The sequence below is a fragment of the Sphingobium sufflavum genome, from assembly GCF_021403115.1.
Classification (GTDB): Bacteria; Pseudomonadota; Alphaproteobacteria; order Sphingomonadales; family Sphingomonadaceae; genus Sphingobium; species Sphingobium sufflavum.
The window spans coordinates 276,874-331,934 of the sequence record NZ_JAJSSH010000001.1 but is presented as its reverse complement, the minus strand read 5'-3'; the positions used below and the strand labels follow the sequence as shown (position 1 = coordinate 331,934).

At 65.4% G+C, this 55,061-nt stretch carries 58 protein-coding genes (2 of these 58 only partly in view); 32 read left to right on the top strand and 26 right to left on the bottom strand.

Going from position 1 to position 55,061, the window contains the following annotated elements; all coding sequences use genetic code 11:
- The 4 genes in view from LWE61_RS01735 to LWE61_RS01720 are tightly spaced (at most 60 nt apart) and all read left to right on the top strand, a layout consistent with a single transcriptional unit that may run on beyond the window.
- A protein-coding gene (locus LWE61_RS01735; RefSeq protein WP_234148221.1) for a VOC family protein crosses the window boundary here: on the top strand, positions 1-246 show its end. 558 nt of this gene lie to the left of the window's left edge; the window shows 246 of its 804 coding nt (coding positions 559-804); its start codon lies beyond the left edge, outside the window; its stop codon occupies positions 244-246.
- A gap of 21 nt (positions 247-267) precedes the next feature.
- Positions 268-765: a VOC family protein gene (locus LWE61_RS01730; protein ID WP_234148219.1), complete on the top strand. Its 498-nt coding sequence runs from the start codon at positions 268-270 to the stop codon at positions 763-765.
- Positions 758-1,408, top strand: a complete 651-nt coding sequence (locus LWE61_RS01725) for a glutathione S-transferase family protein (RefSeq protein WP_234148218.1) — start codon at positions 758-760, stop codon at positions 1,406-1,408. The genes LWE61_RS01730 and LWE61_RS01725 overlap by 8 nt, the downstream gene beginning before the upstream one ends.
- Positions 1,409-1,468: 60 nt before the next feature.
- Positions 1,469-1,942 carry an SRPBCC family protein gene (locus LWE61_RS01720; RefSeq protein ID WP_234148216.1) on the top strand — a complete coding sequence of 158 codons (474 nt, stop codon included), beginning with the start codon at positions 1,469-1,471 and terminating at the stop codon, positions 1,940-1,942.
- 390 nt (positions 1,943-2,332) lie between these two features.
- On the opposite strand, the gene gmk is transcribed toward LWE61_RS01720, so the two are convergent.
- From gmk to LWE61_RS01705, 3 genes are all read right to left on the bottom strand, one after another.
- On the bottom strand, positions 2,333-2,995 hold the full coding sequence (gene gmk / locus LWE61_RS01715; RefSeq protein ID WP_234148215.1) for a guanylate kinase: 663 nt from the start codon (positions 2,993-2,995) through the stop codon (positions 2,333-2,335).
- Between the two features lie 106 nt (positions 2,996-3,101).
- A complete protein-coding gene (locus tag LWE61_RS01710) occupies positions 3,102-3,569 on the bottom strand; it encodes a hypothetical protein (protein ID WP_234148214.1) in 468 nt (155 codons plus the stop codon).
- A 124-nt stretch (positions 3,570-3,693) separates the two neighbouring features.
- Positions 3,694-4,191 carry an SspB family protein gene (locus LWE61_RS01705; RefSeq protein WP_234148212.1) on the bottom strand — a complete coding sequence of 166 codons (498 nt, stop codon included), beginning with the start codon at positions 4,189-4,191 and terminating at the stop codon, positions 3,694-3,696.
- A 126-nt stretch (positions 4,192-4,317) separates the two neighbouring features.
- Between LWE61_RS01705 and hisB the strand changes: the two genes are divergently transcribed.
- The 8 genes from hisB to LWE61_RS01665 all read left to right on the top strand — a co-directional run bounded on the left by hisB (position 4,318) and on the right by LWE61_RS01665 (position 10,016).
- A complete protein-coding gene (gene hisB / locus LWE61_RS01700; RefSeq protein WP_234148210.1) occupies positions 4,318-4,911 on the top strand; it encodes an imidazoleglycerol-phosphate dehydratase HisB in 594 nt (197 codons plus the stop codon).
- A gap of 24 nt (positions 4,912-4,935) precedes the next feature.
- On the top strand, positions 4,936-5,220 hold the full coding sequence (locus LWE61_RS01695; RefSeq protein WP_267961540.1) for a YciI family protein: 285 nt from the start codon (positions 4,936-4,938) through the stop codon (positions 5,218-5,220).
- A 7-nt stretch (positions 5,221-5,227) separates the two neighbouring features.
- Entirely contained in the window at positions 5,228-5,842 is a 615-nt protein-coding gene (gene hisH, locus LWE61_RS01690) for an imidazole glycerol phosphate synthase subunit HisH (RefSeq protein ID WP_234148209.1), read from the top strand.
- 2 nt (positions 5,843-5,844) lie between these two features.
- Entirely contained in the window at positions 5,845-6,597 is a 753-nt protein-coding gene (gene hisA / locus LWE61_RS01685; RefSeq protein WP_234148208.1) for a 1-(5-phosphoribosyl)-5-[(5-phosphoribosylamino)methylideneamino]imidazole-4-carboxamide isomerase, read from the top strand.
- A gap of 189 nt (positions 6,598-6,786) precedes the next feature.
- A complete protein-coding gene (gene hisF, locus LWE61_RS01680) occupies positions 6,787-7,563 on the top strand; it encodes an imidazole glycerol phosphate synthase subunit HisF (RefSeq protein ID WP_234148207.1) in 777 nt (258 codons plus the stop codon).
- A gap of 80 nt (positions 7,564-7,643) precedes the next feature.
- Complete coding sequence (locus LWE61_RS01675) at positions 7,644-7,967, top strand: phosphoribosyl-ATP diphosphatase (RefSeq protein WP_234148205.1); 324 nt, start codon at positions 7,644-7,646, stop codon at positions 7,965-7,967.
- 20 nt (positions 7,968-7,987) lie between these two features.
- Positions 7,988-8,368 (top strand): histidine triad nucleotide-binding protein, encoded by a 381-nt coding sequence (locus LWE61_RS01670; RefSeq protein ID WP_234148204.1) that lies wholly within the window; start codon positions 7,988-7,990, stop codon positions 8,366-8,368.
- A gap of 124 nt (positions 8,369-8,492) precedes the next feature.
- Complete coding sequence (locus tag LWE61_RS01665) at positions 8,493-10,016, top strand: amino acid permease (protein ID WP_234148202.1); 1,524 nt, start codon at positions 8,493-8,495, stop codon at positions 10,014-10,016.
- Between the two features lie 66 nt (positions 10,017-10,082).
- On the opposite strand, the gene LWE61_RS01660 is transcribed toward LWE61_RS01665, so the two are convergent.
- Positions 10,083-10,547, bottom strand: a complete 465-nt coding sequence (locus LWE61_RS01660) for a pyridoxamine 5'-phosphate oxidase family protein (RefSeq protein WP_234148201.1) — start codon at positions 10,545-10,547, stop codon at positions 10,083-10,085.
- Between the two features lie 155 nt (positions 10,548-10,702).
- Between LWE61_RS01660 and LWE61_RS01655 the strand changes: the two genes are divergently transcribed.
- The 3 genes from LWE61_RS01655 to LWE61_RS01645 all read left to right on the top strand — a co-directional run bounded on the left by LWE61_RS01655 (position 10,703) and on the right by LWE61_RS01645 (position 13,945).
- Entirely contained in the window at positions 10,703-11,275 is a 573-nt protein-coding gene (locus LWE61_RS01655; RefSeq protein ID WP_234148199.1) for a glycine zipper 2TM domain-containing protein, read from the top strand.
- A 73-nt stretch (positions 11,276-11,348) separates the two neighbouring features.
- Entirely contained in the window at positions 11,349-12,374 is a 1,026-nt protein-coding gene (locus tag LWE61_RS01650) for a ligase-associated DNA damage response exonuclease (protein WP_234148197.1), read from the top strand.
- Entirely contained in the window at positions 12,374-13,945 is a 1,572-nt protein-coding gene (locus LWE61_RS01645; protein ID WP_234148195.1) for a cisplatin damage response ATP-dependent DNA ligase, read from the top strand. Before LWE61_RS01650 ends, LWE61_RS01645 begins: the two co-directional genes overlap by 1 nt.
- Positions 13,946-13,954: 9 nt before the next feature.
- Here LWE61_RS01645 and LWE61_RS01640 read toward each other — a convergent pair whose 3' ends face one another.
- The 11 genes from LWE61_RS01640 to LWE61_RS01590 all read right to left on the bottom strand — a co-directional run bounded on the left by LWE61_RS01640 (position 13,955) and on the right by LWE61_RS01590 (position 27,128).
- Positions 13,955-14,662, bottom strand: a complete 708-nt coding sequence (locus LWE61_RS01640; protein ID WP_234148194.1) for a TorF family putative porin — start codon at positions 14,660-14,662, stop codon at positions 13,955-13,957.
- Between the two features lie 6 nt (positions 14,663-14,668).
- A complete protein-coding gene (locus LWE61_RS01635) occupies positions 14,669-15,106 on the bottom strand; it encodes a hypothetical protein (protein ID WP_234148193.1) in 438 nt (145 codons plus the stop codon).
- A gap of 257 nt (positions 15,107-15,363) precedes the next feature.
- On the bottom strand, positions 15,364-17,880 hold the full coding sequence (gyrB, locus tag LWE61_RS01630; RefSeq protein ID WP_234148191.1) for a DNA topoisomerase (ATP-hydrolyzing) subunit B: 2,517 nt from the start codon (positions 17,878-17,880) through the stop codon (positions 15,364-15,366).
- A gap of 341 nt (positions 17,881-18,221) precedes the next feature.
- Entirely contained in the window at positions 18,222-18,770 is a 549-nt protein-coding gene (gene ppa, locus LWE61_RS01625) for an inorganic diphosphatase (RefSeq protein ID WP_234148190.1), read from the bottom strand.
- Positions 18,771-18,879: 109 nt separating this feature from the next.
- A complete protein-coding gene (locus LWE61_RS01620) occupies positions 18,880-20,847 on the bottom strand; it encodes a M61 family metallopeptidase (protein ID WP_234148187.1) in 1,968 nt (655 codons plus the stop codon).
- 276 nt (positions 20,848-21,123) lie between these two features.
- Positions 21,124-21,801: a peptide-methionine (S)-S-oxide reductase MsrA gene (msrA, locus tag LWE61_RS01615; RefSeq protein ID WP_234148186.1), complete on the bottom strand. Its 678-nt coding sequence runs from the start codon at positions 21,799-21,801 to the stop codon at positions 21,124-21,126.
- A gap of 298 nt (positions 21,802-22,099) precedes the next feature.
- Positions 22,100-23,302 carry a pyridoxal phosphate-dependent aminotransferase gene (locus LWE61_RS01610; protein ID WP_234148184.1) on the bottom strand — a complete coding sequence of 401 codons (1,203 nt, stop codon included), beginning with the start codon at positions 23,300-23,302 and terminating at the stop codon, positions 22,100-22,102.
- A gap of 90 nt (positions 23,303-23,392) precedes the next feature.
- Complete coding sequence (locus LWE61_RS01605) at positions 23,393-24,034, bottom strand: aminotransferase class IV (RefSeq protein ID WP_407696175.1); 642 nt, start codon at positions 24,032-24,034, stop codon at positions 23,393-23,395.
- Entirely contained in the window at positions 24,031-25,263 is a 1,233-nt protein-coding gene (gene pabB, locus LWE61_RS01600; protein WP_234148182.1) for an aminodeoxychorismate synthase component I, read from the bottom strand. Before pabB ends, LWE61_RS01605 begins: the two co-directional genes overlap by 4 nt.
- Positions 25,264-25,291: 28 nt before the next feature.
- A complete protein-coding gene (locus tag LWE61_RS01595; protein ID WP_234148181.1) occupies positions 25,292-26,161 on the bottom strand; it encodes an alpha/beta fold hydrolase in 870 nt (289 codons plus the stop codon).
- Positions 26,162-26,171: 10 nt separating this feature from the next.
- Positions 26,172-27,128: a TauD/TfdA dioxygenase family protein gene (locus tag LWE61_RS01590; protein ID WP_234148179.1), complete on the bottom strand. Its 957-nt coding sequence runs from the start codon at positions 27,126-27,128 to the stop codon at positions 26,172-26,174.
- Between the two features lie 304 nt (positions 27,129-27,432).
- Between LWE61_RS01590 and LWE61_RS01585 the strand changes: the two genes are divergently transcribed.
- From LWE61_RS01585 to LWE61_RS01575, 3 genes are all read left to right on the top strand, one after another.
- On the top strand, positions 27,433-28,686 hold the full coding sequence (locus LWE61_RS01585; RefSeq protein ID WP_234148177.1) for an MFS transporter: 1,254 nt from the start codon (positions 27,433-27,435) through the stop codon (positions 28,684-28,686).
- A 179-nt stretch (positions 28,687-28,865) separates the two neighbouring features.
- The gene (locus LWE61_RS01580; protein ID WP_407696183.1) at positions 28,866-30,920 is read left to right on the top strand and encodes a TonB-dependent receptor plug domain-containing protein; all 2,055 of its coding nucleotides are present in this window, start codon (positions 28,866-28,868) and stop codon (positions 30,918-30,920) included.
- 88 nt (positions 30,921-31,008) lie between these two features.
- A complete protein-coding gene (locus LWE61_RS01575) occupies positions 31,009-31,200 on the top strand; it encodes a hypothetical protein (protein ID WP_234148174.1) in 192 nt (63 codons plus the stop codon).
- Here LWE61_RS01575 and LWE61_RS01570 read toward each other — a convergent pair.
- Positions 31,150-31,746: a helix-turn-helix domain-containing protein gene (locus LWE61_RS01570; RefSeq protein WP_234148172.1), complete on the bottom strand. Its 597-nt coding sequence runs from the start codon at positions 31,744-31,746 to the stop codon at positions 31,150-31,152. The two genes, LWE61_RS01575 and LWE61_RS01570, sit on opposite strands and share 51 nt — an antisense overlap.
- Positions 31,747-31,982: 236 nt before the next feature.
- On the opposite strand from LWE61_RS01570, the gene LWE61_RS01565 reads away from it, so the two are divergent.
- From LWE61_RS01565 to LWE61_RS01540, 6 genes are all read left to right on the top strand, one after another.
- Complete coding sequence (locus LWE61_RS01565) at positions 31,983-32,990, top strand: DNA topoisomerase IB (RefSeq protein WP_234148171.1); 1,008 nt, start codon at positions 31,983-31,985, stop codon at positions 32,988-32,990.
- Positions 32,991-33,331: 341 nt separating this feature from the next.
- Entirely contained in the window at positions 33,332-34,108 is a 777-nt protein-coding gene (locus LWE61_RS01560; RefSeq protein WP_234148168.1) for a precorrin-2 dehydrogenase/sirohydrochlorin ferrochelatase family protein, read from the top strand.
- Positions 34,109-34,205: 97 nt separating this feature from the next.
- A complete protein-coding gene (locus LWE61_RS01555; RefSeq protein ID WP_234148166.1) occupies positions 34,206-34,355 on the top strand; it encodes a hypothetical protein in 150 nt (49 codons plus the stop codon).
- Positions 34,355-35,308: a hypothetical protein gene (locus tag LWE61_RS01550; RefSeq protein WP_234148164.1), complete on the top strand. Its 954-nt coding sequence runs from the start codon at positions 34,355-34,357 to the stop codon at positions 35,306-35,308. Before LWE61_RS01555 ends, LWE61_RS01550 begins: the two co-directional genes overlap by 1 nt.
- Positions 35,296-36,267 (top strand): transposase, encoded by a 972-nt coding sequence (locus LWE61_RS01545; protein WP_234148162.1) that lies wholly within the window; start codon positions 35,296-35,298, stop codon positions 36,265-36,267. Before LWE61_RS01550 ends, LWE61_RS01545 begins: the two co-directional genes overlap by 13 nt.
- Positions 36,268-36,333: 66 nt before the next feature.
- Entirely contained in the window at positions 36,334-36,912 is a 579-nt protein-coding gene (locus LWE61_RS01540) for a winged helix-turn-helix domain-containing protein (protein ID WP_234148160.1), read from the top strand.
- A gap of 48 nt (positions 36,913-36,960) precedes the next feature.
- Here LWE61_RS01540 and LWE61_RS01535 read toward each other — a convergent pair whose 3' ends face one another.
- A complete protein-coding gene (locus LWE61_RS01535) occupies positions 36,961-37,413 on the bottom strand; it encodes an acyl-CoA thioesterase (RefSeq protein ID WP_234148158.1) in 453 nt (150 codons plus the stop codon).
- A gap of 107 nt (positions 37,414-37,520) precedes the next feature.
- On the opposite strand from LWE61_RS01535, the gene LWE61_RS01530 reads away from it, so the two are divergent.
- The gene (locus tag LWE61_RS01530) at positions 37,521-38,393 is read left to right on the top strand and encodes an SMP-30/gluconolactonase/LRE family protein (protein ID WP_234148138.1); all 873 of its coding nucleotides are present in this window, start codon (positions 37,521-37,523) and stop codon (positions 38,391-38,393) included.
- Positions 38,394-38,634: 241 nt separating this feature from the next.
- Here LWE61_RS01530 and sciP read toward each other — a convergent pair whose 3' ends face one another.
- Both sciP and LWE61_RS01520 read right to left on the bottom strand, forming a co-directional pair.
- On the bottom strand, positions 38,635-38,934 hold the full coding sequence (gene sciP / locus LWE61_RS01525) for a CtrA inhibitor SciP (RefSeq protein ID WP_234148137.1): 300 nt from the start codon (positions 38,932-38,934) through the stop codon (positions 38,635-38,637).
- A 77-nt stretch (positions 38,935-39,011) separates the two neighbouring features.
- Positions 39,012-39,242 carry a hypothetical protein gene (locus tag LWE61_RS01520; RefSeq protein ID WP_234148135.1) on the bottom strand — a complete coding sequence of 77 codons (231 nt, stop codon included), beginning with the start codon at positions 39,240-39,242 and terminating at the stop codon, positions 39,012-39,014.
- A 204-nt stretch (positions 39,243-39,446) separates the two neighbouring features.
- Between LWE61_RS01520 and mnmA the strand changes: the two genes are divergently transcribed.
- The 3 genes from mnmA to LWE61_RS01505 all read left to right on the top strand — a co-directional run bounded on the left by mnmA (position 39,447) and on the right by LWE61_RS01505 (position 42,911).
- Positions 39,447-40,535 carry a tRNA 2-thiouridine(34) synthase MnmA gene (gene mnmA, locus LWE61_RS01515; protein WP_234148133.1) on the top strand — a complete coding sequence of 363 codons (1,089 nt, stop codon included), beginning with the start codon at positions 39,447-39,449 and terminating at the stop codon, positions 40,533-40,535.
- A gap of 129 nt (positions 40,536-40,664) precedes the next feature.
- Complete coding sequence (locus LWE61_RS01510; protein ID WP_234148131.1) at positions 40,665-41,561, top strand: alpha/beta fold hydrolase; 897 nt, start codon at positions 40,665-40,667, stop codon at positions 41,559-41,561.
- Between the two features lie 72 nt (positions 41,562-41,633).
- Complete coding sequence (locus LWE61_RS01505; protein ID WP_234148130.1) at positions 41,634-42,911, top strand: GGDEF domain-containing protein; 1,278 nt, start codon at positions 41,634-41,636, stop codon at positions 42,909-42,911.
- A gap of 284 nt (positions 42,912-43,195) precedes the next feature.
- Here the strand turns inward: LWE61_RS01505 and LWE61_RS01500 are convergent, their stop codons facing one another.
- The 6 genes from LWE61_RS01500 to LWE61_RS01475 form a co-directional block, all read right to left on the bottom strand.
- Positions 43,196-44,461: an amidohydrolase family protein gene (locus LWE61_RS01500; protein WP_234148129.1), complete on the bottom strand. Its 1,266-nt coding sequence runs from the start codon at positions 44,459-44,461 to the stop codon at positions 43,196-43,198.
- Between the two features lie 133 nt (positions 44,462-44,594).
- Entirely contained in the window at positions 44,595-45,788 is a 1,194-nt protein-coding gene (locus LWE61_RS01495; RefSeq protein ID WP_234148128.1) for a thiolase family protein, read from the bottom strand.
- Positions 45,778-46,212: a Zn-ribbon domain-containing OB-fold protein gene (locus LWE61_RS01490; protein WP_234148127.1), complete on the bottom strand. Its 435-nt coding sequence runs from the start codon at positions 46,210-46,212 to the stop codon at positions 45,778-45,780. The genes LWE61_RS01495 and LWE61_RS01490 overlap by 11 nt, the downstream gene beginning before the upstream one ends.
- On the bottom strand, positions 46,212-47,423 hold the full coding sequence (locus LWE61_RS01485; RefSeq protein WP_234148126.1) for a CaiB/BaiF CoA transferase family protein: 1,212 nt from the start codon (positions 47,421-47,423) through the stop codon (positions 46,212-46,214). Before LWE61_RS01485 ends, LWE61_RS01490 begins: the two co-directional genes overlap by 1 nt.
- 225 nt (positions 47,424-47,648) lie before the next feature.
- Positions 47,649-48,503 carry an IclR family transcriptional regulator gene (locus LWE61_RS01480; RefSeq protein ID WP_234148125.1) on the bottom strand — a complete coding sequence of 285 codons (855 nt, stop codon included), beginning with the start codon at positions 48,501-48,503 and terminating at the stop codon, positions 47,649-47,651.
- Positions 48,504-48,815: 312 nt separating this feature from the next.
- Positions 48,816-48,974: a hypothetical protein gene (locus LWE61_RS01475; protein ID WP_234148124.1), complete on the bottom strand. Its 159-nt coding sequence runs from the start codon at positions 48,972-48,974 to the stop codon at positions 48,816-48,818.
- Positions 48,975-49,767: 793 nt separating this feature from the next.
- On the opposite strand from LWE61_RS01475, the gene LWE61_RS01470 reads away from it, so the two are divergent.
- Positions 49,768-52,335 carry a TonB-dependent receptor gene (locus tag LWE61_RS01470; RefSeq protein ID WP_234148123.1) on the top strand — a complete coding sequence of 856 codons (2,568 nt, stop codon included), beginning with the start codon at positions 49,768-49,770 and terminating at the stop codon, positions 52,333-52,335.
- A 409-nt stretch (positions 52,336-52,744) separates the two neighbouring features.
- Here LWE61_RS01470 and LWE61_RS01465 read toward each other — a convergent pair whose 3' ends face one another.
- The gene (locus tag LWE61_RS01465; RefSeq protein ID WP_234148121.1) at positions 52,745-53,674 is read right to left on the bottom strand and encodes a LysR family transcriptional regulator; all 930 of its coding nucleotides are present in this window, start codon (positions 53,672-53,674) and stop codon (positions 52,745-52,747) included.
- Positions 53,675-53,812: 138 nt separating this feature from the next.
- Here LWE61_RS01465 and LWE61_RS01460 point away from each other — a divergent pair, with 138 nt between their 5' ends.
- The 3 genes from LWE61_RS01460 to LWE61_RS01450 all read left to right on the top strand — a co-directional run.
- Positions 53,813-54,511 (top strand): pirin family protein, encoded by a 699-nt coding sequence (locus LWE61_RS01460; protein WP_234148118.1) that lies wholly within the window; start codon positions 53,813-53,815, stop codon positions 54,509-54,511.
- 69 nt (positions 54,512-54,580) lie between these two features.
- A complete protein-coding gene (locus LWE61_RS01455) occupies positions 54,581-54,898 on the top strand; it encodes a carboxymuconolactone decarboxylase family protein (protein WP_234148115.1) in 318 nt (105 codons plus the stop codon).
- A 21-nt stretch (positions 54,899-54,919) separates the two neighbouring features.
- On the top strand, positions 54,920-55,061 hold the start of the coding sequence (locus LWE61_RS01450; RefSeq protein WP_234148113.1) for a pirin family protein. It continues 755 nt past the right edge of the window; 142 of the gene's 897 nt are visible here — the first part of the coding sequence; its start codon is at positions 54,920-54,922; its stop codon lies beyond the right edge, outside the window.

Below are 55,061 nucleotides of genomic sequence, written 5' to 3'. Positions count from 1 at the left end.
CACAGCCCGACCGGCGGCGTGATCGGCGCGGTCATGACCGGCACGGCAGAAATGGGACCGCCCCACTGGAACCAGTATTTCCGCGTGCCCGACATCGACGTGGCCAAGGCGACCGTCGAATCGCTGGGCGGCACCGTCATCAACGGGCCGATGGAGGTTCCCGGCGGCGATTTCGCCCTCAACGCCATCGACCCGCAGGGCGCGCATTTCGGCCTTGTCGGCGGTCGCCCCGCACCACAGGCCTGACCGGGGAAGGAGGGACGCGCCATGACTATCGCAAAGATCACCCCCTGCCTGTGGTACGACGGCACGGCGGAGGAGGCCGCGACCCTGTACACCGCCCTGCTGCCCGACAGCCGCATCGACGGGATCGTCCGCGCGCCGTCCGATAATCCTTCGACGCCGGAGGGGGCCGTGCTCGTCGTCCGGTTCACGCTGGCGGGCATGGCCTTCATCGGCCTCAACGGCGGCCCGCAATTCGCCTTTACGGAGGCGGTCAGCTTTCAGATCGCCACGGAGGATCAGGCGGAGACGGACCGCCTGTCCGACGCTCTGATCGAAGGGGGCGGCGCGCAGAGCCATTGTGGCTGGCTCAAGGATCGCTGGGGCATGAGCTGGCAGATCACGCCGCGCCGCCTGACCGAACTCATCGCCTGCCCCGACCCCGCCGTCGCCCGGCGGGTAAGCGAGGCGATGCTCACCATGCACCGCATCGACATTGCCGCGATCGAAGCCGCGGCGGCGGGGGAGCCGACCCATGCCTGACTTCTACGGCCATCCCTTCTCCTCCTATAGCTGGAAGGCCCAGATCGCCCTCTATGAAAAAGGCGTGGATTTTACCTGGCATGTGGTCGAACAGGGTCCGGCGCTGGACACACTCAAGGCCCTCTGGCCACTCGCCAAATTCCCGGTGCTGGTGGACGAGACGGGCACCTATATCGAATCCTCGATCATCATCGAACATGTCGACCGGCTCGCCCCCGGCCATGGCCGCCTGATCCCGGCAGATGCGAAGGCCGCGTTGCAGGTCCGCTTCATGGACCGGGTTTTCGACAATCATGTCATGGCCGTGATGCAGCAGGTGGTGAACGAATTTCTCCGTCCGCCGGAGCAGCGCGACATGACCCGCATCCCGCCCGTCCATGCCGCGCTCGACACCATCTATGGCTGGCTGGACGCAAATCTGCCCGATGCGGACTGGGCCTGTGGGGCGGATTTCACCCTGGCGGACTGCGCGGCGGCGCCTTCCTTGTTCTACGCCGACTGGGTGCATCCCATTCCCGACCGCCTGCCCCGCCTGAAAGCCTATCGCGCCCGCCTGCTCGCCCGGCCGTCGGTGGCGCGGGCGGTGGATGGCGGCCGCCCCTATCGCCCCTATTTCCCGCTGGGCGCGCCCGACCGGGACTGACGGGGCGCGACCCCTCACCAGCCCCCCATGCCAGCCCTCCTATGCCAGCAAGGACGATCCATGACCGAGACAGCCGACAGCCCGCAGGAACTCTCCATCACCCGCCACATCGCCGCGCCGCCGGACAAGGTCTGGCACGTCCTGACCGAGCGGCAGGCCGAATGGTGGTGCCCCAAGCCCTGGACCATCACCATCGTCGAGCAGGACCGCCGTCCCGGTGGCCGCGCCGCCATGGTCATGCACGGTCCCGATGGCGAGACGATGCCGCAGGAGGGCATCTACCTCGCCTATGAGGAGGGCCGCCGATTCGTCACCACCGATGCGGTGGGCATCGACGCATCGGGCGACTTCCTGCCCGCCGGTCCCTTCATGGTCGGTTTCTGGGAGATTGCGGCGGAGGGCGACGGCACCCGCTACACCGCCCGCGCCCGCCACTGGAGCGCAGAAGCGATGGAACAGCACAGGGCCATGGGCTTCGTGGACGGCTGGACGGCGTGCGCGGATCAGCTCGCGGCGCTGTGCGAGGGGGAATGATTGGATAAGCAAAGCGCAATCGCAGGCTTTTCCTTTCGTCATCCCGGACCTGTTCCGGGATGACGCTGTCCTGTGATGCCGCCGGAAGCGGGACTGCGTCATCCCGGACCTGTTCCGGGATGACGCTGTCCTGTGATGCCGCCGGAAGCGGGACTGCGGATCAAATCCCGCTTGAGCATCTCGGATAGAAGACACCGTTCGCCCTGAGCCTGTCGAAGGACTGTCCCTTCGATGTGGCTGCAAGAGTGAAGGACCGCCCTTCGACATTCAAGCGATTCACGCGCCTCTCTTGAACCGGGCGAACGGGAAGGGGTTACATGCCCAAGCGGAATAATTGCCCATCATGTCCGGGGTGACGTCATACCTTCCGGCACCAGCGGACGATTGGCCCTAGACCGGTCCCGCCGGGTTCATCTTGCGGATAAAGCCGATCAGCCCGGTCTGGCGGCTGCGCTTCATCCGTTCGGCCTTCAGGATCGTCTGCACCTTGGCGAAACAGTCGTCGGCATCGTCATTGACCAGCACATAGTCATAGCCGTCCCAATGCGCGATTTCGCCATGGGCGCGGTCCATGCGGCCCTGGATCACCTCTTCGCTGTCGGTGCCGCGCCCACGCAGTCGCCGCTCCAGTTCCTCGATCGACGGCGGCAGGATGAACACGCGGACCACGTCCCCGCCTGCAATCTGGTGAAGCTGCTGCGCGCCCTGCCAGTCGATGTCGAACAGGACGTCGCGCCCATCGGCCAGCATCGCGTCCACCGGCGCGCGGGGCGTGCCATAGCGGTTGCCGAACACATGCGCCCATTCCAGGAACTCATGGTCCGCCGTCATCCGCCGGAATTCGGTCAGGTCGACGAAATGATAATCCTTCCCCTCGACCTCGCCGGACCGCATCGGCCGGGTCGTCGCGGAGACGGACATCTGCAACGTCGGATCGGCGTCCAGCAGCTTGCGCGCGATGGTGGACTTGCCCGCGCCCGAAGGGGAGGACAGGACGAAAAGGACACCGCGCCGCCGAAAGCCATGCGGGTCGGAAGAGATGCTGTGCGGCATGCGCTCCCCCTTACGCCGGGCGCGCGCCGCGTCAATGGTTCATGCACGGGACCGCACCCAAATCAGCGTGCGCCTCGCAGGTCGAAAGCAGGTCGAACGGGGCGGCTCAGGCCGCAGCGGGGTGGAGCGGCGACAGTTCCGTGCCCATGGGGACCGGCTTACGTCCCCTCGCCGGGGCGGGCAGCGCCAGCGGTGCTGTCCCCGCCTTCTTCGCCTGCGCGGCCTGGCTGGACCGATAGGCCTTGTGCGCCAGCACGGCCCCGCCCAGCAACACCGCACCCACCGGATTGCGTTTCAGCAACATGTTGAAGGCCAGACCCGCCGCCACGCCCGCCAGCCCGGCCTTGCCGCTGCTCGCGCGCAACTGGTTCGCCATCAGCGTGCCGACGATGCCGACCCCGACACCGCGAAGGCCGCTGACCTTGGCGGCGGTGGCCGTCTCGCCCGCCCTGGCCGCGCGGCGCTTTTCCTGACGGCGTCCGGTGGCCCGGCCCTTGGCCTCCGCCCCGTCCATGGTTGCGGATCGCAGCGCGGCCTTTGCCTTGCTCGCCCGTTTGCCGCTGAACAATCCCATGCGCCTATCCTTTCCCCGGCCTGATTATCTCTGGTGGGGACAACGCGCGAACGCCCCGCTTTATCCGCGACGCGTCCAACAGGTGCGATGAATGGAGAGACCGCCCGATCCGGGGCGGACCGGCTTATTTCTTCTTGCCGAAATCCACGGTGACGACGTTCGACACCGGCGCCCCCGCGCCCGATTCGCCCTGCGCCGCACTGGCGGGTGCGTCATTCTCCGCATCGTCGTGCGGTTCCGGCTCGTCGCCATTAGCGACCTGGAACTGGAGCGCAAAATTTACCGCCGGATCGACGAAGGCGCTGATCGCGGAATAGGGGATCACCAGATGCGCGGGCACCTGGTTAAAGGTCAGGCCGACCTCGAAATGATCGCTCTCCACCTTCAGATCCCAGAATTTATGCTGGAGGACCACCGTCATCTCGTCCGGGAAACGCTCGACCAGATGGCGCGGGATGCTGACGCCGGGCGCCTGCGTCTTGAAAGTGATGTAGAAATGATGGCCGCCGGGCAGCACGCCGACCTGCGCCACCTCGCTCAGCACACGGCCGACGACCGCGCGCAGGGCTTCCTGCACGATCTCGTCATAGGGAATCAGGCTGTCAGGCGCATCGTCGCTCATGGCGCTATTCTGTGGGCGATGCCCCGTTTCGGGTCAAGGGCGAGATGGTCGCAAAAAAAGGAAGAGCCGCCCCCGCCCCGACCGGACACGGTTGCATGCCGCGCCCTCCGCCCTTAATGCGGCCCCATGAGAATTGGCGAAATCCATCGGGAAACCAAGGAAACCAGCATCCGGGTGAGGGTCAACCTCGACGGCACCGGCTCCTATAATATTTCCACGGGCATCGGTTTCTTCGACCATATGCTCGAACAATTGTCGCGCCATTCGCTGATCGACATGGATATCGACTGCAAGGGCGACCTGCATATCGACCAGCATCACACGACCGAGGACACCGGCATCGCCATCGGCGAGGCCGTGGCGAAGGCGCTGGGCGATAAACGCGGCATCGCCCGCTATGGCGAGGCGCACTCGCCGATGGACGAGACGCTGACCCGCTGCGCGCTCGACATTTCGGGCCGCCCCTTCCTGGTGTACAAGGTGCCGCTGACCACCGCCAAACTGGGCGAGTGGGACGTGGAGATGATCGAACACTGGTTCCACAGCTTTGCGGGCGCCGCCGGGCTGACGCTCCATATCGAGCTTCTCTATGGCTCCAACAACCATCATATCGTGGAAAGCTGCTACAAGGCGCTGGCCCGCGCGCTGCGCACAGCGGTGGAGATCGACCCGCGCAAGGGCGACGCCATTCCGTCCACCAAGGGTACGCTGGGCGGCTGATCGCGGCGTGAAGGATATATCGGTATGATCATTCTCTCCTCGACCTACACCGCGCCCATCGAGCAGGTGGACGCGCTGCGCCCGGCGCATATCGCATGGCTGAAGACCGGGCAGGCGGCGGGTATTTTCCACGGCTGGGGCCGCAAGACCCCGCCGACGGGCGGCGTCATCCTCGCCACCGGCACCCGCGCCGATGTGGAGGCATTCGCGCAGAACGATCCCTATATCGTCGGCGGCGTCGCCACGGTGGAGGTGATCGAGTTCCCGCCCGCCTTCCTCGCACCGGGTTTGGAGGCGCTGGCCGGATGACCGCCGCATGACCATTGCCCTGATCGACTATGGCGCGGGCAACCTCCAGTCGGTGCATAACGCCCTGCTGGCGGCGGGCGCTCAGGATGTGCGTGTCACCGCCGATCCCGCCGTGGTGCTGGCCGCCGACCGGATCGTGCTGCCCGGCGTCGGCGCCTTCGCCCATTGCCGCGACGCGCTGTTCGGTATCGACGGCATGGTCGATGCCCTGACGGAGGCGGTCGAGGCAAAAGCCCTGCCCTTCCTCGGCATCTGCGTCGGCATGCAGCTTCTGGCGACGACGGGTGAGGAGCATGGCGTCCACACCGGACTCGGCTGGATCGACGGCACCGTCAAACGGCTGGAACCCGCCGATCCCGCGGCCAAGGTGCCGCACATGGGCTGGAACGACGTGGTCGCCGCGACCCCGCACGACCTGCTGATCCCCGGCGAGGCCTATTTCCTGCACAGCTATCATTTCGCCGTTACCGATCCCGGCCATGTCATCGCGACCAGCGACCATGCCGGGCCGATCGTCGCCGCCGTCGCGCGCGACACGATCGTCGGCGTGCAATTTCATCCGGAAAAGAGCCAGGCCTATGGCCTTGCCTTCCTCAAACGCTTTTTGGATTGGCGCCCCTGAATATGGCAGCGACTGACGTACCCAATTTCATCGTTTTCCCGGCTATCGACCTGAAGGGCGGGCAGGTCGTCCGTCTGGCGGAGGGCGATATGGACCGCGCCACCGTCTATGGCGACGACCCGGCGGCGCAGGCTGTGCTGTTCGCGGATCAGGGCGCCCGCTTCCTGCATGTCGTCGATCTCGACGGCAGCTTCGCGGGCAAGGCGGTGAACGCCGACGCGGTGGAGGCCATCGTCCGCGCCTTCCCCGGCCATGTCCAGCTGGGCGGCGGCATCCGCAACCGCGAATCGGTGGAACGCTGGTTCGACCTGGGCGTCGCGCGCATCGTCATCGGTACGGCCGCCTTGAAAGACCCCGAATTCGTCAAGGCCGTGGCGCGGGACTTTCCCGGCGGCATCGTCGTCGCCGTGGACGCCCGTGACGGTTTCGTCGCAACCGACGGCTGGGCGGAAAAGAGCGACATGGAAGTCATCGACCTCGCCCGCCGGTTCGAGGATGCGGGCGTCACCAGCCTGCTCTTCACCGATGTGGGCCGTGACGGCCTGCTCAAGGGCTGCAACGTCGACGCCACCGTCAACCTTGCCCGCGCCACCGACATTCCGGTGATCGCATCGGGCGGCGTGGCCGGCATTTCCGACATTCGCATACTCAGCCTGCACGCCGGCGACGGTCTGGAAGGCGTCATCACCGGCCGCGCGCTGTACGACGGTCGGCTGGACCTCAAGGACGCGCTGGCCGTGGCGGCGTTGGTGTAACACAATCCCTCTTCCCTTGTGGAAGGGGCTAACAAATCCTCCCCTCCCGCAGGCGGGAGGGGCAACCAATCTTCCCCTCCCGCAGGCGGGAGGGGCTGGGGGTGGGCAAGCGACCAACAGGTCGCTGTTGACCCAACACATAGCGCAGGCCCACCCCGCCAGCGGGAGGGGAGACAAGGAAATAATCCCATGACAGTCCGCACCCGCGTCATCCCCTGTCTCGACGTCGCCAATGGCCGCGTGGTCAAGGGCGTGAACTTCGTGGAGCTGAAGGACGCGGGCGACCCGGTCGAGCAGGCGCGCCTCTATGACGCCGCCGGGGCGGACGAACTCTGCTTCCTCGACATCACCGCGACGCATGAGGATCGCGGCACCATCCTCGACATCGTGGCGCGCACCGCCGAAGTCTGCTTCATGCCCGTCACCGTCGGCGGCGGCGTGCGCAGCCCGGAGGATGCGCGCGCGCTCCTGCTGGCGGGCGCGGACAAGGTGGCGGTGAACAGCGCGGCGGTCGCCCGGCCCGAACTGGTCGGCGACATTGCCGAACGCTTCGGCAGCCAGTGCGTCGTGGCCTCCGTCGATGCGCGCCGCGTGGCGGAAGGCAAGTGGGAGATCTTCACCCATGGCGGTCGCCGTCCGACCGGCATCGACGCGGTGGCCCATGCCGTGCGCCTCGCAGAACTGGGCGCGGGGGAACTGCTCGTCACCTCCATGGACGGCGACGGGACGAAGGCGGGCTATGACCTCGCCCTCACCCGCACCATCGCCGACCGGGTCAGCGTGCCGGTGATCGCGTCGGGCGGTGTTGGAAATCTCCAACATCTGGTCGACGGCGTGCTGGAGGGCCATGCCAGCGCGGTCCTGGCCGCCTCCATCTTCCATTTCGGCCAGCACAGCATCGCCGAAGCCCACGCCGCCCTCGCCGCTGCGGGGCTGGCGGTCCGCCGTCCCGTTACACCCGTTTAAATGGTCATGTTGGTATGTTGCGCCCCGCAACATGCCTTATCGGTTGACGCAAACTTCCCTGGCGGCGAAACGCTGTGGCCATGACCGACACGCCCTTTGCCAGACTCGAATCCGTGATCCGCGAACGGCGCACCGCCGATCCCTCCACCAGCTATGTGGCGAAACTGACCGCCCGCGGCCGCGCCAAGATCGCGCAGAAGCTGGGCGAGGAAGCGGTGGAGACGGTGATCGCCGCAATCTCCGACGACCGGGACGAGGTGGTGAAGGAAGCCGCCGACCTGATCTTCCACCTCACCGTCCTGCTGGCCGACATGGGCCTCGGCCTCGACGATGTGGGGGCGGAACTGGACCGGCGCGAGGGCGTGTCCGGCCTCGCGGAAAAAGCCGCGCGCAAAGCCGATTGATTGACGAAGGGGAGAGAGCGATGCCCGTCGATACCAGCCAGCCCTATGACGACAGCAATATCTTCGCCCGCATCCTGCGCGGCGAAATCCCCGCCGCCAAAGTCTATGAGGATGACTGGGCGCTGGCCTTCAACGACATCGCCCCGCAGGCGCCGACCCATGTTCTGGTGATCCCCAAAGGCGCCTATGTCTGCTGGGACGATTTCGCGGCGCAGGCCAGCGATGCGGAGATTGCAGGCTATGTCCGCGCTATCGGCATCGTCGCCCGCCAGCTCGGCGTCGACACCCCTGGCTATCGCCTGCTCGCCAACTGCGGCCTCGACAGCCATCAGGAAGTACCACACCTCCATGTCCACCTCTTTGCCGGGCGCAAGCTGGGGCATATGCTCGTCCCTGAATAAACGGGAACGGCCATAAGCAGAGGCAGGAACAAGCACAGGACGGCTCGCCTCTTGCGCTGCACAAATTAGCGTCTAGTCTCCGCCGCAGGCCGACCGGGGGGTCGTCCATGGGAGGCAATTTCTTATGATATTTGGACGGGTCAAGCCGCTCGACGCCATTCTCGCCACGGCAGAGAAGAAATCGCTGCATCGTTCGCTTGGCGCCTTCCAGTTGACGATGCTCGGCATCGGCGCGGTGATCGGTACCGGCATCTTCGTCCTGACGGCGGAGGCCGCGCAGAAAGCCGGGCCGGGCATGTTGCTCAGTTTCATCATCGCGGGCGTCGTCTGCGCGCTCGCTGCCCTCTGCTATTCCGAAATGTCGTCGATGGTGCCGGTGTCCGGCTCCGCCTATACCTATAGCTATGCGGTGATGGGTGAACTGGTCGCCTGGATGGTCGGCTGGGCGCTGATCCTCGAATATGCCATTGCGGCGGGCGCGGTGTCGGTCGGCTGGTCCGGCTATGTCGTCGGGCTGATCGAGAACGCCTTCCACATCGACATACCCAATGCGCTGGTGCGTGGCCCCTCCGATGGCGGCATCGTCAACCTGCCCGCCATGGGCATTGCGGGGCTGGTCACATGGCTGCTGGTGATCGGCACCAAGGAAAGCGCCGCCGTCAACGCGGTGCTGGTCACGATCAAGGTCGCCGCCCTGACCCTCTTCTGCGTGCTGGCCCTGCCGGTCATCAACATGGAGCATTTCACGCCCTTCATGCCGCTCGGCTTTGGCGGCGTGTCGGCGGCGGCGGCCTCCATCTTCTTTGCTTATGTTGGGTTCGACGCCGTATCGACGGCGGCGGAGGAAACCAAGAATCCGCAGCGCAACATGCCCATCGGCCTGATCGGCTCGCTCGGTATCTGCACCCTCTTCTACCTCCTCGTCGCATCTGGCGTGATCGGCAGCGTGGGCGCAACCCCGGTCACCGGCCCGTCCGGCGAGGCGCTGGCGCCCGGCAGCGCAGAACTGGCCAGCCAGTGCAGCGCCATCGGCGAGGCGGCGGTCGTCTGCTCCAAGGAGGCGTTGGCCTGGACCCTGCGGGAGATCGGCTGGCCGCAGGTCGGCAATCTGATCGGCCTCGCGGCAGGCCTCGCCCTGCCCTCCGTCATCCTGATGATGATGTTCGGCCAGACCCGCATCTTCTTCGTGATGAGCCGCGACGGCCTGCTGCCCGCAGTCCTGTCGAAAGTGCATCCGAAATTCCACACGCCCCATGTCATCACCGTGCTGACGGGCATTTTCGTGGCGCTCTTCTCTGCCTTCTTCCCGGTGGGCGTGCTCGCGGACATCTCCAATTCCGGCACCCTCTTCGCCTTCGCCATGGTGGCGATCGCGGTGATGGTGCTGCGGCGGACAGACCCCGATCGCCACCGCCCGTTCCGTACCCCGGCGGTCAACATCATCGCGCCCATCGCCGCCATCGGCTGCGCCTATCTCTTCTACAGCCTGTCCCTTTATACCAAGGCGCTGTTCTTCGGCTGGGCGGTCGTCGGCTTCTTCGTCTATTTCTTCTACAGCCGCGGGCACAGCCATGTGGGGCGCGGCATCATCGACGTGCATGAGGATGACAAGGATGCGCCACCCCTGCCGGTGCCGCCCATCACCTGACAGCAGAACGGCGGAGCCATCCAGCCCCGCCGCCTCTCTTGCCACCCGAATGATCGGGCAGATGGATCAGAGAGCGACCTGCGCGTGCCGCCCCGCTTCCTGCGGATTGATCGTCTGACCCGTCACCAACTTGAACAGGCCCTTCACGCCCAAGTCTGCGGTCCAGATTTCCGCATCCGCCAGGTCGAAGCGCAGCATAAGCAGATTGGGATCATTGCGCCCGCCCGGATACCAAGCCTCCACCTGCTTCGACCAATAACGGTCGATGACGGCGGGATCGCTCTCCTCCCGCAATGTGCCGGAAATGCAGGCGAACAGGTCATGCCCCTTGGCGACGAACTGCGCCATCGCATCGCCGCCCTTGGCCAGCCTGTTGTCACGGGCGGTGTAGAACCAGAAGGCATGATTGGCATCCCGGTCCAGTTGGGCGGTCATCGGCAGACTGTGGGCATGGTCGCCGGTCAGGCTGACCATCACGAACGGGCTGTGCTCGAACGCCTTCCAGAATTCGGTGCGGATAGTCTCTGTCATGGCATGAACTCCTTTCCGCCTTCGACAACGAGCCGGGACAGGGATGTTTCCGTCCCCGTCCCGCTTCGGATCATCCGCACGCCATTGTTGTTTTCAGTTCATGCAACCGTCCCGGTCGCGAAACATTCTCCCTTGCAACAAGGATAAGGAGAATCATGATGCTGAACTTCGGCAAAAAGGCGCTGATCGCGATCAGTCTGGGCGCGATGACGCTGACCGGCTCGCTGGCCATGGCGCAGCCCGGTCGCGACAATGGCCAATGGGATCGCCGCAACGACGACCGCCGGGGTGATGGCCGCCGGGACAACGACCGCCGCGACAATGATCGACGCGATAACGACCGGCGTGGCAATGACTGGCGTCCAGGCGGTCCCCGCGCCGACAACAACTGGCGCTCCAACGATCGTAACTGGCGCAACTGGCGCAACTATGACCATAATCGGTATGAGCGGGGCAGCCGCGGCTATTATGCCGAGAATTACTATCGCGGCGGCTATCGACCCATACCGGTGACGCGCAACACCCGCGTCTATCGTGGCTATAATGGCAATTATTACTGCCGCCGTCAGGATGGCACGACGGGCCTGATCGTCGGCGCGGCGCTGGGCGGTGTAATCGGTAATAGCCTCGACAATGGCGGTAACTCGCTGCTTGGCACCTTGCTGGGTGCGGGCGCGGGCGGCCTGCTGGGCCGGGAGATTGATCGCGGCGGAGTCTCTTGCCGCTGACGACCAAAATCGGGGGGCGGAGGCAGGACTCCGCCCTCCTTCCACCATCCGGCCAGCGGACCTGAAGGACGCCATGTCAGCTGAAAAACTCGCCGCTGAACAGCCGCCCGCCCGCCACTGGATCGCAGCGGACCGCACCGGCATACATGTCCGCCCGGCGGACATATGGATCGACCCCTCTGTGCCGCGCGCCAACGCGCTCATCACCCATGGCCATGCGGATCATGCGCGCGGCGGTCATGGCCAGTCCATCGCCACCGCTGAGACGCTGGCGATCATGAACCTGCGCTATGGAACGGAAGGCGGCCAGGCCCTGTCCTATGGAGAGGTGATCGAGCGAGGCAACGTCCGCATCAGCCTGCACCCCGCCGGCCATGTCCTGGGCTCCGCGCAGATATTGCTGGAACATGGTGGCGAACGAGTCGTCGTCTCCGGCGACTATAAGGTGCGGCCCGACCCCACTTGCGTGCCGTTCGAGCCAGTCCCCTGCGACATCTTCATCACGGAGGCGACCTTTGGCCTCCCCGTCTTTCGCCATCCCCCTATCGAGCAGGAGGTGGCCCGTCTCCTCAACGCCCGCGCCGCCAACCCGGACCGTTGCGTGCTGGTTGGCGCCTATGCGCTGGGCAAGGCGCAACGGGTGATCGCGGAGTTGCGCCGCGCAAGTCATGCCGACCCCATCTACCTGCATGGCGCGCTGGAGAAGATGTGCGCCCTGTACCAGAGCCTTGGCGTCGACCTTGGCGACCTGCGCCTGGTGAGCGAGGTGCAGAAGGAAGATTTGCGCGGCCGCATCATCCTCTGCCCCCCGTCCGCCCTGACCGATCGCTGGAGCCGCCGCCTGCCTGACCCGATCACGGCCATGGCATCGGGCTGGATGCGGGTGCGCCAGCGCGCGCGGGCCAAACAGGTGGAATTGCCGCTCGTCATCTCCGACCATGCCGACTGGGACGAACTGACCGGCACCATCGCCCTCCTCCGCCCGAAGGAGACATGGGTGACGCATGGCGCGGAGGAGGCGCTGGTCCACTGGTGCCAAACGCACCAGATGCGCGCCCGTGCTCTGGCTGTGGCGGGCTATGAGGATGAAGACGACTGATGCGGGCCTTTGCACGACTGATCGACGATCTGGTCTATACCCGCTCGCGCAATGCGAAGATCGCGCTCATCGTCGACTATCTCCGCGTCACGCCCGACCCGGACCGGGGCTGGGCGCTGGCCGCGCTGACCGACGCCATCGACCTGCCCGCCGTCAAGTCCGCCACCATTCGCGCGCTGGCGGAACAGCGGGTCGACTCCGTGCTGGTCGCGATGAGCCGCGCCTATGTGGGCGACACGGCAGAGACCGTAGCATTGATCTGGGAGGCACCGGGCGCGGGAGCGGGCAAGGATATTCTCCTCTCTGAGGTGGTGGAGACGCTCGCCCCCCTGAGCCGGGCCGACGCACCCGCCGTCCTCGCCGCGATGCTCGACCGGATCGAACCGGAAAGCCGCTACGCCCTGCTGAAACTCGCCACCGGCGGCATGCGCGTCGGCGTCTCCGCCCGCCTTGCCAAGGTCGCCTTTGCCGAGGCGTTCAGCGTCTCGGTCGATGCAGTGGATGAATATTGGCACGCCCTGACGCCCCCCTATGCCGCACTGTTCGCGTGGGGCGAGGGGACCGGGGAGACGCCCGACCTCACGGACACCGCATGGTTCCGCCCCTTCATGCTCGCCCATCCGCTGGAGGATGGCACCGTCTCGCTCGACGATTTTGTCGCCGAATGGAAATGGGACGGTATCCGGGTCGAACTGGTCGGCACCGCATCGGATCGCCGCCTATTCAGCCGGGGAGGGGAGGAAATCGGCCGCGCCTTTCCGGAAATCGTGGAGGCGCTGGACTTCATCGGCGTCCTCGACGGCGAACTGATGGTGCGCGGCGACGCACAGGGCGGCGAGGCGGCCAGCTTCAACGCGCTCCAGCAGCGCCTCGGCCGCAAGACCGTCACCCGCAAGATGATGACCGACTATCCCCCCTTCGTCCGCCTCTATGATGTGCTGGAGGCGGGCGGGCGTGACCTGCGCGCACTGCCCTGGACGGAGCGGCGTACCGCACTGGACAGTATCGCCGCCGCCCTGCCTCCCGACCGCTTCGACCTGTCCCGCCTGATCGACGCTCCCGATTTCGCGGCGCTGTCCGCCATCCGCGATTCCGCTCGCGACGCGGCGATCGAGGGGGTGATGCTCAAACGGCGCGACAGCCCCTATGTTTCGGGTCGCAAGACCGGCCTCTGGTATAAATGGAAGCGTGACCCGCTCAGTGCCGACTGCGTCATGATGTACGCCCAGCGCGGCAATGGCCGCCGCGCCTCCTTCTACTCCGATTACACCTTCGGCTGCTGGACGGAGGACGGCGAACTTCTGCCTGTGGGCAAGGCCTATTCCGGTTTCTCAGACGAGGAATTGAAATGGCTCGACCGTTTCGTGCGAACCCATACCCTCAACCGTTTCGGTCCGGTGTGCGAGGTAGAAAAGTCGCTGGTGCTAGAGGTCGCCTTTGACTCCATCCACACCAGCAAGCGACACAAGTCCGGCCTCGCTATGCGCTTTCCCCGCATCAAGCGTATCCGCCGGGACAAACCCGCCGCCGAGGCAGACCGGATTGCGACCCTTCAGGCACTGGCGACCTGATCCGACCTTTCAGAAGCTGATGCCGACATGCGCGACGACGGTGCCCTGCCCATTGCTGGTGGTGACATAGCGCAACCCTGTGTTGAGCCGGTCGCGCGTGAAATCTGCCCCAACGCGATAGTCCCAATAGGCACCTTCCGGTCGCAACCGCGCCGCGCGGAGGGCGTCTGTCACCGTCCCCGTCGAATGGCCCACGCCGCCATGCAGGCTGAACGGGGAACGGGGAACGTCGATCCCTATGCCCGCGCGCAGATAAAGATTATCTCCGCCGATGGCCCGTTGCCGTGGCGCATAGCTCAGCCCGGCATCGACCCTGACCCACGCCAGGTCATAGGCGACGTCCGTCCCGACCTCGCAAAAGGCCGATCCCGCCTGGCCGGGAAACAGACGGCAACCGCCGCCCGCATCCACGCGTACCGGGCCATCGCCTAGCCTCTGGCGCAGGCCCACGGACAGGGCCGCCCCTGCTCCATCCGCACGGATCGATCCATGGGTCGCGACCAGTTCCGCATCGACATAGGTGCGCGGTCCCACTGGCACGCCCACCCAAGCACGGAGCGTCGGCTTGCTGTCACTCCAGCTCAGCCCGCGCAGGCGGTGGTCACTGGTCAGGTCCATGCCGGCTGACAGGCCCTGCGTCGATTGCGCGGTGGCCTGCCTGCCTGCCCCTATCATGGGCAGGAGCAGGAGAACCGCCGCCCGCAGATATGCGGCCATCGACGATCAGTTCAGGGCCAGCGACCGCGCCGAATCAATCTCTGCCAACACCGTCTGCCGATCCGCGCCCGCGACGGCGGCGACATGGGCGCGAATGGCGTCGGCCTTGCTCGCCTGTGCCGCATCGATGGCCGTGGCCCGACCCACGCAGCTACCCGGCAGGTCGCCGCTGAACTGGCGCGTGATCGGCAGGATATGGCTCAACGCATGCGCCTTGCCGGGCTGACCGATCTGCCGTTCGACGTGCACCACAACCGTCCAGCGGCACCGCTGGGTGCTCGGCCGCGCGCCCGCATGGGCACCGATCGTCTTTGCGCTGGTCGTCAGCTGCGGCTCGTAGCGCAACTGATAGGAGGTGCCCGCATGATCGACCGTCGCCTGATGGGAGAGGGTCGGTGCCGCCGCTGCCAGAATAGTTGCAAGGGCTGCGGTGAAAGCGATCATATCATTCTCCTCCCGGATGAATGCCCAAAAAATGGGCAAATCCTGTCAATCAGCCTGTTTATTAGGCAGGTCAATCCATAGAGGGAGGCATTTGCGCCGTCGTTGCGGGGATATGGCAAAACATGTCTGGTGCATGTGCCGCAGGTACAACCACAGGCACGCACATGGCGCGCAATCACACACCACGCCCGCTCCGCAGCGATACCATGCAGATTTCAGGAAGGGCCAGCCGCGCCCTTTCGGTGCGCGAACTTCCGTCAGACGTCCAAGTTGGCGACGTTCAGCGCATTATCCTGGATGAATTCGCGGCGCGGTTCCACCACATCACCCATCAGGCGGGTGAAAATCTCGTCGGCGACATCCGCCTGATCAATTTCCACGCGCAGCATCGAGCGGTTGTTGGGGTCCAGCGTGGTTTCCCACAGCTGGTCCGCATTCATCTCGCCCAGGCCTTTGTAACGCTGGATGGACAAGCCTTTACGCCCTGCGGCCAGCACGGCATCCAGCAATTCGCTCGGACGGCTAACGTGCGTGCCCTTGGCCGCGGCGCTGCTGGGCGCGATCTCTTCCTCCTCGGCGCCAGCCTCGATGGCGGCGGCATCGGCTTGCTCCTGCGCCTTGGCCGCGCCCCGACTGCTGATCAGGCGGCTGGTGGTCGCATAGGCATCGACCTGTTCCTGCGCGAGACTGTGCAGCTTGCGCGCCTCGGCGGACTGGAGGAAGCCGGCCTCAATCATATGATGGTCGGTCACGCCGCGCAGCAGCTTCTGCACGTCATAGCCGCCCTCCGACGACACGCTCGCCGTCCAGGTGCCTTCCGGATCGGCAGCGGACAGCCAGCGCACCGACGCATTCAGCGCGGCCTCGCGGCCACTGCGCTCCATCTCCGGGTCGAGTGCGCCGGACAGGGCCAGCGCCTCCACGATGGCCGGATCATAGCGGCGCGGCACATAGCGCATCAGGCTACGCATGCGACGGGCATGCTCGATCAGGCTGCGCAGATCGTCACCGAACCGCTGCCCCTCGCTCGTCTCCAGCACCAGCGCGTCGATGCCATTGTCGACCAGATATTGGTCGAGCGCCGCATCGTCTTTCAGATACACCTCCGACCGGCCGCGCGCCGCCTTATACAACGGCGGCTGGGCGATGTAGAGATGGCCGTTCTCGATGATCTGCGGCATCTGGCGATAGAAGAAGGTCAGCAGCAGCGTGCGGATATGCGCGCCATCGACGTCTGCGTCGGTCATGATGACGATCTTGTGGTAGCGCAGCTTTTCGAGGTTGAACTCCTCGCGGATGCTGGTGCCCATCGCCTGGATCAGCGTGCCGATTTCCTTCGACGACAGCATCCGGTCGAAGCGAGCACGTTCCACATTCAGGATTTTGCCGCGCAGGGGCAGGATCGCCTGAAAATGGCGGTCGCGGCCCTGCTTGGCGGAACCGCCGGCCGAATCGCCTTCGACCAGGAAGAGTTCACACTTGGATGGATCGCGCTCTTGGCAGTCGGCCAGCTTGCCGGGCAGGGAAGCGATGTCCATCGCGCCCTTGCGCCGGGTCAACTCGCGCGCCTTCTTCGCCGCTTCACGCGCGGCGGCGGCATCAATGACCTTGCTGATGATCGACTTGGCATGACCAGGATTTTCCTCCAGCCATTCGGCCAGCTTGTCCGCCATCAGGCTTTCCAGCGGCTGGCGCACTTCCGACGAGACCAGCTTGTCCTTGGTCTGCGACGAGAATTTCGGATCGGGCAATTTCACCGACACGATGGCGGTCAGGCCCTCGCGCATGTCCTCACCGGTCAGCGCGACCTTTTCCTTCTTCAGGATACCGGACTTGTCGCCATAATTGTTGAGCGTGCGGGTCAGCGCGGCGCGGAACGCGGCAAGGTGCGTGCCGCCGTCCCGCTGCGGGATGTTGTTGGTGAAGCAGAGGACATTTTCATAATAGCTGTCGTTCCACTCCAGCGCCACGTCGATGGTCACATCGTCGCGCGTGCCGGTGATCGCCACCGGCTCCGGCATCAAGGGCTGCTTGTTGCGGTCGAGATATTTGACGAAGGCCGCGATACCGCCTTCATAATATAGCTCGACCGTCTTCTTCTCTTCATGCCGGGCGTCGGTCAGGAAGAGGCGCACGCCACTGTTGAGGAAAGCCAGCTCGCGATAGCGATGCTCCAGCTTGTCGAAGTCGAACTCGGTGATCTTGAACGTCGCCGGGCTGGGCAGGAAGGTCACGCGCGTGCCCTTTTGCCCATTGGACGGGCCGACGACCTTCAGCGGGGCGACGGCGTCGCCATGGGCAAAGCGCATATAATGTTCTTCGCCATCGCGCCAGATGGTCAGGTCCAGGAACTCCGACAACGCGTTGACCACCGACACGCCGACGCCGTGCAGGCCGCCCGACACCTTATAGGCGTTGTCGTCGCTGGTGTTCTCGAACTTGCCGCCCGCATGGAGTTGGGTCATGATGACCTCTGCGGCGGACACGCCCTCTTCCTTGTGGATGCCGGTCGGGATGCCGCGCCCATTGTCCGTCACGGAAACCGAACCGTCCGGGTTCAGCGCAATGTCGATGCGGTCGCAATGCCCCGCCAGCGCCTCGTCGATCGCATTGTCGCTGACCTCGAACACCATATGATGGAGGCCGGAGCCATCATCCGTGTCGCCGATATACATGCCCGGCCGTTTGCGGACTGCGTCGAGGCCCTTGAGCACCTTGATGCTGTCGGCGCCATAGTCATTCTGGTTCGGGGTGTTTGCGGGTTCTTCTGCCATGCCGAGTCTATAAGCAGTTGGGGGGCACGGGGGAAGGAAAAAGGGGCCAGGGAAATGCCCCGAAAGGCCGGACCTGTGGATGCTCCTGAGAGCCGGACCGGGAGACGGTACCACCGGGAATTCTGGCGGTATCGTGGAAGCCCAAATCCCGTTCGACCTGAGACGCGGAACGGCTGCACGCCCCGTCCACTCACCATGTCCGAAGGCCAAAACTGTCTTTCGGCAAGCTCAAGACAAACGAGTTTCCATGCCCGAAACAGGCGGCCGCTGCTCTTCCCCCAACGAAAAGGGCGGCGGCGCGAAACTCCGCGCCACCGCCCCTATCCGTCAAGCCAAAAGGATCAGGCGCCCTTGGCCTTCTTGTCTTCCTCATAGCGGTCGATCGCTTCGATCAGCAAGCGCTTGGCTTCGGCGGCGTCGCCCCAGATGCCGACGCGAACCCACTTGTCCTTCTCCAGATCCTTATAGTGGGTGAAGAAATGCTCGATCTGCGCGAACACGATGTCGGGAAGGTCGTCCTTTTCCTTCACGTCCGAATAATAGGGGAAGGTCTTGTCGTCGGGGACGCACACCAGTTTCTCGTCACCGCCATGCTCGTCTTCCAGGTTCAGTACGGCGATGGGGCGGGCGCGCACGACGCAGCCGGGGACGAAGGGCGAACGGGCGACGACCAGTGCGTCGATCGGATCGCCATCGGGCGACAGCGTGTGCGGCACAAAGCCATAGTTGGCGGGGTAGCGCATCGGCGTGTGCAGGATGCGGTCCACGAACAGCGCGCCCGATGCCTTGTCGAATTCATATTTCACCGGTTCGCCGCCGGTCGGCACTTCGATGATGACGTTGAGGCTTTCGGGCACATTGCTGCCCACCGGGATCATGTCGATACGCATCTGTCTTCTTCGCCTGTTCGTTTTGCGGGGATCGCCCGCGCGGGATGTCCGCGCGCGGTAATGCCCGCAAGGGGTTGCAATTATGTTGCTCTCGCTTTGGACCCGGTTTTCAGAGACGAGGCTTGAGCAGCCTGTCGAGACTGCCGTCACCCTCCCCGGTCTTTTGCAGGCGCGGATAGCGAATGCCGCCGGAATAATCGAGAGCAATTGTACGCACGGCCTTGCCCTGCCTGACAATCACCTCGGTTCGCCGTCCGTTGCCGCCCTCCGCGCCATTGCGCAGCGCGTCGAGGAAGCGGGCCCGACTATATTCGGTCGCGTTCACCGCCACGACCCGGTCGCCGACGCGCAGGCCCGCGCGAAAGGCGGCGCTGTCCCAGATAACCGCCGATACAAAGCCATCATCCTTGACGGTCAGGCCGACGCCATAACTCTGGTCGATCAGCTTGCTGTCCGCTTCCCGTTCGCGCACCGCGGCACCCGGCGTGTCGCGATAGACCAGCCGATAGCCACCCAGTTCCAGCCCCGCCTTGGGCAGTTCCGGCTGCACGCTGTCTACCCGCCGGGTCAGGAAACCCTCCCAGTCATAGGGCATCACCTGCCCCAGCGCGGCGACGATGTCGGCTCGTCCATAAGTGGACAGCGTCCAGTCACCATCACGCGCAGCAAAGAAAGCATGGGCGAAATCGTCCAGCCCGCGCTTGCCGCCGGTGCCCTGCCGCAGCAGCGCATCAACCTCCAGCCACAGCATCAGCCCCTCATTGTAATAATCCTCGCTGCGCTGCCAGTCGGTCCACGCCTTGGGCCGGCGCGCGGCGATGATCGGGTCCATGACCGTGTCGGCCAGCGGTCGCCATTGCCGCCCCTGCGCAATGTCCAACTTGGCCGCGATGGTGGCGAGAGCGTCGAGCGTCTGGTCCTTGCTGTACATTCCCGACCGCGCGCCGAGCACATAGCCCCAGAATTGGGTCTGCCCCTCATAGACCCATAGCAGTTCACCCCGCATCGGCGTGGCATAGTCGGGCGTGGCGAGGCCGACGGGGCGGCGATATTTGCCGTTCCAGCTATGCACCAGTTCGTGCGGCAACAGGTTGCGGTCACCTGGACCATTCTCCCAGCGGCTGAAATAGCCAGTGCCGACCGCGTTCTCGCTGGACCGATGATGCTCCAGCCCGATCCGCCCCATCTCGTCGCTGATCGCCAGCAGGAAATCATAATGGTCGAACGGCCGCGCACCGAACAGGGCAACGGTTTCCGCGACCAGCCTGCGGTGACGGGCCACCTGGTCGGGCGTTGCGACCAGTTCCGCCGCGCTATCGGCGACAATGTTCAGCCGGACACCCTGACCCAGATCATGGGACATGGCAAAGCGGCCCGCGAACACCGGCGAATCGATCAGCGTCTCATAGTCGGTCGTGGCATAACTGGTCGTGGAATCGCTGCGTGTGCCGCGCAGGGCTGTCGCGTCCGTCCAGCCAGCGGGCATGGTGATGCGTGCCTGCACCGGAATCTGCCGCGCCGCATAGCCTGCGGGATAGAGAGACAGATTATCCCATTGCAGGTTCATCACCGCGCTGCCGATCTTGATGCGGCCCTGATCGCGGTCAGTCGCCGCGACATATTGGAAGTCCGCGACGACGGCCTTCGCACCCGCCGGGACGGTCAGGTGAAAGGCATGGACATTGAGCGGATCGCGTCGCCAGCCGAGCGTCTGCCCATCGGCGGTGAAGGTCAGGCCGGCCAGCTTCTCTATCTCGCCACGCGGGGCATGATGGCCGGGCAACCATTGCGGCGCGAGCAGGATCAGCGGCCCGGATCGCGCAACGGTGATGGTCTGGCGCACCCGGACGATACGGCGGATGATATCGCTCGCATCCACCTCGATCCGCATCGGACCGCCCGGCCAGGGACTATCCTTCGCGACCGGGATGGGCGGCAGGTCCGGGGTATTGCCGCCAGCCTGCATCGGAGGAGAAGACTGCGGCAAAGGGGACTGCGCCAACACAGGCTGCACCAGCGCGGAGTGGGCGAATGCCAAAGCCAGCAGCGGCGGAGCGATCCGCCATCCTCTCACCATTTTATTCTTCATATCGGCAACAGAATGGCGCGCCCAACCCGCTTCGTCCAGCATTTTACCACTGATTTTTCGCAGTTTTCCGGGCTTTTCGATGGTGCAATGCGGGAAGAGGAAGAAGAGGATGCCCGCTCTCGATCAAGATCGACAGGCGAGACATCCACTACACCAGATCAGAACGGCGGCAGACGATAGCACCGGGTCGGACCTCTGGCAGGCGCATTCAGAATCGCAACGATCCCAAACAGCCGCCCAGTCCCTCGTCCTGTGTGCGCTTGCTCAGCGTGACGCCCCGGCCTGCCACAAGGCAGGGAACCCCGCCTTCAGCGCTGCGACCTTGGGCGCATCCCATTTCTGGATGTAGAGGTGGCGCGGATTGCGGGCCAGAAAGTCCTGATGATAGCCTTCCGCCGCCTGAAACCCGCGATACGGCTCCACCTTCGTCACGATCGGCCCCGACCAAAGGCCAGACTTGCCAAGTTGCGCGAGATAGGCACGCGCCGCCTTGTCCTGCTCGCCGTTCAGCGGAAACAATGCGCTGCGATATTGGGTGCCATGATCCGGCCCCTGATAGTTCAACGTCGTAGGGTCGGTGATGACTGAGAAGAAGACCCGCATCAACGTGCCATAGGAGACGATCTTCGGATCATAGGTGACGCGCACGGCCTCGGCATAGCCGGTATTGCCTGTGCTGACCTGCTCATAGCTGACCGCAGGCCGATTCGGCCCCGCATAACCCGAAGTGACGGACGTCACGCCCTTCACATGGCTGAACACGCCCTCCACGCCCCAAAAGCATCCACCTGCGAATACCGCTGTCTCCACCTTGGCGGAGGATGCGGCGTCGATGCGCGGGGCGGGAGCGTTGACCGTCATTTCCGCCGCAACCCCGCAGGCAGGGGCGAGGGCCAGCAGCAACCCAGCCGCAACAGCCTTTAAGGGGCCGCCGATGGTCATGCGATACCGTTGAACATATCGAACGCGCCGCTGACCACCAGCAGGCATCCAATGCCGAAACCGCCAAGAAAGCGGAGCATCACATCGCTTGTCAGGACATGCATCATCATCGTCTCGCTTCGCCATGGGCGGGGGTGGCCGCCGTGTCATCCGTATAGCCGGGCATATCTGAACGGAAATTGATCCCGGCCGCCGGACAGGTTGCATAACGCAACCGGGTCGAGACGAAATGGTGCGGGCGCGGGAGAAAACAAGATGTCCTCTTCCGCGCCCGCATGATTTTAATCTTGTGGAGGCGTCAGCTCAGCGCGGCGCAGGCTTCCTGGATGCGCGTGCAAGCGACCTTCAAAATTTCCTCCGACGTCGCATAGCTGATGCGGAAAGCCGGGGCGAGGCCGAAGGCGCCGCCATGCACCGCCGCGACCTGGTGCTGGTCGAGGAAATAGTTGATCAGTTCCTCGTCCGTGCCGATCACCTGACCCGACGGCGTCTTCTTGCCGATAACGCCGCTGGCGTCGGGATAGACGTAGAAGGCGCCCTCCGGCACGGGGCAGGACAGGCCCGGCGCATCGTTCAGCATGGCGACGACCAGATCGCGGCGCTTCTTGAATGCGGCGTTGCGGTCGTCGAGGAAGCTCTGGTCACCGTTCAGCGCCGCGACCGCCGCCGCCTGACTGATCGACGAGGGGTTGGACGTGGACTGCGACTGCAACTTGGCCATCGCCTTGATGATCCACTGCGGCCCGCCCGCATAGCCAATGCGCCAGCCGGTCATGCTATACGCCTTGGAACAGCCGTTAACGGTCAACGTGCGGTCGTACAGGTTCGGCGACACCTGCGCGATGGTCGCGAAGGGGGTCGGCGCGTACCAGACATGCTCATACATGTCGTCGGTCATGACCAGCACATGCGGGTGACGCTCCAGCACGTCGCCCAGCGCCTTCAGTTCGGACGCGCTATAGGCCGCGCCCGACGGGTTGGACGGCGAGTTGAGCAAGACCCAGCGGGTGCGCGGCGTGATCGCGGCTTCCAGCTGCTCGGCGGTGATCTTGTAGCCCTGCGCCGCCGGCCCCTGAATGAACACCGGCGTGCCGCCCGCAAAGTTCACGATGTCAGGATAGCTGACCCAGTAAGGCGCGGGGATGATGACCTCGTCGCCCACGTCCACTGTCGCGACCAGCGCGTTGAACAGCGTGTGCTTGCCGCCCGCGTTCACGCTGATCTCCGACGTCTCGTAGGAGAGTTCGTTGTCGCGCTTGAACTTGGCGACGATGGCCGCCTTCAGTTCGGCGGTGCCGTCGACGTCGGTATATTTGGTCTGCCCTGCGCGAATCGCGGCAATGGCGGCATCCTTGACGAAATCGGGCGTGTCGAAATCCGGCTCACCTGCGGACAGGCCAATAACGTCGATCCCCTGACGCTTCAGGGCGTTGACCCGGCCGGTCATGGCGAGGGTGGCGCTGGGCTGGATGCGGCCAAGGGCGGCGGACGTGCGAGACATGGGAGCTGCCTTTCAGATCGTTAGGCGAAGGTGCGGAATGTGCGCCGGTCCCGGAAGGTCGTCCCCCGAAATGCCCGCGCGCGGCGTCCTTTAACCGTGATCGCCGCGCCGGGCAACCAGCGTTGCCGCGACAAGTCCCCGCGCAGCATTGCCGATGAAAAAATTACCCTTGATGTCGGACACGCGAATATCGCCCTCCACCGCCTCACCAATCTCGATCAGGTGCTGGCGCAACACGCCGGGCAACAGGCCGCGCGATAGCGGCGGCGTGACCAGCCGCTCGTCCCGCTCCAGAAAGACGGAGGTGAAGCTGCCTTCGGTCAGATAGCCGTCCGGGTCGGTCATCAGCACTTCGAACGTGCCGCCCGCTGCACGCGCCGCGTCATAGGGACTGCGGTCGGTGGTCTTGTGGTAGAGGCGGATGTCGTCGACGGGCACCGGGCGGGGCACCACCGCGACCGGGATCACCGCATTCGGCCAGGCGAGGCTGGATCGCACCTCCACCGCCAGCGCGCCACCGCGCGACAGCATCATCCGCACCCGGCTCGGCTCCGTCACGCGGAATGTCGCGGCCTGCAATTCATTACGCAGCCGATGCCGGTCGAACCGGAAGCCCAGCAGTTCGGCGCTAGCCTGCATGCGCGCGATATGCCGTTCGAGATGCGTGATCCCCTCGTGCGGATCGAGGGCCATCGTCTCGAACAGGTCAAACCGGGCCTGGCCTTCGGTCAATCCTCAATCCCCTGCGTTGCGCGCCCGTCCGGCGCCCGTTCCAGAAAGCGCGCCTTGTCGAGACATTCGGTCCACTCGTTCATGGGCAGGGAGTCGGCGACGATGCCGGACCCCAGTCCCATGGCGGCCCCCATGCCGGTGGCCTGCGCGTCCTTCTCCAACGAAATGGTGCGGATCGCAACATTGAAGCGGGCATCGCCGTCGGGGGAGAGGCTGCCGATCGCGCCGGTGTAGATTCCGCGTACCCTTTGCTCCACCTCGGCAATTACCTGCATCGCCCGGATCTTGGGCGCGCCGGTCACGGAACCGCAGGGGAACAGCGCGGCCAGCGTGTCGATGGCGTCCACTCCCTCGCACAACCGCCCGATGACGCGCGACGTCATCTGGTGGACCGTGGGATAGGATTCGACGGTGAACAGGTCGGGCACCGTAACGCTGCCCGCCGCGCAGACCCGCGAAAGGTCATTGCGGATCAAATCGACGATCATCAGATTTTCCGCCCGCTGCTTGGGATCAGCGCGCAGTTCTGCGGCCAGCGCGGCGTCGGTGGCGGGATCGACATGGCGGGGCGCAGTGCCCTTCATCGGCAATGTCTCGACCAATCCGTTGGTGACGCTGAAGAAATTCTCCGGCGAAAAGCACAGGATATGCCGCCAGTCCTGCCGGATCAGCGCACCATGCCCCATGGCCGCGCGCGGGCGGATCGCGGCATAGGCGGCAAGCGGATCGCCCGGCAGGCCGACCGAGGCCGCAAAGGTCAGGTTCGCCTGATAAATGTCACCCGCGCGGATATAATCCAGCACCCGCCCCACCGCCGCCCGATAGGACTCCGCGTCGATGACGGGACAGGCCGTACCATGGCCGGACAACGCCGGGGACGGCAGCAATCCCGGCACCGTATCGGCGGACAGCATCTCGCACCGTTCGAACAGGCCAAACCACAGGAGCGGGGCTACGCTCTCTGGCACAGCCTGTGCCAATGGCGTCAGGGCAGGCTCCAGCCCATGCCCCGCCTCATAATGGAGATAGCCCGCAGCATGCAGGCCCCGCGAAGTTGCGGCGCGCAACTGTTTGAGGGCGGCGGGCACCGCGTCCGGTCGCCACGCCGCCACTTCGCCCACCGGATCGCGATAGAGGCGCGCAACCGCCCCCGCGACAGGTCGTGCATCGTCCAGCAGGACGAAGGGTTCGGGGGATGGGGGCAGGGCAACCGGCACGGTCGCCGTCATAGGGACGGTGTGCGGTCCTGCCAAATGGTTACGCCCGGCCCCCGTCCAGAAACGCCACAATCTGCGGGGCCAGCAGCGGCCAGCGTTCGAATCGCCCGCGTCCTGGCGCGTTGGGGATCAGGCTGGCATTGTTCCATTCCTGATCCGGCCATGGCGGTTCGACCAGATGGGCGTGCGGGATGGATTGCTGCACCCATTCGCTGGTTCGCCGGGTGTGGCTCATGTCGCTCGCGCCGCTGCGAAAGACATGGACGGGCATGGTCAGCCGGGCAAAGTCCGTCGCAGCCATGCCGGGCACGGGCGAGCTTTCCGAATAGGCGTAGGCGGCGGCCCACCGCTGCATCCGGGCGATGAACGCTTCCGGTTCCTGCGCCATAATGATGTCCCGGTTGCGCGGATTGCGGGCGATCTGCTCCGCCCATCCGGGCAGCTTCGCGACCGCCTCCATCCCTCCCCGCGCGGCGGCGATGGCGTTGTCGCCGCAATAATAGGCGGCCAGTTGCGCCAGACTGATCGGCCCGCCGCTGATCCACCAAAGGATGAGGTGGGAAACATGCTCCGGCACCTGCGCAGCCGCCAGCAGCGAGATGCGCGACCCCGCTGACCCGCCCAGCATCGCCACCGGCCCCGTGCCCAGCGCACGCAGCAGTTTCACCAGCACATCGACATGCTGCGCCGATTCGCTGTCTCCCGCAAAGCTGATGTCCGAATCGCCACATCCGGGTCGATCCCACAGCAACACCCGCCGCCCGGACGCCGCAATCGTCTCCGCCAGTTGTGGCATGCCCGGCGTGTCGCGTGGGTAACGCCCGCCCGGCGTGATGACGACCGGGGGCGCTCCCTCCTCCCCGACCCATTGATAACCGATGCCGATGCCGTCTATGTCGATCTGCGCCAAATCCCGCTCCTCAGACCGTCATTTCCAATATCCGGCCGCCGGTGCCGCCATCCTCGAACCGGCCCAGCCCATAGTCGCCCCTGATCGTGGTGCGCTGCATGCGGCGGCCATGTTCGGGCGCCATGCCGGTGACGCTGTGCAACATCCGCCAATTATCCCAGATCAGCATGTCGGTCAGGTTCCATTGGTGGAAATAGGCGCGCGCCTTCGCCCCAATCTCCCGGCAGACCGCCTCCAGCAGCGCGTCGCCCTCTGCCGTCTCCTCCCCCTTGATCCCCGCCGCCATCCAGGGGGAGACGTGCAGCACCTTCTCCCCCGTCGCCCGCGTCCATATGGCGGGGTGGAGCGCGCGGGGATGTTGACGGGCGGCCTCTTCCACCGCTTCCGCGCCCGGCTTGGGGGTGATCTCGACCAGCCCTTCCGGCTTGCCGAACCGCATGTTCCGGTAATTGAGGTTCATCGTATAGAGGATGTCGCGCCCCTCGATCCGGTCGCGCAGGTCGGGCGAGAGCGACCGATACAGGTCGATGCCATCCGCAAAGCCGGTCAATCCGCCTTCCGGCGCGACCTCGATCGCGCGCAGCACGCCCGCCCGGTTCAGTTCATCATTGTAGCAATGGTCGAAATGCCAAGGCAGCCACATGGACAACCGCTGACCGTTGATCTCCACCACACCGCCCTCGCCGGGGACATGGCGCATGTCGATCACGCCCGGCATGCCCTCACCCTCCACCCGCGTCACGGCGGGGTTGGGATGCTCCTTAAGCGGACCGAAGACATTGCTGATCGCCACATGCATGTGGCTGCTCGGCTCCACATCCGCAAAGACGATCAGCCCCTTCTCCTCGAACAGGGCGTTGATGCGCGCGCGCACCCCTTCCTGTTCCAGCAAGGGCAGGGTCAGCCCCGCGATCCGCACGCCAAAGGGCAGATCATCCTGCAAGGGTGTGACGCTCAGGCCGCTCATACATCCTCCTCGTCCCGGCCTGCTCCTGTTGCCGGTGATTTTCAGTCTCTAGTTCATCATCCCGCCCCGCTCCCCGTCAATGCGAAAGCGTGCGGAACAACGCGTCGACTCCCGCCGGCCATGCCCATCCTGGCAAGCGGGCGCGTCCCTGACGGCAAGGCGGGCGGCCGGTCATTCACCGCACCGGCGATCCCCTTCCCCTTGCATGGCCCGTTCGACCGCATATGGTGGCCGCGCCGGGCCTGCCCCGCATGGACAAGAGGCGGACCCGCACGCGGACGTCCCCCGACCGGGAGAGTATGGTTTGACACGCTATGGCAAGGAATTTCGCGTCAACTGGCGCGCGCTGGCGGGCGCCACGCTCGGCCTTGGCTCCGGCCTGTCGATCAACGGCTATGCCCACAGCATCATGGCCCCCTATCTCCTCGCCGAATTCGGCTGGACCAAGGCGCAGCTCGCGCTGATCGGCAGCATCTATATCCTTGGCATGATCTCCATCCCGCTCGCCGGACGGGTCGCGGACGTGATCGGCGCGCGCAAGGCGATCCTGTTCGGCCTGATCTTCTATCCGCTGAGCTGGGTGGGGATGAGCATGCTGACCGGCGACATCCGCCTCTATTATGCGATCAACATCCTGCAATTACTGCTCTGCGCGACGACGACCACCACCGTTTATTGCCGGGTGGTGGCGGAACGCTTCACCGCTGCGCGCGGCATCGCGCTGGGCATCATGGCCTGTGGTCCGGCGATTGCGGGCGCGGTCGGCGCACCGATCTTCGCCCAATATGTCGCCGCCCATGGCTGGCGCACCGGTGCGGTGGCGTTCGGTATCTTCTGCGCGCTGGCGGGGATCGTCGCGCTGCTGCTCATTCCGCCCTTCCGCGCCGCGCCGGCGGGCACCACGCCCCGGCGCAACGCCGCAAAGGACTATCCCGCGATCCTGCGCAACCCGGTGTTCTGGATCATCTTCTCCAGCGCCTTCCTGTGCTGCATCCCCTATGCTCTGGCGCAATCGCAACTCAACGTGATGCTGCTGGACAAGAAACTCTCACCCACCGCGGCGGGCCTCATCATCTCCACCTTCGCCATCGGCATGATGATAGGACGCTTCGGCCTCGGTGCGGCGCTCGACCGTTTCCCGACCCATTGGGTGGCCTTCACCGGCATGGCCATATCGGGGATCGGCCTGTTCATCCTCGCCTCGCCCGTCACCCATGTTGCGGTCCTGATCCTGGCGGTGGGCATGTTCGGCATCTCCTTCGGCGCGGAGTCGGACATCATGGCCTATGCAGTCGTCCGCTATTTTGGGATGGACAATTACAGCACGGTGCTGGGCCTGCTCATCGCCGCGTCGGGCGGCGCGATGACGGTGGGCGCGATCCTGCTCAGCATCATATTGGAACGGACCGACAGCTACAGCCCGTTCATGGTGATGGCGGGCGTGGCGGTGCTGGTGGGGGCGGCGAACCTGTTGCGCCTGCGCACCGTCCCCGTGCTGGAGGAAAAGCCGGACCCTGCCCCCGCCCTCCCCGGCAAACCGCAACCGGCCAGTATCTGACCCGCCGCGCCGATACGCGGCAGGCGCGGATGCCTCCGGGCGACCCGTCCTTGAGATACAGGGCGCAGCCAGCGCGTTGACAGCAACGCCGAACAGCCGATAGGCCGCGCGCAATGTATATATTCCTGCCCCTGTCGCCCCCGGCCTTCCTGCGCGCGCGCCGCCTGACATCCGTCGCGATGCTGGCCGTCCTTCTCACCCACCCGGCCATCGCCAGGGCGAGCGCCGGGGACGCGGCAGTGACCGGAACGGCAGACACCGCCACACCCTATGACGGCACGCCGATCATCGTGCTGGGCGGCACGCTCGACCTGCCGCCGGGCGCGCCCGCCTATGGCGAGACGGTGATCGACGCCGCCCGCCTGCGCGCCGACGCATCGGGCCGGGTGGAGGATGTGCTGCGCGATGTCGCAGGCTTCTCCCAGTTCCGCCGGTCGGACAGCCGCTCCGCCAATCCCTCGGCGCAGGGCGCGAACCTGCGCGCGCTGGGCGGCAATGCGGCCAGCCGGACGCTGCTGCTGCTCGACGGCGTGCCGATGGCCGATCCCTTCTTCGGCTATATCCCCTACAGCGCCATCGTGCCCGACCGGCTCTCCGCCATCCGGGTCACGCGCGGCGGCGGCGGCGGGGCCTTTGGCGCGGGCGCAGTGGCGGGGACCATCGCCATGGTCAGCGCCACCCGCGCGGACCTGCCCCTCGCGTCCGCCTCTGCGCTCTACGGCAGCCGGGACGCGACCGAACTCTCCGCCACCCTTTCGCCCGACGTGGGACGCGGTTTCCTCTCCCTCTCCGGCCGCTATGATCGGGGCGACGGCTTCGACACCACCCCCGCCAGCCAGCGCGTCGCCGCGACCGCCCCCGCCCGGTACGAGGGGTGGAGCACCGCCCTGCGCGCCGTCGCCCCGGTCGGTGAAACGGCGGAGGTACAGGCCCGCTTCCTCGCCTATCGCGACGACCGCACCCTGCGCTTTCAGGGCGCGGACAGTCATGCGGAGGGGCAGGACGCCAGCATCCGCCTGATCGCACGCGGTAACTGGCAGGTGGACGCGCTTGCCTATGTACAGGCGCGCAATTTCTCCAACATTGTCATCAGCAGCACCAGTTTCCGCAAAACGCTCGACCAGCGCGACACACCCGCGCTGGGGCTGGGCGGCAAAGTCGAGCTGCGCCCGCCGGTGGGTACGGACCATCTGCTGCGCTTCGGCGTCGACGCCCGCCACGCGGGTGGCATGATGCGCGAGGAAGCCTATGACGCCAACAACGCCGCCAATCCGCTCACCCAGCGCCGTCTGGCGCGCGGGCGGCAACTGACGGCGGGCGCCTTTGTCGAGGATGACTGGACCCCCGGCACGCTGGGCGGCGCCCTCGTCCTGACCGGCGGGGCGCGCATCGACCGCTGGACGATCCGGGACGCACGGGTCGAGCGGCGCGATCCCGTGGGAGCCGTGCTCGCCGCCACGACCTACCCCAACCGATCCGGCTGGGAGGCAAGCGGGCGCGTTGGCGCGCTGTGGATCGCCAGTCCCGCCCTGTCGCTGCGCGCCGCCGCCTATACCGGCTTTCGCCTGCCGACCCTCAATGAACTGTATCGCGGCTTCACCGTCTTTCCCATCACCACCAACGCCAATGCCGCCCTGGTGCCGGAACGGCTGCGCGGCGCGGAGATCGGCCTCGACCTCACCCCCGCACCCGGCGTCGCGCTGGGCCTGACCGCTTTCGACAACCGGCTGGACGACGCCATCGCCAATGTCAGCCTCTCCGCCACCGTGCGCGAACGGCGCAACGTGCGCGCCATCGCCGCGCAGGGCCTGGAACTCACCGCCTCCGCCACGCTGGGTCACATCGCCCTGTCCGGCTCCTACACCTACAGCTATTCGAAGGTACGGGCGCCGGGCACGCCGCTCGACGGTCGCGATCCCGCGCAAAGCCCCCGCCACGCCGGCTCCGCCACCCTCGCCTGGACACCACGGGAAGGCGCGCGCATCGCCGGCACCCTCCGCCACAGCGGCGCGCAATATGAGGATGACCTGAGCGTCGACCATATGCCTGCCGCATTGACCGTCGACGCCTTTGCGCGCCTGCCGCTCGGCCGCGGCGTCGCGCTGGTCGGCCGGGCGGAGAATATCTTCGACGAGGCCATCTACACCCGCCGGGTCAGCAGCCCTTCCCTCTCGGAGGATCTGGGCACGCCGCGCACCCTCTGGATCGGTGTGGAACTGGCGCTGGGTCGCTGATTTTTCCGTCTGGCGGACAAAGTTTACAAGCTCGTGCAATCGCAATACGCTACCGGAACGTTTCCCGTTTATATGCGCTTTGATAAATATGGCACGAATAGCGAAAAGCGAACTGGAAACCAGCGCGGATTGCCTGCTTCATTTGCAGGATGTGCTGGCGTGTCTGGACCGGATATTGCCGGATAGCGATCCCGAACTGGCGAACCGGATCGGCCTGGCCGCCGCGCATCTACAACTGGTTATCGACATTCTGGATAGCGCGGAGACGCCCAAGCCCTAACCGCCGGTCGCTCTCCGCCGCCATGTCCAGCGCCCGTTCGACCTGGCGCAACCCCTCGTCAGTAAAGATCACGAAGGACCGTCGTCGATCGCGCTTGTCGGGTGCGCGCAGGATGAGGTTCCGCTGTTCCATTATGGCCAGCCAGCGCAAGGCGGTCGTCGCCGGAGATTGGGATGCAAGGCACAGGTCCGTCACCGCCACCGGGACATGGCGGCAAGGGTTGACATAGAGGTCGAGGATCATGTTCCACACGGGATCGGCAAACAGGTCGGCCCCCAGCGCCTTATCCCGCGCATTACGCGCGAAAATCCATGCCATAGCGACACTCATCCGGTCGGGCGTATGGAACGCGCCATCGCGGTTACCCCTCGCGGATTTGCCATAACCCACATCGCTGTCCGCGCTGTCTTCGACCGTCGCAACGGATGGATCCACCAGCTTGAGACCCAGGGAAGCGGCCAGCCGAACCACCTGCCTGCGCAGCGTTTCTATTTCGGAGAGATCGCTCTGGGCTGCGAGTGTTGTCTCTTGGGAAGAAGAGGGCATGCACTCACACCTTGATGAGAGGGTGTCCGATCTTTGACAAGCTAATCGGAAACAAATCACCGGACGCGCGGAAAGTTCCCCCGCACTGCAACATTCTGTTCAACGCGGGCACTTCCGTTTGAAATAAAAAGAAAATTCTAATCATCCTACGTTTTCCACTCCTGCATTGGGTACCGCAGTCCACGAACCTTGACAGCTCCCGAACCCAAAGGTCGCGCCATGCGTTTCGTGCAATCATGGCAACCCGGTCCCCCGCGCACCCCTCCCCCCTCCGTTTCACGGACGACAGCACTCCGGGAATCGCGCGGCGCAGGAAGGGCCAATATTTCGCCTTCTTCACCGCCGACGGCGCGCGCGTCACTGATCGGGCGGAGATCGAACGGCTCCGCGCCATCGGCCTGCCGCCCGCCTATGAACGATGCTGGTACTGCCCCGACCCCGACGGCCATTTGCAGGCGACCGGCTATGACGCGCGCGGGCGCAAGCAATATCGCTATCACCCCGCCTATCGGGAGACACAGGACGCGGGCAAATATGCGGGCTGCGCGGCCTTCGGCCATGCCCTGCCGAAAATCCGTGCGCGGGTGGAAGCGGACCTGCGCCAGCGCAGCGTCAGCCGCGACCGGGCGCTAGCCGCCCTCGTCCGCCTGCTCGACATCGGCATGATCCGGATTGGCAACGACCGCTATGCGCAGGAGAATAAAAGCTATGGCGCGACCACCCTGCGCATGCGCCATGCGGCGGTCGAGGGCGGGGCGCTGCGCCTGTGCTATCGTGGAAAGTCCGGCAAGATGCACGAACGGCGCGTGCGGGATGCCGGCCTGACCCGGTTCGTGCGGGCGATGCAGGATCTGCCAGGCCAGCGCCTGTTCCAATATGTGGATCAGGCCGGCGCGCGACATGACGTCACCTCCACCGACGTGAACGCCTATCTCCACGCCCATATGGGGCCGGATATTTCGGCCAAGCATTTCCGCACCTGGGGCGGCAGCGTCACCGCCTTTGCCGCACTATGGCATGGCGAAGGCCAGATGACCCTCAAGACCATGCTGGACGAGGTGGCGCAGGCGTTGGGCAACACCCCCGCCATCAGCCGCAAAAGCTATGTCCATCCCGCACTGATCGACCTCGCCCGATCCGGCGACCAGCCCGCTTGGCGCGCCGCGGCCCGCCTGCCCCGCGCAACCCGATGGCTCAGCCGGGAGGAACGGGGCCTCATCGCCTTTCTGGAACAGGCGGGATGAGGGGACGCTGCTGGGCGGGGCCTGCGTCACCCGATACACCCTCCTGACGGACTGAGGCGATCGAGCCGTCCTGTGGCCAGCAACTTCGCGCTTTCTCTGCCCATCGGGACTTTGAAAGTCGCGTCTGGCAGGCAGCGCGTGTCGGTTCTGGCACCGTGCTCCATGATAGGGCGACGATGCCCGCCATCCACCATTTGCGGCCCAACAGTCGGATGCCTGCGTCCTCCTCGCCCTGCGCCGCCAATCGCGGGACGATGGGGGAATGACGCGAGAACAACCGCCACAATCCACCTCATCCTCTCCCTTCTGACATTCGCTGCCAATGCGGCTATAGCGGCAGGATGCACAGCCTCCCCCTCTTCCTGCGCCTTACCGGCCGTCCCGCCATCCTCATCGGCACGGGGGAGGCCGCCGATGCCAAGCGCCGTCTGCTGGAACGGGCGGGCGCGCTGGTGGTGGATGAGGATAGCCCGGCCGCCATCGCCATCATCGCCTGCGACGATGGCGAGGAGAAGGAGGCCGCCACCGTTCGCTTGCGCGCGCGCGGTGTGCTGCTCAACGTCGTGGACCGGCCCGACCTGTGCGATTTCACCATGCCCGCCATCGTCGACCGTGACCCGGTGATAATCGCCGTGGGCACCGGCGGAGCCTCCGCCGGTCTCGCCAAGGCGGTGCGGCAACGGATCGAGCGGCTGCTCCCGCCCCAGCTTGGCGCCCTCGCCCAGGCGCTGGATGCCGCCAAAGGCGCTATTCGCGGGCGCTGGCCGGATGCCCGCGACCGGCGCGGCGCGCTAGACGCCGGACTGGCGCAGGGCGGCGCGCTCGATCCCGTGGCCGTGCGGGACGGGGCGGAGGCTGTCACACGCTGGCTGGCCGCAGCCGATGACCAACCGCCTGCCCGCACCGTCGGCCTCACCCTCTCTTCTCCCGATCCCGACGAGTTGACGCTGCGCGCCGCGCGGCTGTTGGGGGAGGCGGACGTGGTGCTCTACGGGCCGGGCGTGCCGCCCCTCATCCTCGACCGCGCGCGGGCCGACGCGGTGCGCCGGCCCCTCCCGCCCGGCGAGCCTGCGGAGGACCGGCGCGGCCTCACCATCGTCCTGACGCTCGCCCCATGATGCGGGCTTCCGCAATATAACATCGTTGTAACTAGGGCCGAACGGGCACCCGACCCTAGCCTCGTCCCCGGCGCTACCGCCACGGAGGACCAAGATCATGCCGATTGCCCACACCCTGCCGCAGCTCAGCCTGGACGAGATCGAGGAACTGGACGCCCCCATCGCGCTGTTCGCCTGTGGCGAGGCATCCGAATCGCTCCAGATCGCGCAGGACGCGATCATCATCTCGCTGGTGTTCCACCGCTGATGGTGACGGCGGCATCCCGGCAGGCGGCCCCCAGCCCCGCCCCACCCACGGCACCTGCCGACGATGCCGCCGAAGCCCTCGACCGTCTGGGCAGGGCGGCAGCGACAGCGGAAGCCGCGCCGGATGTTGCGCAGGCCGTCGCCGCGCTGCGTCCCTTGTTCGAGGATGTGCGCTGGCTGCACGCCCTCGCCCGCGCCACGACGCAGAGCCTGAGCGCAGATCCCTTTCACCTGTTCGGCATGACCGCGATGACCAGCGGCGCCTTACAGCAGCTCCTGTTCGTCTCCGGTCCGCGCGCGTCGGTGACGCTCGGCACGCTGGGACGGCTCGATGGCAAGGCCGCATCCCCACCGACCAGCCATGCCTTCGTCGGCAACCGCAGCCTATTGCGTATCCTCTCGCCCGAACCGCTTGATGGACGCATCGCCCTGCTATCGCGCGTCACCGGCCTATGCCGCGACCGGCCGATTCGGATCATGCCCAACCGGATATTCGACATGGACGAGCGCCGCCGCGTGCTGTGGATCGCCCCGCCACCACGACAGGCCCTGTTCCTGCGCGCCCGTGTGCGCCGCCTGCCCGCACCGCTGGTCGGCACCTATGGCGTGGGGGAGGACAGACCGCGCGCGCTGGCGAATGGCGACGACGGGCTGGCCCGCTCGCTGGCCATGATCGCGGTGCTGCGCACCTTGGGCAAGGCTCCGCCGCTTGACGCCCTGCGCGCGCTGCTGCCCCGTGCGCATGGCGCGCAACGCTGGGCCTTGATGCGGGAGATGCTGGCGGTGGACACCGCCGCCGCCTGGCCCGACCTGACCCATATGGCGGGGGCCGAGCCGGACGGCGCGATCCGCGACGCGGCCAGCCGCCTGATAACCCGTCTCACACCCCGTTCCCGCTCTGATGCCAGCGCCCACCCCACCCCAGCGCAGGAGGCCGCCCCATGCCAGTCGTGATCGACCATGCGACCGACGCCGTCGCGACGCTGGCCGATCTGGCTGACCATTGCCGCAGCGCCGCCTTCGACCCCCAATGTCGGGACAGTCTGGCCGCCGCCGCGCCCATGCTCGCCGCACTGGGCAACGACCGGCGCTTCCTCAGCGATCTGGCGCTAGCCTCGCTGAAGGATGCCTGCCGGGAGCAGAGCCTCGCCAACGGCTATTCGCCGCAGGTGTTGATGCTGGTCCCGCCGGTGCCGGGCGGCTCCTTCTTCATCCGCGCCAATATCTGGCCGTCGGAACAGGACGCCATGCTGCGCGACAGCAGCCGGGCCGCCTATTATTACAATCGCCCGCACGACCATGCCTTCGACTTCCTGACACTGGGCTATGCCGGGCCGGGCTATTGGTCCGACTATTATGAATATGATGGCGTGGCCGATGGCACGGTGCAGGGCGTGGCGGGCGAGGCGGTGGACCTGCGCTTCATCGAACGCAGCCACCTCGAACAGGGCAAACTGATGCTCTACCGCGCCAATGTCGACATCCATGACCAGTTGCCGCCCGACGCCATGTCGGTGTCGATCAACGTCATGCCGATGAGCGATGCGCAGGCATGGCGGCGGCAATATTTCTTCGACCTGTCCGCCGGGCGGATCGAAGGATGCGCGACGATCACCGCCGCGGAAATCCTCCTGCCCCTTTCGGTCCGTTTCGGAGGAGGCAACGCCCGCGATCTGGCGGAGGATTTCGCCGTCCGGCACGGCGACCCCCGTATGCGGCTGGCGGCGTGGAAGGCACTGGAAGGACAAGCAAAAACGGCCGGCGAGCACGCCGCGCTGGCCGAACGGGCGCGCGCCAGCTCCTGCCCCCTGATCCGCGCCCATGTGGCGGGCGCGATGGAAACCATCGTGAACGGATCAAAAGCCGGTTTTCTCGACACTTTGCAATCGGACAAAAGGCAAGCCAGCGGTTGAGGCGGATCGGGGGCATGCCGTCGGATGGAGATCTGGCGTATCGGGAGGGACAGCGACGGATCGGACATGCCCGACCTGATCGGCCGCGCCGCGCGCCTGGGCTGCCCCCTGATGATCCGCGACCTGCCATCCGCCGTGCGGCTCGACGACCTCGACAGCGGCCACTGGCGCAAGGGATGCGACGCGGCCGAACCGATCCTGTTGTGGCAGGAGGCCGACGACGCACGCGCCCGCACCAGCGCTATATTGTCCGGCGCGGACGAAGTGATCGGGCCATGGATGGATCGGGACGAAGCGCTGGCCCGGCTGATCCGGCTGTCGAAGCGGCCCGGCGACCGGGGACGGCGCATGGTGCTGGGCGACCTCGACATCGACCTGATCGCCCATAGTGCGCGTCGCGGCGGCCGGGCGCTGGGCCTGCTCGCGCGGGAATATGAACTGCTGCTCCACCTCGCCCGCCATTGCGGCCGGGTGCAATCGCGCCAGACATTGTTGCAAACCATCTGGCGGCTGGGCTTCGACCCTGGCACCAATGTCGTCCAGGTCCATATCTCGCGCCTGCGCGCCAAGCTCGACCGGGGCTTTGCCCGCCCGATGCTGCATACCGTGCGCGGCGCGGGCTATTGCCTGACGGTGGCGGGGTAGCGCCGCACCACGCGGCTCCGGCCCGCTCCCCCTCCCGCTATTCGCCGGTCAGGACTCGTCACCCTCCGGCGCCGCAACGAAGAAGGGGCGCATGCGGGTGCGCAGTTCGTCGGTCACCATGCCACGATCCTCGCCGCCGCCCTGCACCACCATCACCGTCTCGCAGGTCGCGCAACATTCGCCATTCTGAAAGGCCGCGGAACTGATCGTCCAGCTCCGGTTGCCAATCCGGCGCAAGCCGGACGCGATGGTGATATCGTCCGGCATGTGCATTTCTTCCAGATAATTGATCGCGACCGCCGCGACCAGCCAGCGCACGCCTTGCTCGCGCGGGTGGGTCTGCAACTGCTGGTGGAAATTCACACGCCCCGTCTCGAACATGCTGGCGATGGCGACATTATTGATATGGCCCATGGGGTCGAGATCGGCATAGCGGGGCGGCACCGCCACGCTATAGGGATAGGTGTCCTGGTTCAGCATCCAGGGGGAAGGGCGGGCCATGTCATGCTCCGAATTACAGCGTTTGCGCGGAGCATAGCGATCATGACGTCACAACGGAAAGGCCGCCCGTCCGGGGTCCGGCATTTTGTACAGGAGCACGGCTTTTCATGTCACAGGTGACGACAGCCCTCGCGGCGGAGGCGATCCTCGGCGAATGTCCGCGCTGGCACGCGGAGGAATCGCGCCTCTACTGGGTCGATATCGCGCAGAACCGGCTGCATCGTTTCGACCCGGCCAGCGGACAGGACGATGTCCGCACCTTCGACGCACCGGTCGGCTGCTTCGCCTTTGTCCGGGGTGGCGGCCTGCTGCTGGGAATGAAGGACGGGCTGGCGATGCTGTCGGGCTGGGATGCGACGCCCGTCCCTTTTGGCGAGCAGATATTGGCGGGGCGGCCGGACCTGCGCCTCAACGACGGGCGGACGGACAACCGGGGGCGCTTCTGGGCGGGCAGCGTCAACATGGCGAAATCGGCTGAGGACGCCGCCCTCTATCGCTTCGACCCGGACGGGCGGGCGACGCTGATGCAGGATGGCATGCTGACCTGCAACGGCGCGGCGTTCAGCGCGGACGGCCTGCGCTTCCACCATGCCGACACGCCCAGCCATGCCCTGCGCACCTATCGCGCCGACCCGCAGGCGGGCACGCTGCATGACGAGCATGTGCTGCACCAGTTTCCCCATGGTCAGGGACGGCCCGACGGCGGTTCCTTCGACGAGGCGGGCTTTTACTGGAGCGCCCTGTTCGATGGCGGACGGGTGGTGCGCATCGCGCCGTCGGGGGAGGTGGTGGAGAGCATCGCCCTGCCCGTGCCCCGTCCGACGATGATCGCTTTTGGCGGGACCGATCGCCGCACCGCCTATGTCACCTCCGCGCGGAGCGGCCTCGATGCCGGGGCATTGGCGGCCGCTCCGCTGTCGGGGGCGATCCTCTCCTTCCGGGTCGATGTGCCCGGTGTGGCGGAATGGGATTTCGGCTGATCCCTTTGCCACCATCCTGAAACCATGGCCGGTCTGGGGTGACGGGGCGGTGCCGCTGCGATGGGGCGTGCCGGTAATGGGCGGGAGACCAGACTACCGGACGGCGCGCCGCCGGGGCCGCATGATGCCTTTCGGATTGGCAAGGAGCGACCGGGCGCCCCCGCCGCCATGCCCGCCGCTGATCGCCGGTCGGGTGGGACGGGCTGGCAGCATCGGCGGCGGCATGGGCGTTCAGCGTGGATCAGTAACGCTGCTGGCGTTCGTACAGGGATTTATAATGCTGGATGCGGGTGACGCGCAGGCCGGGCATACCCGAACGGTCGACCGCGCGCTGCCAGCTGGCGAACTCCTCCAGCGTCAGCGAATAACGCGCGCAGGCTTCGTCGACCGTCAACAGGCCGCCGTTGACGGCTGCGACGACTTCCGCCTTGCGCCGCACGACCCAGCGGGTGGTGCTCGGCGCGGGGAGCGAATCGATGGTCAGGGGTTCGCCAAGGGGGCCCACGACCTGTGCCGGACGGATTTTCTGGTTTTCGATCATTCTACCCTCAATCACCGGCGAGCCGGTCAATCAACACTTCGGTGGAGCCGGTTTCGCAGCAAAGTTTTGCCCCTTGCCTAAGCGCCACGGTAAATGCCCCCTTCACCTTCTTCTGTTCCCGACAGGTAGCGGGCGATGGCGTGGTTGAACGCGCCTCTCGCCATGCCGCTATCCATCCCGCTCTCGACGAAGAGGCGCACCATGCGGTCCGCCGGCTCTGCTCCCACATCCGTCCCGCACGTCCGCATGGCGGTCGCTGTGGGCAGGATTCGCTGCCGTGCGGCAAGCACGGCCAGAAGCGTTGGCACATTCGGGATCCGGGTTCCCCGCCGACTAAACTGGTCCGGCTCCATGGGCGGGGGAAGGATCACGCTGTGCATCGTCATCCGGGCTTTGTAGCAGCCAAAGGATAAACGCCCGTAAAGGCCGCGCTCAGAGTTGCTTAAGGGTGGTTTGCAAAGTGTGACCAAACGGGCTGGCCGCCCGGCCCCGCCGCGCCTATATGCCGGGCCATGCAGCCATCCTTCCAACTGCCCCAGCCGCTGGCCGCGCGGCGCATCGTCGTCGCCATGTCGGGCGGGGTCGATTCCAGCGTGGTCGCCGCGCTCGCCGCGCGCACGGGGGCCGAAACCATCGGCGTGACACTCCAGCTTTACGATCATGGCGCGGCGGTGGGCCGCACGGGCAGTTGTTGTGCGGGGACCGACATCCGCGATGCCCGCGCCGTCGCGGACCGCATCGGTATCGCCCATTATGTCTTTGATTATGAAAGCCGTTTCCGCGAATCGGTGATGGATGATTTCGCCAACCAATATCTGGCGGGCCGCACCCCCATCCCCTGCGTGAAGTGCAACATGGGGGTGAAGTTCACCGACCTGTTCACACTAGCCCGCGAACTGGGCGCGGACTGCCTCGCCACCGGCCATTATGTGCAGCGGATCGAGGGGCCGGGCGGCGCGGAACTGCACCGGGCGGTCGATCCGGCGCGCGACCAGAGCTATTTCCTGTTCGGCACGACTCAGGAGCAACTCGACTATCTGCGCTTCCCGCTGGGCGGCATGGAGAAGAGCGTGGTGCGGCAGATCGCGGGCGAACTGGACCTGTCGGTCGCGCTGAAGCCGGACAGCCAGGACATATGCTTCGTGCCCGACGGCGATTATGCGGGCGTGGTGCGTAAGCTGCGGCCGGAGGCGGAGACGACCGGCGAAATCGCCCATGTCGATGGCCGTGTGCTGGGCGAGCACAAGGGCCTGATCCATTTCACCGTGGGCCAGCGCAAGGGGCTGGAGATCGGCGGCCAGCCCGAACCGCTCTATGTCGTGCGGCTGGAGGCGGAGCAGCGACGCGTCATCGTCGGCCCGCGCACCGCGCTGGCGGTGGCCAGCGCCCGGCTGTCCGACATCAACTGGCTGGGCGGCGCGGAGCGGGAGGGGCGTTTCCTCGCCAAGGTCCGTTCGATGGCCAAGCCCGTGCCCGCGCAGCTGGCCGGCGACCGGCTGTTCTTCGACCAGCCCGAATATGGTGTCGCGCCGGGACAGGCCGCCGTCCTCTATCAGGGCGAACGAGTGATGGGCGGCGGATGGATCGAGGAAACCGCCTGACGGTCCCAAGGGCTTTGCGCAGTAATACCGTCCGTCCCGCCCTGCCCGTCCGGCGATCCCCGCCCAGCCACCCCCGTGAACAATTCCGCGTCAGCCGGGGTTCAGCCGGACCATGGGAGTTTCCCCGCCATGCCCCCTAAACCCATGACGCCCGCGAACCTTCCCACCCGCCGCGACAGCCTGCGCTATATGCTCCTCGCCGCAGCCGGTGCGGCAAGCACCCTCACTCTGCCCGGCCTGCTCCACGCCGCGCCGCCGCCTCCCTTCACCTCCCGCCGCATCGTCGTGCGGGCGGAGGGCGCCGGGCCGGACGTGATCCTGATTCCCGGTCTCGGCGGCGGTCCCGGCACATGGTCCCGGCTGGTCCGCGACCTGCCCGGCTGGCGTTGGCATCTCGTCCATGTCCGCGGTTTTGCCGGTCTCCCCGCGGGCGCCAATGCGACGGGTGAACTGCTCACCCCGCTGGCGGACGAGATCGGGCGTTATATCCAGGAACAGAAGCTCGGCGCACCCGCCGTCATCGGGCACAGCATGGGCGGCACGCTGGCGATGCTGGCCGCGTTGCGCGCACCCGCCCGCGTCGGCCGCCTGATGGTGGTCGACATGCTGCCCGCCGCCGCCGGGATGATCGGCGGCACGGCAGAGGGCATGGGCTTCCTCGCCAGACAGCTCCGCAGCTATTTCACCGGCACCGTCGCGGGCCGCCGCGCCTTTGCCCAGTTGCTTCAGGACGCGACGCCCAGCGGCCGGGACAGCGATCCTGACGTCATCGCGGATGCGCTGGACGAACTGGCCGCCCTCGACCTCGGCCCGCGCCTCGCCGCGATCCGCGCGCCGCTGACGGTCGTGCCCGCCTTGCCCGCCGATGCGCAGACCGCCGCCGCGCTCCTCTCCCGCACACGCACCGCCTGGCGACCTGCGCCCGGCGCGCGCATCGTCCCGGTCCAGCCCAGCGGCCATATGGTCATGATCGACCAGCCCGCGAAGTTCGCCGCGACCGTCCGCCATTTCCTCCGCCACCCATGACATAATCTGTTACTTGATTCCGCACCGCACAACGCTAGCTATGCCGCAATTCCAGCCAGCCATGAGGACGCAATGATCGGGAGCCTTCTGCTCATATTGCAGGCGCTGCTATATTTCGCGGTCATGGCGACGCTGTTCCGGGCGCGGCGCACCATGGGCATGGGCGTGTTCGTCTGCGCGCTGGGCGTCATGCATTTCCTCGAAACCTATCTGGCGGCGGTGTTCTTCATCGAACTGCCCTTCGGCCTCATCTCCCCCGGTTCCACGGTCATGTTCGCGGGCAAGCTGGCGATGATCCTGATGCTCTACATCCGGGAGGATGCGGAGACGGTGCGCCAGCCCATCTATGGCCTGCTGATGGGCAATTTCCTGATGGTCGCGCTGGCGGGCGTTCTGCGCTTCTACACACCGATGGAGTTGCCGGGCGGCGTCCGGCCCGACCTGACCCTGCTGGACCAGCTCGGCGCGCTGATGATCTGGGGCACGACCCTGCTGTTCATCGACAGCATCGCCATCATCCTCCTCTACGAACGGCTGGAACGCTGGGTGGGGCGGGCCATGTTCCCCCGCGCTGCGCTCTCCCTCATCGTCATCCTCAGCTTCGATCAGCTCGGCTTTTTCGCGGGCCTGCACCTCATGACCGGCACGCCCGCCGCCGCGCTGCTGGGCGGATGGATGGCCAAGATGGCGGCGGCGATCCTCTATGCCATCTTCATCAGCGCCTATCTCCATCTGGTCGAACGGCATGACGACGGGACCGTGCACGCCGACGGCCAGCGGCTGAGCGACATTTTTGCCAAGCTGACCTATCGCCACCGCTACGAGGCGCTGCTGCGCGACAGCGGCATCGACGCGCTGACCGGCGTGCTCAACCGCAGCCAGTTCGAAACATCGGCGCAGGCCAGCGTCGCGCGGGCCTTGAGCAACCGGCGACCGATCAGCCTGGCCATCGTCGACGTGGATCATTTCAAGCAGATCAACGACCGCCACGGCCATGTCACCGGCGACGACGTGCTGCGCCAGATCGCGCAGGCCCTGCGCGCCAGCGTCCGCGCCAACGACCGCATCTTCCGCTACGGCGGGGAAGAGTTCGTGGTGCTGAGCGAGGGCATGAACCATGAGACGGCGCTGATCCAGGCCGAACGGCTGCGCGCCGCCGTGCCCGCCGCCTTTACGGGGTCTTTCGCGCTCGCCCCCACGGTCAGCATCGGCCTCGCGACCGCGCCCGGCGATGGCAGCGACCTGATGGACCTGATCCGCCATGCCGACCGCCATCTGTATCAGGCCAAGCATGACGGACGAAACCGGGTGGTGGGCAACAACGCGCCCGACGGGGAGCAGGCGGGCTAACGTGGCGCGATAGAGGCCGGCATGGCTTGATCGATACCACCCCAGATCAAGTCCAGAACGACACCACACCCATCTCGTCATTGCGAGCGTAGCCAAGCAATGACGAATCCGTCTAACGTCCACCGCACACGGGAAGGCGCTCCCCGTCCAGCCGCCACCCATCGTCCGGCCAGCGGCAGATTGCGCGACGCGCCCCGTCCACCCCAACAAAAACACCCCGGCACAGGGCCGGGGCGTCAAGCCGATCGAGCACCGGACTGATAGCCCGGCAGCCCCTCGGATGCTCAGTCGATGCGGAACAGCTTCGCGCAGGTGTTGCAGATGATGTCGCGAATCGCCTCCTCCGGCACACCCTCGAAATCGCGCAGGATGATCTCGCGCGAATGGGGGAAGGTGGTTTCCGAATGGGGATAGTCGGACGACCACATGATGTTGCCCGCGCCGGGCAGGTCACGGCTCAATATGCCCGCCCGATCCTGAATGAACGACCCGAAGACATTATGGTCCATATAATAGCTGGGCGGCTGCTTGAGCGGGCTTTCGGTCCAGAACCGCTGCCGCTCCCATGTGCGCGTGGTATATTCGGTGAACCAGGCGAACCAGCCGACCCCGCTCTCGACCGATGCGATCTTGAGGTCGGGGAAGCGGTCGAAGATGCCGTTGAAGATGAAGATGGCGATGGGTTCGGCCATCGCCGTCTTGCTCATCGGCATGTCGGGCAGGAAATGCTGCTTGTCGCCAAAACGCGGCACCCGCGCGCCCAGGTGGAAGGTGACGACCATGTCATGGTCGACGATGGTCTGCCACAACCGGTCGAACTCCGGCTGATAATATTGCAGCTCGCCCTTGGGGTCGCCGGTCAGGGCGGAAACCTGTCCGTCCTTCATATTCTTGACGCCGGAACTGGTCTTCCACGCGCTGGCGTTCTGCGGGAAGGCCGGCAGGTTGATCGCGCGAAAGCCCTTCTTTGCGAGGCGCTTCACCTGCGCGATCGTCTCGTCGATGTCGCGCATCGGCACATAGCCGATGGGGACGAGGCGGCGCGGGTCGGCCGACGCGAAATCCATCACCCAGTCCTGATAGGCGGTGTAGCTGGCCATGTAGAGTTCGTCGTTGGACGTGCCCAGCGGGCCGCCGCCGAACAGCACGGCGGCATCCATCCCGTCGAGGTCCATGTCGGCCAGACGCTTGTGCGGGTCGTAGGTGTTGCGCTGCTCGGACAGCTTGCCGACCATCTTGAAGTCCTTGCCCGCGCGGCCGGCCTGGTTGTTGATCATGCGGACCGGGCGGCGATTGCCCTCGAAGACGATATAGTCGACCTCGTCCCCTTCCTCGATGACCGGGGCCTGATCCTTGAGGTTCGCGGGCAGATAGTCGCGCCACATATCATAGGGCGGGTCGATATGGGCGTCGGCGTCGACGATACGGCCCAATGTCCACGCTGCCTTGCCGGCGTCGCTTCCGGCTTCGGTCGCCACACCGGATCCGGCGCCACCTGCATTGCCCTCCGCCCCGGCTCCGGCACGTTCTGCAAGACCTGTATCGCTCATCGTTCCAAGCTCCTACTGCCGCCGACTCATCGGCTCATTATTCGATATTGCAAATTTCATATCGCTATTTGGAAATATGGTCAAGCCGAGGCCTTTTTTCAAAAGGGCGTTTCGGTTGTAAAACCTGTGTTGTTCAGTCGGTCCGCAACAGCAGCGCGCCATAGCCATAACCGCCATTTGCAACGGCGCAGACCTTCGCTCCCTCGACCTGCCGTTCGCCGCCTTGACCCCATAGTTGCAGGCACGCCTCATAAGTGTGCCCATAACCATGGAAACGTCCGGCGGAGAGCTGGCCGCCGCTGGTGTTGAGCGGCAATTCACCGCCCAGCCCGATCCGCGCGCCCCCCTCGACAAAAGCCGCCGCCTCACCCGGCCTGCACAATTGCATCGCCTCCAGCCACAGCAGGGTCAGGATGGAAAAGCCGTCATAGATTTGCGCGACATCCACATCCTTCGGCGTCAGGTCGGTGTGCGACCAGAGCATGTCCCCCGCCCGTGTCGCGGGCAGGCTGGTGAAATCGCCTTCATGCAGGCCATACCCCAGCCCACCGATCGCCATACCCATCGCCTCGATATGGATGGGTGGCAGCTTCAGATCCCTGGCCGCATCCCGGTGGGAGAGCAGGATAGCCGTCGATCCATCGATATGGGTATCGCAATCATAGAGCCGCAGTGGCGTGGAAATCACCCGTGACGCCATATAGTCGTCGAGCGTCAGCGGCTTGCGATAGATGGCATTGGGGTTCTTGCTGGCCATCGCCCGCGCATTGACGGCGATGGCGCCCAGTTGCTGCGACGTCGCACCATATTTGTCGAAATAGGCCTGAGCATAGAGCGCATACATATTGGTCGGCGAAATCGCATTGAACGGCACCGACCATTGATTCGCGCCCTCGACACGCGATGGCTGGCCCGCCTTGCCGAGCAGCGTGGACGACCTGGAGCGCAGCCGAGCCTGCGCCTGCGTCACGGTGCGGAAGACCAGAACATGGCGGCACATACCACTGGCAATGGCCTGCACCGCGCTGATGACCGCGCCCAAATGGGCATGCCCCTCGGTCGACGCGCCGATCCATGTCGGCTCCATGCCCAGCGCCAGCATCGCCTCGGTCGATCCCACGGGGGAGAAGCCGCCCGTGTCGCCCGACCGGCCGGGAAAGGTGGTGATGCCGTCGATGTCGCGCGGAGTCAGCCCTGCGGCCGTGATAGCCGTCATGCAGGCATCGACGGTCAGTTGCAGCGCGGATTTGCTCGACGGACGCCCAACCTCCGACTGACCCGCACCCGTGATGCAGACCTGCTTTTCGGCATGTGCGTTACCGGTCATCGTGGATCTCGAACATCGGCAACCAGACATCCTCATGCTGTTCGAAGGTCACGGTGACAGCCAGGCCTATCCGCACCGCCTCGACCAGGCCGAGGATGTTGGCGAAAACATAGAGTTGCGACTGCTCTTCCAGTTCCACCGCAGCATAGACGAAGGGAACCTTCAGCCCCGGCAGCCAAGCTTCCCGATTAACCGTATAGGTTGCGATCCGCCCGCGGCCGGATACCGCGACGGGCGCCACATCCGCACTATGGCAGGCACGGCAGCGCGGCAACGGCGGGTGCTGGTAAGTCCCACAGGCCGCGCACTGCTGGATCAGCAATTGGCCATTCGCCCCGCCAGTCCAAAAAAAGGCCGTCTCCGGCTCCAGAAGCGGTAACTGCCGTTTCGGCTCGGGGCGGGCCTCGGTTGAAGCCTCCGGCATCAGAACACCACTCCAGCGACCTTCAGGTCGATGATGGCATCCTCGTCATAGCCAAGGCTGGACAGGATCGCATCGCTGTCCGCGCCCAGTTCCGGCGCAGGACTGGCGGGCAAGGACGCGCCATCGAACTGCATCGGCACGCTAACCATGCGGAGCGTTCGGCCATCCTCATGCGTGACTGGCTGGAGATAGTCATTGGCCTGCACCTGACAGTCATCCTTCATCTCGCCCACATACTGGACGACATCCCATTGCCCATCCTGCCGGGCCAGAATTTCACGCCACTCCGCCAGCGTCCTGCTGGCGAACATCGCCTTCAGGTCCGCATAACAGTCCGCCAGGTGGGTGCGACGCGCAGCATTGTCGGCATAGCGGGGGTCGGCGGCGAGGTCCGGACGCCCTGCGACTTCGCACAGCGGCGCCCAATAGCGTTGCGCCTGCAACATGCACAGCGCCAGAAAGCGGTTGTCCTTCGTCCGATAATTGCTGACTAGCGGATTGTTGGGCAGGTTGTTAGCGGGCCGTGGGAAACGCTCCAGATTCTCATGGGTGGACTGGGTGATCGCCCGCTGCATCGCCCACATGGCAGTGCCGAGCAAGGACACGTCCACGTCCGACGCCTGACCGGTCATCGCCCGCTGCGCGATGGCGGCGGAAACAGCACCCGCCAGCATTGCGCCGGACAGGCAATCTCCAAAAGCCGGTCCCGGTGGGGCGATGGGCAGGTCGCAATCCTCCGCGCTCAAGGACGAAGAGATGCCGCCCCGCGCCCAGAAGGTGATGGCGTCGAAACCACCGCGATGCGCTTCCGGTCCCCGCTGGCCTACGCCACTGCCCACGGCATAGATGATATTCGGGAAGCGCCTTCGGATCGACGGCAGGTCGATACCCATCTTTGTCCGCGCCGGTGGCAACAGGTTGGTCAGGAACACATCGGCATCCTCCAGCAGCTTGTGCAGCACCTCCAACCCCTGCGGCATTTTTAGGTCGAGGGTGATGCTGCGCTTGCCCCGGTTATAATTCTCCCAAGAAAAATCGAAGGCGGCTTCCGCATTGGACATGCCAATCTTCAGCCCACGGATCGGGTCACCGGTCGGTGGCTCGACCTTGATGACGTCAGCGCCCAGATCCGACAATATGCCGCCAGCGGCGGGCACGAACGCCCACATAGCGACTTCCACAACCTTGATGCCCTCCAGCGGCCTTGCCATATTTTCTCCACAAATGAACGGACATCAGGCCGCCCTCATACTTGTTCCATATTTGGAACAATCAATCGAATGTGTGAATATGGTGCCAGCCTTTACGCCATGAGGCAAGGGGCGGCTACCCAGATTCGTCACATCCATTCGGAGAAGCGGGAGAAAGCGTTGGTGGCCATTCTTTCCTGCCCGATCAACAGGGGCGCAGGATGGCGAGAGGTTAGTGACCAGAACCTATAGCGTCGCAGGTGGAACCCGGCTGATGAAACTGGACAATCGTTCGCATGTTTCGCGCACCTCGGCACCGAGAGCGATGATCTCGTCGCCCGTCAATTGGCCCTTGAAACCGCTGAGCGCGATAACGAAGGCGACGCGCCGCCGCGCGTCATAAATGGGCGCCTGAATATAGCCGGGCCAATATCTGCCGTCCGAATCGATGGCCAGCAACGGCTCCATCGTCTGGTCCAGCATCTCCCAACTCGCCTGCCGGTCCAGGGCGGAGACGATATTGGGCGTATGGGCGGTACGCTGGCTGGCTCCGAAACCGTGGCTGCGGATGAAGTCGATGCTCTGCAGCATTCTTTCACGCTGGTCGACACGGGGCTTCGGGTCGAGTGTGTCGAGCCAGTCGTTCACCTCTGCGGTCGACGCCCAGACGAAAAAGACACCCGCATATTGCGCGAGCAGCGGCAGATGCGCACCGCGCACCGTGCTATGCCCCACATTTGACAGCGCCGCAGCCCGGTCGAGAATTACTGCGTCGCCATCCTCCAGCGTACACAAGGCGCAGATTGCATCATATTTGTCGGCCAGCGCCCGCATCTCCGGCTGGGCGACGCGCGTGGGAGAGAAGCTGTCCTTGGCCACCTCTCCCATCGCGATCAGCGCGGGACCGAGGACATAGCTCTTGTCGCTGGCGCGGAACAGATACCCCGCCTCGACCAGCCCGCCGAGCAGCGCATGGCAGGTCGCCCGGCTGAGCCGCAGGGCGCGGACGATGTCGGTCAGCGTGAAGGACTGGCCGGGATGGTCGGAGATGAAATTGAGGATGGAAACCACACGGCCCACGCCGGGAGATGAACGGGACATGCTGCTATTCACCATACCGAGACGGAGAGACTGCTGGTCAACTGCTAGGCGCACGCTCCCGGAAAATCAACGGAAGCAGCCGCATCCCCTGGCATTTTATTCGCCATTGCGAACCTGCCTTATCCAATTTGCCGTACGACAGGCGCATCGTGCAACGCCTTAACGGCGTCACCGTCAGGATTCGGCAATCCGGCTGAGTCTCCCTTCTACGGCCACATCCAGTGCCAGCGTGATCCGCGATGCATGGCCGTAAAACCCCGCGATCATCACTAGGTCCAGCAATTCCGCCTGCGCAAAATAGCGCGCGGTATCCTACCAGATGGCATTGCTCATGGCATGATGCTTGACGGCCTCCATAAACAGGATTGCCGTCTGATCCCCGTCCGCAAAACCCGGCAGATCGCCGTCACGGAGCGGTACCTCCTCCACCGTCACACCGACCATCTGCGCGATACGGAATGCTGGGTCCATTCCACCGCGGCCTGGAGCCGCACTACGATCCGCAGTATGTCCTGTTCCCGCACACGCTGCGGCACATGTGTGGCTTGGTGCACACCCTATCTCCCACGCGCACAACAGGTCCGCCATCGGCGCATTATGATAGAGCACACGGTGCAGATTGTTCCGCATAGCTTCGCCCATCTCCGGCGGCCACACCGCATTATCAATCCGCGCCATGACCCCATTCTCCTTTGATATATGCATCGGTTCTACCTTCCCAACGGACAGCAGAGCCAATCGCGCAATCGAAACCTTCAACAAAGCCCTGGGCAGGCTTGACACGATGGCCACAGGCCATGCGACGATCGCACGGCAGCGGCCGCATCACCGCTCATTTGATCCTTCGTCCAGCAAAAACGCTCAATGCGCCAGCACGGTCGAAGCCTTTTGCATCTCCTTCCGGACTGCGGGAATTTGGCAGCGCTTACCCAGCCCCGGCCATGTCGGGAAGCACCAGCCCAAAGAACCATAACAACAGTAGATTATGGCGTTTTATCGCCCTTGCTATCGTTTCAGCAGGTCGAATTTGGAACCCAAATCCACCTATTAATTCGAAATATGAAACTTTCGTTCTCAATGAAAAACATATTGTTGAATTCTGGTCGATTTATCTAATATAGAACCCATGCTAGACCGGTAGGGAGGCCCTACCACTGGCAGCAATGGGACAGAGAAGCCCCATCATAGATCCGGCAAACCGGACATCCATGGCACTTCATCGGAGCCGTCCGCCGCAGGCCGGGCCGATACTGGGGAGGATAGAATGAACCGTAAGAATTTGATTTGGGGCAGTGCGGCACTGGCGCTGGCCGGTGCGTGGCAGCCCGCTTTCGCGCAGGAAGACAGCAGCGACATCATCGTGACCGCTCGTCGTGTCGAGGAACGGCTTCAGGATGTACCGATTTCCATCACGGCCTTCTCACAACAGCAATTGTCCAACCGCAACATCGTATCGGCGGGCGACATCGCGACCTATACGCCATCCCTGTCCGCCAACAGCCGTTTCGGGCCGGAGAAGACGAGCTTCTCGATCCGTGGCTTCAACCAGGACAATGGCACATCGCCTTCTGTCGGCGTCTATTTCGCGGACGTGCCCGCTCTGCGTTCCATCGGCGGCACGACAACCGGCAATGGCGCGGGTCCGGGCGCCTTCTTCGACCTCGCCAATGTGCAGGTGCTGAAGGGACCGCAAGGCACATTATTCGGTCGCAACACAAGTGGCGGCGCGGTCCTGCTGGTTCCCCAAAAGCCGACCGGCCAGTTCGGCGGTTATGTCGAGGGATCGGTCGGCAATTATGACCTGCGCCGCGTGCAGGCGGTTGTGAACGTGCCGGTGCTCGACAGCCTGCGTATCCGTGTCGGCGTGGATCGCCAGACACGCGACGGCTATGTGAAGAACGCCCTGACCAACGGCCCGCGCGACTTCAACGACATCGACTATTGGGCCGTCCGCTTCAGCGCCGTCGCGGACCTGACCCCCAATCTCGAAAACTACTTCATCGCCACCTACAGCAAGTCGAGCACGCAGGGCGCCCTGCCCAGTCTGTTCGCCTGCGATCGGCGCAGCGCCACCGTCTCGCCAACCAGCGCGGCCAACGAGGTCGTGAAACTGGCCTGCGCACAGGCCGACCGCACGGCGGGCCGGGATTTCTACACCGGCGAGGCCGGACTTTCCAATCCGTACCAGAATATCCAGCAGTGGCAGGTCATCAACACCACCACCTGGAAAGCCACGGACAATCTGACGATCAAGAATGTCGTCAGCTATGGCGAATTCCGCGAGGCCCTTCGCGCGACCGTCTATGGCGACAGCTTTGCGATCACGTCCGGTCCCGACGCTGGCAAGACGGCGATTCAGGTCTTCTCCAATCCCTATGCCGGTCGCAACACGGCGTCGCTCTCCACCTTTACCGAGGAACTTCAGTTCCAGGGGTCTTTGCTGGGCGAACGGCTGAACTGGCAGGGCGGCCTTTATCTAGAAGTCGCCAGCCCGCTCGGCTTTGCGGGAACGGTGTCCGCCAATACTGCATTGTGCCAGACGGCCAGTTCGTTCGAGTGCACATCCTTCACGCCATCGGCTGCCACGCCTGCGGGTACGTTCGCCACGCCCTCGACGACCGCGCGCAGCAACAAATATGCGTTCCAGGATTATGGCATCTACGCACAGGGCACCTACAAGCTGACCGACAAGCTCAGCCTGACCGGTGGCCTGCGCTATACCCGTGACAATTATCAGGTCACGTCGCGCCAGCTGACCTTCTCCACCATCACCACGCCGCCCTCGACCTTCGTCAGCGGTTTCCGGCCGGTCGGCACCTGCCTCGACTATGTCAGCTTCGGCAATCCGGGGACCGCGGGCAACAATGGCGCCCGCTCCGAGGACCAGTGCGAAACCTATGCCCGCGCCCACAGCAGCGCGGTCACCTGGCTGGCCGACATCGACTACAAGCCGACGGAGGACATATTGCTCTATGCCAAATATGCGCGCGGCTATCGCCAGGGCGGGTTGAAGCCGGAAGGCTATTCGCTCGCCGCCTTCGCGCCGGAGAAGATCGATTCCTATGAAGTCGGGTTCAAGACAACATGGCGTGGCGCGATCCGCGGCACGTTCAACGTCTCCGCCTTCTACAATGATTTCTCCAACCAGCAGATCTCGACCTCCGGCGTGTTCAGCACCGCCGGACTGCCCGCGGGCATCACCCTGACCCCGGCGCAGCTCATCACCAACATCGGCAAGTCGCGAATCGCCGGTGTCGAGGTCGATGCCTCGCTCAGCCCGTTCCAGGGCCTCCAGATCGACATGGGCTATGCTTATCTGGACACCAAGGTGCGGGAGATCGCCACGCTGGCGGCGCAGGGGCCATTCACCTCCTTCATACCGGGTGGAGCGAGGGTCGACATGCCGCTGACCTTCGTGCCCAAGAACAAGGTCACGATCACCGGAACCTATACGCTGCCGCTGGACGAGAGCGTCGGCAAGATTTCGATCGGTGGCACCTTCACCCATGTCGATGCGCAGCAGGCCAGCTATCAGGCCTATGACTGCCAGTTCGGGACAGTGGGCAATCTGGGCACAGGCGGGTGCAACCGTCGCGGCGTGCTGGGCTATGACATCGGCCGCCTTCCCGCGCTCAACCTCGTCAACCTGAACATCAACTGGACGTCGGTGGCGGGCAGCCCGGTGGACCTCGCCGTCTTCGTCACCAACCTGACGAAGCAGCGCTATTACACCGCGACTTTCGGCGGCTACACCAGCTTCGGCCTCGAAGGCGGGTCGGTGGGCGAACCGCGGATGATCGGGGCGCGGCTGAAATATCGGCTGGGCAGCTGATAGTCTGAAAAGTGCAGGAATGGACGGCCCCGGATATGCTTCCGGGGCCGTCGTCGTTTCAACATGACCAACCAAAAGGGTGTTTTGAAAAGCCGCCCGGTTCAGGCACCGGGTTCAGGGGCACCCGGTTCAAGACCACCGGTTCAAGACCACCGGTTCGGGGGCGGCGGGTTCGGGCGCTGGCGGGTTCGGGGGTTGGCGAGTTAGAGGGGGGTGGCTTTTCCCTGAATCGTCCTTGTGAGGGCAGCGAGCCGCAAGTGGGCGACGCCCAGCCCGTCCAGAGGGCGTCGTGCCGCGTGGAGTGGTTGGGCGTTGCCTGCCTTTGGGGCGCTGCGGTCGCCATGGCAAGGTGGGTCAATCTGACGTCATGACGTCCCAAGGGGCGGACGGGTCCAAGGGTTCAGGCGCTTCAGAGGTCCGCCAGGCCGCTGTTTCCAACAGCCCGTTGCTGGAGCGCGGCGAACTGGTCCAACAGCCAAGAGGCGGCAGGCCCCGGCGGGCGGTCGCGGCGCCATATCCCCGCGAACCGATACAGGCCGCCCGGATTGTCCGGCATGGCCAGCCGCACCAGCGTCCCCGCCATCAGGTCGCCCTCGATCAGCGGCAGCGGCATGTTGCCCCAGCCGATCCCTTCGCGCAGCAGAGCATGTTTCGCGCCCAGATCGGCCAGCCGCCACGTCCGCGCACTCATCACCGCATAGTCGCGCCCCTCCGTAAAACGGGAGCGATCGGTCAGGACAAGCTGGATATGCTCCCGCCCCGCGCCCGACGGAATGGTCGCCATACGGCCCAGCGGATGGTCGGGCGCGGCGACCGGCACCATGGCCACCGACCCGGCGTCGCGCCAGTCGATCCCCTCCGCCCCGATGGCCAGCGGACCGGACAGGCCCAGCGCCGCCTTGCCATCCAGCACCATCGCCGTGACCGCGCCCAGCGCCTCCACATGCAACCGCAGCGCCACGGTGGGGAACTCCGTCGCAAAGGCGCGCAGGATACGGCCCAGCCATTCGGCGGGCAGCATCACGTCCACGGCCAGATCGACCTCCGCCTCCAGCCCGTCCAGCAGCCCCTTCACCTTGGCGCGCAGGCCGTCGATCCCCTGCGCCACGGCCCGCGCCTCGCTCAGCACGGCGCGACCCGCATCGGTCAGCACGGGTTTGCGCGTCCCCTCCCGGTCGAACAGGGTCAGGCCCAGCTGCGCCTCCAGATTGGCGATGCCATAGCTGATGACCGACACCGCCCGGTTCATCTCCCGCGCCGCGCCCGCAAAGCTGCCGGTCCTGACCACCGCGAGGAAGAGGCGGAGCTGGTCGAGGGTCGGGGTGCCGACGCGATTCATGGTGCCACCTTCACTTTTCAACTTTTCCGAATAGTTCGGACGAATTTATCCCTCTGAACAGGAAAGTCCGCAACCCCTAAACCGAGTCCCAACAGGGCGGGCCACCCACTCGGCCCCTGCCCCTTACGGAGACGACCCATGATCGAACGCAGACCCTTTGCCAGCCTCGGCGGCGAGAATCATGGCTGGCTGGACGCCAAGCATCATTTCTCCTTCGCCGGTTATCATGACCCGGCCCGGATGCACTGGGGCAATCTGCGCGTCTGGAACGACGACGCCATCGCCCCGCACAGCGGCTTTCCACCGCACCCGCACCGCGACATGGAGATCATCACCTATATCCGCGAGGGCGCGATCACCCACAAGGACAGCCTGGGCAACGAAGGCCGCACCGAAGCGGGCGACGTGCAGGTGATGTCGGCGGGCACCGGCATCCGCCACGCGGAATATAATGAGGAGGATGTGACCACCCGCCTCTTCCAGATCTGGATCCTGCCGACCCGGACCGGCGAACAGCCGAGCTGGGGCACCCGTCCCTTTCCCAAGGGCGAGCGGGCCGGACAGTTCGTCACCCTGGCGTCGGGCTATGCGGACGACGGCGACGCGCTGACCATCCGCACCGATGCGCGGGTCGTGGCCGCCACGTTGAAGGCGGGCGAGACGGCGACCTATCCGCTGGGCAAGGACCGCAAGGCCTATCTGGTGCCCGCCACCGGCGCGATCCAGGTGGAGGATGTCCGGGCGGAGGCCCGCGACGGGCTGGCCATCAGCGATGTCGAGGTGCTGACCGTCACGGCGATCGAGGATAGCGAGATCGTGATGGTCGACGCGGCCTGACACAACAGGGACCATGCCGGGTGGAAACACCCGGCATGGCCATCCCGATTATCGAAGGGGGACCATGCCATGCTGACCATCGCCACGCCCGACCTCAGCCCGCAGGAATGGACGCATGTGCGCCGCGCGCTGGATACGGTCGCGGATTGCGGCTGTGGCGATCCGCCCGCACCGGGGTCGCTGCGCGACCGGATCGGCCGGGCGGTGGATGCGGTCGCGGGGCGCGACCATCGCCAGCCGGACCTGTCCCCCTATCAGCGCGCCATCCGCGATTTTCTGTGCGACAGTGCCCGTGTTCGCGGCGTGGCGGAGGCGCATGTTCCCACCTTGCACACCCATGGTTTCAACCGTGCCCAGATAGAGGCACTGGCGCTCGTCGGCGCCTGACACGACAAGAGGAGTTTCCCCATGAGCATCCGGTCCAGCGACATCGACGGCGTGGACGCCGTCATCCTGCCCCCCGTGCGCGATCTGGGCGACGGGTTCACCGTGCGCCGCGCCCTGCCGTCGCAGCATCGGCGGATGGTCGGCCCGTTCATCTTCTTCGACC

What these genes read in the sequence shown, in the direction of transcription:
- LWE61_RS01705 (WP_234148212.1), bottom strand. Translation starts at nt 4,191, where the DNA reads ATGAGCGACGATGCGCCTGACAGCCTGATTCCCTATGACGAGATCGTG.
- LWE61_RS01725 (WP_234148218.1), top strand. Translation starts at nt 758, where the DNA reads ATGCCTGACTTCTACGGCCATCCCTTCTCCTCCTATAGCTGGAAGGCC.
- LWE61_RS01645 (WP_234148195.1), top strand. Translation starts at nt 12,374, where the DNA reads ATGCGGGCCTTTGCACGACTGATCGACGATCTGGTCTATACCCGCTCG.
- gmk (WP_234148215.1), bottom strand. Translation starts at nt 2,995, where the DNA reads ATGCCGCACAGCATCTCTTCCGACCCGCATGGCTTTCGGCGGCGCGGT.
- LWE61_RS01640 (WP_234148194.1), bottom strand. Translation starts at nt 14,662, where the DNA reads ATGGCCGCATATCTGCGGGCGGCGGTTCTCCTGCTCCTGCCCATGATA.
- hisA (WP_234148208.1), top strand. Translation starts at nt 5,845, where the DNA reads ATGGCAGCGACTGACGTACCCAATTTCATCGTTTTCCCGGCTATCGAC.
- LWE61_RS01545 (WP_234148162.1), top strand. Translation starts at nt 35,296, where the DNA reads ATGCCAGTCGTGATCGACCATGCGACCGACGCCGTCGCGACGCTGGCC.
- LWE61_RS01695 (WP_267961540.1), top strand. Translation starts at nt 4,936, where the DNA reads ATGATCATTCTCTCCTCGACCTACACCGCGCCCATCGAGCAGGTGGAC.
- LWE61_RS01500 (WP_234148129.1), bottom strand. Translation starts at nt 44,461, where the DNA reads ATGAGCGATACAGGTCTTGCAGAACGTGCCGGAGCCGGGGCGGAGGGC.
- LWE61_RS01710 (WP_234148214.1), bottom strand. Translation starts at nt 3,569, where the DNA reads ATGGGATTGTTCAGCGGCAAACGGGCGAGCAAGGCAAAGGCCGCGCTG.
- LWE61_RS01720 (WP_234148216.1), top strand. Translation starts at nt 1,469, where the DNA reads ATGACCGAGACAGCCGACAGCCCGCAGGAACTCTCCATCACCCGCCAC.
- LWE61_RS01655 (WP_234148199.1), top strand. Translation starts at nt 10,703, where the DNA reads ATGATGCTGAACTTCGGCAAAAAGGCGCTGATCGCGATCAGTCTGGGC.
- LWE61_RS01530 (WP_234148138.1), top strand. Translation starts at nt 37,521, where the DNA reads ATGTCACAGGTGACGACAGCCCTCGCGGCGGAGGCGATCCTCGGCGAA.
- msrA (WP_234148186.1), bottom strand. Translation starts at nt 21,801, where the DNA reads ATGACCATCGGCGGCCCCTTAAAGGCTGTTGCGGCTGGGTTGCTGCTG.
- LWE61_RS01575 (WP_234148174.1), top strand. Translation starts at nt 31,009, where the DNA reads ATGGCACGAATAGCGAAAAGCGAACTGGAAACCAGCGCGGATTGCCTG.
- LWE61_RS01635 (WP_234148193.1), bottom strand. Translation starts at nt 15,106, where the DNA reads ATGATCGCTTTCACCGCAGCCCTTGCAACTATTCTGGCAGCGGCGGCA.
- LWE61_RS01455 (WP_234148115.1), top strand. Translation starts at nt 54,581, where the DNA reads ATGCTGACCATCGCCACGCCCGACCTCAGCCCGCAGGAATGGACGCAT.
- LWE61_RS01570 (WP_234148172.1), bottom strand. Translation starts at nt 31,746, where the DNA reads ATGCCCTCTTCTTCCCAAGAGACAACACTCGCAGCCCAGAGCGATCTC.
- LWE61_RS01650 (WP_234148197.1), top strand. Translation starts at nt 11,349, where the DNA reads ATGTCAGCTGAAAAACTCGCCGCTGAACAGCCGCCCGCCCGCCACTGG.
- LWE61_RS01460 (WP_234148118.1), top strand. Translation starts at nt 53,813, where the DNA reads ATGATCGAACGCAGACCCTTTGCCAGCCTCGGCGGCGAGAATCATGGC.
- LWE61_RS01580 (WP_407696183.1), top strand. Translation starts at nt 28,866, where the DNA reads ATGCTGGCCGTCCTTCTCACCCACCCGGCCATCGCCAGGGCGAGCGCC.
- LWE61_RS01540 (WP_234148160.1), top strand. Translation starts at nt 36,334, where the DNA reads ATGCCCGACCTGATCGGCCGCGCCGCGCGCCTGGGCTGCCCCCTGATG.
- LWE61_RS01485 (WP_234148126.1), bottom strand. Translation starts at nt 47,423, where the DNA reads ATGGCAAGGCCGCTGGAGGGCATCAAGGTTGTGGAAGTCGCTATGTGG.
- LWE61_RS01480 (WP_234148125.1), bottom strand. Translation starts at nt 48,503, where the DNA reads ATGTCCCGTTCATCTCCCGGCGTGGGCCGTGTGGTTTCCATCCTCAAT.
- hisH (WP_234148209.1), top strand. Translation starts at nt 5,228, where the DNA reads ATGACCATTGCCCTGATCGACTATGGCGCGGGCAACCTCCAGTCGGTG.
- LWE61_RS01620 (WP_234148187.1), bottom strand. Translation starts at nt 20,847, where the DNA reads ATGGTGAGAGGATGGCGGATCGCTCCGCCGCTGCTGGCTTTGGCATTC.
- LWE61_RS01505 (WP_234148130.1), top strand. Translation starts at nt 41,634, where the DNA reads ATGATCGGGAGCCTTCTGCTCATATTGCAGGCGCTGCTATATTTCGCG.
- sciP (WP_234148137.1), bottom strand. Translation starts at nt 38,934, where the DNA reads ATGATCGAAAACCAGAAAATCCGTCCGGCACAGGTCGTGGGCCCCCTT.
- LWE61_RS01470 (WP_234148123.1), top strand. Translation starts at nt 49,768, where the DNA reads ATGAACCGTAAGAATTTGATTTGGGGCAGTGCGGCACTGGCGCTGGCC.
- LWE61_RS01535 (WP_234148158.1), bottom strand. Translation starts at nt 37,413, where the DNA reads ATGGCCCGCCCTTCCCCCTGGATGCTGAACCAGGACACCTATCCCTAT.
- pabB (WP_234148182.1), bottom strand. Translation starts at nt 25,263, where the DNA reads ATGACGGCGACCGTGCCGGTTGCCCTGCCCCCATCCCCCGAACCCTTC.
- mnmA (WP_234148133.1), top strand. Translation starts at nt 39,447, where the DNA reads ATGCAGCCATCCTTCCAACTGCCCCAGCCGCTGGCCGCGCGGCGCATC.
- LWE61_RS01465 (WP_234148121.1), bottom strand. Translation starts at nt 53,674, where the DNA reads ATGAATCGCGTCGGCACCCCGACCCTCGACCAGCTCCGCCTCTTCCTC.
- LWE61_RS01560 (WP_234148168.1), top strand. Translation starts at nt 33,332, where the DNA reads ATGCACAGCCTCCCCCTCTTCCTGCGCCTTACCGGCCGTCCCGCCATC.
- LWE61_RS01675 (WP_234148205.1), top strand. Translation starts at nt 7,644, where the DNA reads ATGACCGACACGCCCTTTGCCAGACTCGAATCCGTGATCCGCGAACGG.
- LWE61_RS01610 (WP_234148184.1), bottom strand. Translation starts at nt 23,302, where the DNA reads ATGTCTCGCACGTCCGCCGCCCTTGGCCGCATCCAGCCCAGCGCCACC.
- ppa (WP_234148190.1), bottom strand. Translation starts at nt 18,770, where the DNA reads ATGCGTATCGACATGATCCCGGTGGGCAGCAATGTGCCCGAAAGCCTC.
- LWE61_RS01665 (WP_234148202.1), top strand. Translation starts at nt 8,493, where the DNA reads ATGATATTTGGACGGGTCAAGCCGCTCGACGCCATTCTCGCCACGGCA.
- LWE61_RS01730 (WP_234148219.1), top strand. Translation starts at nt 268, where the DNA reads ATGACTATCGCAAAGATCACCCCCTGCCTGTGGTACGACGGCACGGCG.
- LWE61_RS01555 (WP_234148166.1), top strand. Translation starts at nt 34,206, where the DNA reads ATGCCGATTGCCCACACCCTGCCGCAGCTCAGCCTGGACGAGATCGAG.
- LWE61_RS01495 (WP_234148128.1), bottom strand. Translation starts at nt 45,788, where the DNA reads ATGACCGGTAACGCACATGCCGAAAAGCAGGTCTGCATCACGGGTGCG.
- LWE61_RS01490 (WP_234148127.1), bottom strand. Translation starts at nt 46,212, where the DNA reads ATGCCGGAGGCTTCAACCGAGGCCCGCCCCGAGCCGAAACGGCAGTTA.
- LWE61_RS01565 (WP_234148171.1), top strand. Translation starts at nt 31,983, where the DNA reads ATGGCAACCCGGTCCCCCGCGCACCCCTCCCCCCTCCGTTTCACGGAC.
- LWE61_RS01510 (WP_234148131.1), top strand. Translation starts at nt 40,665, where the DNA reads ATGCCCCCTAAACCCATGACGCCCGCGAACCTTCCCACCCGCCGCGAC.
- hisF (WP_234148207.1), top strand. Translation starts at nt 6,787, where the DNA reads ATGACAGTCCGCACCCGCGTCATCCCCTGTCTCGACGTCGCCAATGGC.
- LWE61_RS01670 (WP_234148204.1), top strand. Translation starts at nt 7,988, where the DNA reads ATGCCCGTCGATACCAGCCAGCCCTATGACGACAGCAATATCTTCGCC.
- LWE61_RS01550 (WP_234148164.1), top strand. Translation starts at nt 34,355, where the DNA reads ATGGTGACGGCGGCATCCCGGCAGGCGGCCCCCAGCCCCGCCCCACCC.
- LWE61_RS01590 (WP_234148179.1), bottom strand. Translation starts at nt 27,128, where the DNA reads ATGAGCGGCCTGAGCGTCACACCCTTGCAGGATGATCTGCCCTTTGGC.
- LWE61_RS01660 (WP_234148201.1), bottom strand. Translation starts at nt 10,547, where the DNA reads ATGACAGAGACTATCCGCACCGAATTCTGGAAGGCGTTCGAGCACAGC.
- gyrB (WP_234148191.1), bottom strand. Translation starts at nt 17,880, where the DNA reads ATGGCAGAAGAACCCGCAAACACCCCGAACCAGAATGACTATGGCGCC.
- hisB (WP_234148210.1), top strand. Translation starts at nt 4,318, where the DNA reads ATGAGAATTGGCGAAATCCATCGGGAAACCAAGGAAACCAGCATCCGG.
- LWE61_RS01475 (WP_234148124.1), bottom strand. Translation starts at nt 48,974, where the DNA reads ATGGACCCAGCATTCCGTATCGCGCAGATGGTCGGTGTGACGGTGGAG.